This window comes from Bacillus sp. UNC41MFS5 (assembly GCF_000686805.1).
Window position 1 is genome coordinate 115,343 of sequence record NZ_JMLP01000017.1, and the last position, 48,930, is coordinate 164,272.

At 39.2% G+C, this 48,930-nt stretch carries 44 protein-coding genes, 2 tRNA genes, 2 other RNA genes, 8 pseudogenes and 1 riboswitch (1 of these 57 running past the window's edge); of the genes and pseudogenes, 46 read left to right on the forward strand and 10 right to left on the reverse strand.

The genetic code is table 11. The features are described from left to right. The 7 genes from BR30_RS0110310 to eat all read left to right on the forward strand — a co-directional run. A protein-coding gene (locus BR30_RS0110310; RefSeq protein WP_051633553.1) for an aldehyde dehydrogenase family protein crosses the window boundary here: on the forward strand, positions 1-507 show its final stretch. Its footprint begins 1,017 nt before the window's first position; only the last 507 of its 1,524 coding nucleotides appear in the window; its start codon lies beyond the left edge, outside the window; the stop codon is at positions 505-507. 15 nt (positions 508-522) lie between these two features. Beyond that, on the forward strand, positions 523-816 hold the full coding sequence (locus BR30_RS0110315; protein ID WP_026564963.1) for a BMC domain-containing protein: 294 nt from the start codon (positions 523-525) through the stop codon (positions 814-816). A 19-nt stretch (positions 817-835) separates the two neighbouring features. After that, on the forward strand, positions 836-1,690 hold the full coding sequence (locus tag BR30_RS0110320) for a phosphate propanoyltransferase (RefSeq protein WP_026564964.1): 855 nt from the start codon (positions 836-838) through the stop codon (positions 1,688-1,690). 17 nt (positions 1,691-1,707) lie between these two features. Next, positions 1,708-1,983 carry a EutN/CcmL family microcompartment protein gene (locus BR30_RS0110325; RefSeq protein ID WP_026564965.1) on the forward strand — a complete coding sequence of 92 codons (276 nt, stop codon included), beginning with the start codon at positions 1,708-1,710 and terminating at the stop codon, positions 1,981-1,983. A 3-nt stretch (positions 1,984-1,986) separates the two neighbouring features. Beyond that, complete coding sequence (locus BR30_RS33050; RefSeq protein WP_035445365.1) at positions 1,987-2,340, forward strand: BMC domain-containing protein; 354 nt, start codon at positions 1,987-1,989, stop codon at positions 2,338-2,340. 25 nt (positions 2,341-2,365) lie between these two features. Beyond that, the gene (mdh, locus tag BR30_RS0110335) at positions 2,366-3,310 is read left to right on the forward strand and encodes a malate dehydrogenase (protein WP_026564966.1); all 945 of its coding nucleotides are present in this window, start codon (positions 2,366-2,368) and stop codon (positions 3,308-3,310) included. Positions 3,311-3,448: 138 nt separating this feature from the next. Further along, a complete protein-coding gene (gene eat, locus BR30_RS0110340) occupies positions 3,449-4,852 on the forward strand; it encodes an ethanolamine permease (protein WP_026564967.1) in 1,404 nt (467 codons plus the stop codon). Positions 4,853-5,395: 543 nt separating this feature from the next. On the opposite strand, the gene BR30_RS0110345 is transcribed toward eat, so the two are convergent. Further along, the gene (locus tag BR30_RS0110345) at positions 5,396-6,352 is read right to left on the reverse strand and encodes a C40 family peptidase (protein ID WP_026564968.1); all 957 of its coding nucleotides are present in this window, start codon (positions 6,350-6,352) and stop codon (positions 5,396-5,398) included. A gap of 649 nt (positions 6,353-7,001) precedes the next feature. Between BR30_RS0110345 and BR30_RS0110355 the strand changes: the two genes are divergently transcribed. Next, positions 7,002-7,250: a GlsB/YeaQ/YmgE family stress response membrane protein gene (locus BR30_RS0110355; RefSeq protein ID WP_026564969.1), complete on the forward strand. Its 249-nt coding sequence runs from the start codon at positions 7,002-7,004 to the stop codon at positions 7,248-7,250. A 351-nt stretch (positions 7,251-7,601) separates the two neighbouring features. On the opposite strand, the gene BR30_RS0110360 is transcribed toward BR30_RS0110355, so the two are convergent. The 3 genes and pseudogenes from BR30_RS0110360 to BR30_RS35795 all read right to left on the reverse strand — a co-directional run. Then, positions 7,602-8,072 (reverse strand): SRPBCC family protein, encoded by a 471-nt coding sequence (locus BR30_RS0110360; protein WP_026564970.1) that lies wholly within the window; start codon positions 8,070-8,072, stop codon positions 7,602-7,604. Between the two features lie 41 nt (positions 8,073-8,113). Next, positions 8,114-8,386, reverse strand: a pseudogene (locus BR30_RS33055) (MerR family transcriptional regulator); the annotation flags it as partial. Positions 8,387-8,440: 54 nt separating this feature from the next. Beyond that, positions 8,441-8,599: pseudogene (locus tag BR30_RS35795) on the reverse strand (helix-turn-helix domain-containing protein); the annotation flags it as partial. Positions 8,600-8,801: 202 nt separating this feature from the next. Next, positions 8,802-8,911: riboswitch (TPP riboswitch) on the forward strand. A 146-nt stretch (positions 8,912-9,057) separates the two neighbouring features. Between BR30_RS35795 and BR30_RS0110370 the strand changes: the two are divergent. The 20 genes and pseudogenes from BR30_RS0110370 to ffs all read left to right on the forward strand — a co-directional run bounded on the left by BR30_RS0110370 (position 9,058) and on the right by ffs (position 23,389). After that, positions 9,058-10,053: an ABC transporter substrate-binding protein gene (locus tag BR30_RS0110370; RefSeq protein WP_026564971.1), complete on the forward strand. Its 996-nt coding sequence runs from the start codon at positions 9,058-9,060 to the stop codon at positions 10,051-10,053. 13 nt (positions 10,054-10,066) lie between these two features. Next, a complete protein-coding gene (locus BR30_RS0110375) occupies positions 10,067-10,357 on the forward strand; it encodes a thiamine-binding protein (RefSeq protein ID WP_026564972.1) in 291 nt (96 codons plus the stop codon). Continuing rightward, complete coding sequence (locus BR30_RS0110380; RefSeq protein ID WP_026564973.1) at positions 10,357-11,124, forward strand: ABC transporter permease; 768 nt, start codon at positions 10,357-10,359, stop codon at positions 11,122-11,124. The genes BR30_RS0110375 and BR30_RS0110380 overlap by 1 nt, the downstream gene beginning before the upstream one ends. Further along, on the forward strand, positions 11,121-11,861 hold the full coding sequence (locus tag BR30_RS0110385; RefSeq protein ID WP_026564974.1) for an ABC transporter ATP-binding protein: 741 nt from the start codon (positions 11,121-11,123) through the stop codon (positions 11,859-11,861). Before BR30_RS0110380 ends, BR30_RS0110385 begins: the two co-directional genes overlap by 4 nt. Further along, the gene (locus BR30_RS0110390) at positions 11,858-12,625 is read left to right on the forward strand and encodes a TatD family hydrolase (RefSeq protein ID WP_035445331.1); all 768 of its coding nucleotides are present in this window, start codon (positions 11,858-11,860) and stop codon (positions 12,623-12,625) included. The genes BR30_RS0110385 and BR30_RS0110390 overlap by 4 nt, the downstream gene beginning before the upstream one ends. Before the next feature lie 181 nt (positions 12,626-12,806). Then, positions 12,807-13,415, forward strand: a complete 609-nt coding sequence (locus tag BR30_RS33060) for a lysoplasmalogenase (RefSeq protein ID WP_331280781.1) — start codon at positions 12,807-12,809, stop codon at positions 13,413-13,415. A 428-nt stretch (positions 13,416-13,843) separates the two neighbouring features. Next, positions 13,844-14,178: pseudogene (locus BR30_RS33065) on the forward strand (putative zinc-binding protein). A 452-nt stretch (positions 14,179-14,630) separates the two neighbouring features. Continuing rightward, the gene (spxA, locus tag BR30_RS0110405; protein ID WP_026564976.1) at positions 14,631-15,026 is read left to right on the forward strand and encodes a transcriptional regulator SpxA; all 396 of its coding nucleotides are present in this window, start codon (positions 14,631-14,633) and stop codon (positions 15,024-15,026) included. Between the two features lie 106 nt (positions 15,027-15,132). Beyond that, positions 15,133-15,267 carry a BA3454 family stress response protein gene (locus BR30_RS0110410; RefSeq protein WP_026564977.1) on the forward strand — a complete coding sequence of 45 codons (135 nt, stop codon included), beginning with the start codon at positions 15,133-15,135 and terminating at the stop codon, positions 15,265-15,267. Between the two features lie 157 nt (positions 15,268-15,424). Beyond that, positions 15,425-15,865: an RrF2 family transcriptional regulator gene (locus tag BR30_RS33070; RefSeq protein WP_035445332.1), complete on the forward strand. Its 441-nt coding sequence runs from the start codon at positions 15,425-15,427 to the stop codon at positions 15,863-15,865. 87 nt (positions 15,866-15,952) lie between these two features. Further along, on the forward strand, positions 15,953-16,285 hold the full coding sequence (locus BR30_RS0110420; protein ID WP_026564978.1) for a hypothetical protein: 333 nt from the start codon (positions 15,953-15,955) through the stop codon (positions 16,283-16,285). Positions 16,286-16,777: 492 nt separating this feature from the next. Then, the gene (locus tag BR30_RS33075) at positions 16,778-17,590 is read left to right on the forward strand and encodes a formate/nitrite transporter family protein (RefSeq protein ID WP_035445333.1); all 813 of its coding nucleotides are present in this window, start codon (positions 16,778-16,780) and stop codon (positions 17,588-17,590) included. A gap of 159 nt (positions 17,591-17,749) precedes the next feature. Next, on the forward strand, positions 17,750-20,722 hold the full coding sequence (gene fdhF / locus BR30_RS0110430; RefSeq protein WP_026564979.1) for a formate dehydrogenase subunit alpha: 2,973 nt from the start codon (positions 17,750-17,752) through the stop codon (positions 20,720-20,722). Beyond that, on the forward strand, positions 20,722-21,201 hold the full coding sequence (locus BR30_RS0110435) for a helical membrane plugin domain-containing protein (protein WP_026564980.1): 480 nt from the start codon (positions 20,722-20,724) through the stop codon (positions 21,199-21,201). Before fdhF ends, BR30_RS0110435 begins: the two co-directional genes overlap by 1 nt. A 104-nt stretch (positions 21,202-21,305) precedes the next feature. After that, positions 21,306-21,662, forward strand: coding sequence for a Na-translocating system protein MpsC family protein (locus tag BR30_RS0110440; RefSeq protein ID WP_026564981.1), 357 nt, complete (start codon positions 21,306-21,308; stop codon positions 21,660-21,662). A gap of 15 nt (positions 21,663-21,677) precedes the next feature. Continuing rightward, entirely contained in the window at positions 21,678-22,493 is an 816-nt protein-coding gene (fdhD, locus tag BR30_RS0110445; protein ID WP_026564982.1) for a formate dehydrogenase accessory sulfurtransferase FdhD, read from the forward strand. 215 nt (positions 22,494-22,708) lie between these two features. After that, positions 22,709-22,799, forward strand: a tRNA-Ser gene (locus BR30_RS0110450). 9 nt (positions 22,800-22,808) lie between these two features. Beyond that, positions 22,809-23,171, forward strand: a transfer-messenger RNA (tmRNA) gene (gene ssrA / locus BR30_RS35800). Between the two features lie 61 nt (positions 23,172-23,232). Further along, positions 23,233-23,304 (forward strand) — tRNA-Asn (locus tag BR30_RS0110460). Then, positions 23,304-23,389, forward strand: an RNA gene (gene ffs, locus BR30_RS35805) — signal recognition particle sRNA small type. Before BR30_RS0110460 ends, ffs begins: the two co-directional genes overlap by 1 nt. A 110-nt stretch (positions 23,390-23,499) precedes the next feature. Here the strand turns inward: ffs and BR30_RS0110465 are convergent. Beyond that, positions 23,500-24,567 (reverse strand): sulfite oxidase, encoded by a 1,068-nt coding sequence (locus BR30_RS0110465; RefSeq protein WP_026564984.1) that lies wholly within the window; start codon positions 24,565-24,567, stop codon positions 23,500-23,502. Positions 24,568-25,356: 789 nt separating this feature from the next. On the opposite strand from BR30_RS0110465, the gene BR30_RS0110470 reads away from it, so the two are divergent. Beyond that, on the forward strand, positions 25,357-26,019 hold the full coding sequence (locus BR30_RS0110470; protein WP_026564985.1) for a nitroreductase family protein: 663 nt from the start codon (positions 25,357-25,359) through the stop codon (positions 26,017-26,019). Between the two features lie 197 nt (positions 26,020-26,216). On the opposite strand, the pseudogene BR30_RS33080 reads toward BR30_RS0110470, so the two are convergent. After that, positions 26,217-26,623, reverse strand: a pseudogene (locus tag BR30_RS33080) (nuclear transport factor 2 family protein). 106 nt (positions 26,624-26,729) lie between these two features. On the opposite strand from BR30_RS33080, the gene BR30_RS0110480 reads away from it, so the two are divergent. The 8 genes and pseudogenes from BR30_RS0110480 (at position 26,730) to BR30_RS0110505 (ending at position 33,058) form a co-directional block, all read left to right on the forward strand. Then, positions 26,730-28,004: an L-cysteine desulfidase family protein gene (locus BR30_RS0110480; protein WP_026564986.1), complete on the forward strand. Its 1,275-nt coding sequence runs from the start codon at positions 26,730-26,732 to the stop codon at positions 28,002-28,004. Between the two features lie 314 nt (positions 28,005-28,318). Then, positions 28,319-28,396: pseudogene (locus BR30_RS35810) on the forward strand (glutaredoxin domain-containing protein); the annotation flags it as partial. Between the two features lie 218 nt (positions 28,397-28,614). Then, positions 28,615-28,746, forward strand: a pseudogene (locus BR30_RS0110485) (winged helix-turn-helix domain-containing protein); the annotation flags it as partial. Between the two features lie 383 nt (positions 28,747-29,129). Further along, a complete protein-coding gene (locus BR30_RS0110490; protein ID WP_026564988.1) occupies positions 29,130-29,729 on the forward strand; it encodes an SET domain-containing protein in 600 nt (199 codons plus the stop codon). Positions 29,730-29,803: 74 nt separating this feature from the next. Continuing rightward, a pseudogene (locus BR30_RS36610) lies at positions 29,804-30,103 on the forward strand (ATP-binding cassette domain-containing protein); the annotation flags it as partial. After that, a pseudogene (locus tag BR30_RS36615) lies at positions 30,102-30,275 on the forward strand (carboxymuconolactone decarboxylase family protein); the annotation flags it as partial. The pseudogenes BR30_RS36610 and BR30_RS36615, both read left to right, overlap by 2 nt. Positions 30,276-30,628: 353 nt before the next feature. Beyond that, complete coding sequence (locus tag BR30_RS0110500) at positions 30,629-31,780, forward strand: class I SAM-dependent methyltransferase (RefSeq protein ID WP_026564990.1); 1,152 nt, start codon at positions 30,629-30,631, stop codon at positions 31,778-31,780. Positions 31,781-32,041: 261 nt separating this feature from the next. Next, on the forward strand, positions 32,042-33,058 hold the full coding sequence (locus BR30_RS0110505; protein ID WP_026564991.1) for an SDR family oxidoreductase: 1,017 nt from the start codon (positions 32,042-32,044) through the stop codon (positions 33,056-33,058). Between the two features lie 237 nt (positions 33,059-33,295). Here BR30_RS0110505 and BR30_RS0110515 read toward each other — a convergent pair whose 3' ends face one another. Continuing rightward, complete coding sequence (locus BR30_RS0110515) at positions 33,296-34,789, reverse strand: MFS transporter (protein ID WP_081825401.1); 1,494 nt, start codon at positions 34,787-34,789, stop codon at positions 33,296-33,298. A 772-nt stretch (positions 34,790-35,561) separates the two neighbouring features. Between BR30_RS0110515 and BR30_RS0110520 the strand changes: the two genes are divergently transcribed. After that, positions 35,562-36,854: a M20 family metallo-hydrolase gene (locus BR30_RS0110520; RefSeq protein WP_051633554.1), complete on the forward strand. Its 1,293-nt coding sequence runs from the start codon at positions 35,562-35,564 to the stop codon at positions 36,852-36,854. Positions 36,855-37,167: 313 nt separating this feature from the next. Here the strand turns inward: BR30_RS0110520 and BR30_RS0110525 are convergent, their stop codons facing one another. After that, positions 37,168-37,737: a dihydrofolate reductase family protein gene (locus BR30_RS0110525; protein WP_026564994.1), complete on the reverse strand. Its 570-nt coding sequence runs from the start codon at positions 37,735-37,737 to the stop codon at positions 37,168-37,170. Positions 37,738-38,356: 619 nt separating this feature from the next. Here BR30_RS0110525 and BR30_RS0110530 point away from each other — a divergent pair. The 4 genes from BR30_RS0110530 to BR30_RS0110550 all read left to right on the forward strand — a co-directional run bounded on the left by BR30_RS0110530 (position 38,357) and on the right by BR30_RS0110550 (position 41,615). Beyond that, entirely contained in the window at positions 38,357-39,691 is a 1,335-nt protein-coding gene (locus tag BR30_RS0110530; RefSeq protein ID WP_026564995.1) for an aromatic ring-hydroxylating oxygenase subunit alpha, read from the forward strand. Between the two features lie 234 nt (positions 39,692-39,925). Then, complete coding sequence (locus BR30_RS0110535; RefSeq protein WP_026564996.1) at positions 39,926-40,201, forward strand: hypothetical protein; 276 nt, start codon at positions 39,926-39,928, stop codon at positions 40,199-40,201. A 519-nt stretch (positions 40,202-40,720) separates the two neighbouring features. Then, a complete protein-coding gene (locus BR30_RS38825; protein ID WP_442852967.1) occupies positions 40,721-41,044 on the forward strand; it encodes a thermonuclease family protein in 324 nt (107 codons plus the stop codon). Positions 41,045-41,261: 217 nt separating this feature from the next. Continuing rightward, on the forward strand, positions 41,262-41,615 hold the full coding sequence (locus tag BR30_RS0110550; protein WP_026564998.1) for a rhodanese-like domain-containing protein: 354 nt from the start codon (positions 41,262-41,264) through the stop codon (positions 41,613-41,615). 102 nt (positions 41,616-41,717) lie between these two features. Here BR30_RS0110550 and BR30_RS0110555 read toward each other — a convergent pair whose 3' ends face one another. Beyond that, positions 41,718-42,197 (reverse strand): hypothetical protein, encoded by a 480-nt coding sequence (locus tag BR30_RS0110555; protein WP_155928542.1) that lies wholly within the window; start codon positions 42,195-42,197, stop codon positions 41,718-41,720. A gap of 330 nt (positions 42,198-42,527) precedes the next feature. Between BR30_RS0110555 and BR30_RS35175 the strand changes: the two genes are divergently transcribed. The 4 genes from BR30_RS35175 (at position 42,528) to BR30_RS37775 (ending at position 45,929) form a co-directional block, all read left to right on the forward strand. Further along, complete coding sequence (locus BR30_RS35175; protein ID WP_026565000.1) at positions 42,528-43,106, forward strand: hypothetical protein; 579 nt, start codon at positions 42,528-42,530, stop codon at positions 43,104-43,106. A 120-nt stretch (positions 43,107-43,226) separates the two neighbouring features. Beyond that, on the forward strand, positions 43,227-43,658 hold the full coding sequence (gene aac(6'), locus BR30_RS0110565) for an aminoglycoside 6'-N-acetyltransferase (protein WP_026565001.1): 432 nt from the start codon (positions 43,227-43,229) through the stop codon (positions 43,656-43,658). Between the two features lie 423 nt (positions 43,659-44,081). After that, complete coding sequence (locus tag BR30_RS33100; RefSeq protein ID WP_035445337.1) at positions 44,082-45,311, forward strand: metallophosphoesterase family protein; 1,230 nt, start codon at positions 44,082-44,084, stop codon at positions 45,309-45,311. Positions 45,312-45,779: 468 nt separating this feature from the next. Then, entirely contained in the window at positions 45,780-45,929 is a 150-nt protein-coding gene (locus tag BR30_RS37775) for a hypothetical protein (protein ID WP_155928544.1), read from the forward strand. 86 nt (positions 45,930-46,015) lie between these two features. Here BR30_RS37775 and BR30_RS33105 read toward each other — a convergent pair whose 3' ends face one another. Beyond that, positions 46,016-46,558 carry a hypothetical protein gene (locus BR30_RS33105; RefSeq protein ID WP_231507673.1) on the reverse strand — a complete coding sequence of 181 codons (543 nt, stop codon included), beginning with the start codon at positions 46,556-46,558 and terminating at the stop codon, positions 46,016-46,018. Positions 46,559-48,930: the final 2,372 nt, after the last annotated feature.

Genomic DNA, 48,930 nt, shown 5'->3' on the forward strand with positions numbered 1-48,930 from the left:
GAAAAACTTTCGCCGATCTTTCCGATTTATACAGCTGAAAGTTATGAAAATGCAAAAGAGCTGTGTGTGAAAATCTTAAATTTAGGCGGGATGGGACATAGCTTATCCCTTCACACCAATGATGACAATGTAGCCCGTGAATTTGCTCTATTCATGCCAGTATCACGATTGATGGTGAATACTCTTTCTTCCATTGGTGCGGTTGGAGCCACAACGGAATTGATGCCATCGCTGACACTTGGCTGTGGATCATTTGGCGGTAATATAACTTCAGACAATCTAACGGCCCGCCATTTAATCAATATCAAAAGAATGGCCTATGGAACAAAAGAGGTTAACCTTCCAAAACCATCCAGCAAAAGTCCTGCACTACAGTGGAGTGCCAGCAACCATGTAGACGAGATTGTGAATCAGGTTTTAAGCAATGTGAATGGATCGGGCCAGCTAGATTCGCAGGTCATTTCTGAATTGGTAAATCAAGTATTAAAAAAATATCAAATGAATTAATAGGAGGAATTTACAATGGCAAGAGAATTAACAGCATTAGGAATGGTGGAAACAAAAGGTTTGGTAGCATCCGTGGAAGCAGCAGATGCAATGGTAAAGGCAGCAAACGTACATTTAATCGGTAAAGTACATGTTGGTGGCGGGCTTGTAACGGTTCTTGTCCGCGGAGATGTAGGTGCGGTTAAAGCGGCAACGGAAGCAGGTGCGGCAGCAGCAGAACGTGTTGGTGAACTATTATCTGTTCATGTCATCCCACGTCCGCACAACGAATTGGAGAGCATTTTACCAAAATTAGAAGTGGAAGTATAAGAAGTAAGGAGCCAATTCGATGAATGAACAATCTATTCGAACAGTTGTTGAAGAAGTGATTCAGCAATTGTTAAAAAAGGACTCCAGACCCAATAAAATCCCAATGGCTGTCTCTGCACGCCATTGCCACTTAAGTCAAGCTGATTTAGAAACTCTTTTTGGCAAAGGGTATGAGTTAACGAAAAAAGCGGACTTGTCTCAGCCCGGTCAATTTGCGGCGAATGAAACGGTGGTCATTGTCGGACCAAGAGGAAGCATTGAAAAAGTGCGAATCCTCGGTCCGGCCCGTTCTTTAACACAAGTGGAAGTCAGCAGAACAGATGCAGTAAAGCTTGGGTTAAACGCACCGCTAAGGGAATCGGGCAATATTGCTGGTTCTGCACCGATTACTCTGGCGGGGCCCAATGGAAGTATTTATAAAAATGAAGGATTGATCATTGCCCAGGCTCATATTCATATGCACCCAGAGGATGCCACTTATTTTGGCGTAGAAAACGGTGAGTATGTACGAATCCGAACAGAAGGGGAACGCCCGGTTTCGTTTGAAAAAGTACTTATAAGGGTTTCACCGAGATATCAGCTTGAGATGCATATCGATACCGATGAAGCCAATGCAGGGTTCATTACGAGCGGTCAGGCTGGTTTCCTTGTTAAGGATGGTGAGCCTTTAGGAAAACCCCAGCCTGTGACCAATCAAGCATCACCTGAAGCAAACGAACCAAAAGAAGTTCATTATCAAAAAAATCTCTTAACCAAAAGAGATGTGCAGGCATCCCAGTACGAGATGATATCGGTTCGGAAAGGCACAATTGTGACCCCATTGGCACGAGATGCAGCAAGAGTGTTGAAAAAAAGCATCCAGGTTATGGATTAGTTTAAGGGGATGATTTTTTGTTAGTTGGAACGGTGATAGGAAATGTATGGGCGACAAGGAAGGAAGAGAATCTAATTGGATTAAAATATTTATTTGTCCAGCCGGAGCTTCCATCCGGGGCGCCTATCCTTTCACCTTTTATTGCGGTGGATCGGATTGGTGCCGGTGTCGGAGATAAAGTGATGGTCACAAGGGGAAGTGCGGCGGCAAATATTATCGGTGACCATAGAATGCCGATTGATGCTGTCATTATCGGAATTATCGATTCTATTGATGTAGAAGGAGGTGCGTAAATGATGTCAAAAGCCTTAGGAATGATTGAAACAAGAGGGCTGATTGCCTCGATCGTTGCCGCAGATGCAATGGTGAAAGCAGCGGATGTACGTTTAGTGAAAAAAGAAAAAGTGGACGCCGGACTCGTTTCGATTTTAGTAGAAGGAGATGTCGGGGCTGTCCAAGCAGCGGTCGATGCTGGCAAATATGCAGCACAAAGTGTCGGCGTGCTGGTGACTGCGCATGTGATCCCGCGTCCGGATGAGGGAGTAGGGCAAATGTTGGCACAGACGCCGAAAAAGCGCGAGGAGAAACCAAAACCTGCAAAAAGGGGTCAAAGAGCAAAACAAGATGAACCTCCAGCACACACAGAATAATTTTTAAAAGAATGGAGGAAGAAACATGGTTTTCAAACGTAAAAAAATTGCCGTGATTGGTGCAGGATTTACTGGTGCAACAGCGGCGCTGATGATTGCGCAAAAAGAATTAGGAGATGTCATTCTGGTTGATATCCCGTCTCAAAATGATCCGACCAAAGGGAAGGCACTGGATATGTTAGAAGCAAGCCCTGTCCAAGGCTTTAATGCAAATATAGCGGGTACCTCAGATTATGCGGATATAGAGGATGCCGATTTGGTGTTAATCACTGCAGGGCTGCCGCGGAAACCAGGGATGAGCCGGGATGATTTGGTTTCTACTAATTCAAAAATTATCGAGCAAGTCTCGGAAAATATTAAAAAATATGCGCCGAATAGCTATATTATCGTTTTAAGTAATCCTGTTGATGCGATGACCTATGTTTGCTATAAAACAACAGGGTTTCCTAAAAATAGAGTTATCGGTCAATCCGGTGTCTTAGATACAGCGCGTTTCAACACTTTTGTTGCACAGGAATTGAATGTGTCAGTGGAGGATATTTCAGGTTTTGTCCTTGGCGGGCATGGTGATGATATGGTCCCATTGGTTCGATTCTCTTATGCCGGCGGAATCCCGCTTGATAAAATTCTCCCGCCTCACCGAATTGAAGCGATTGTGGAAAGAACACGTAAAGGCGGCGGCGAGATTGTCAGTTTGCTAGGTCAAGGCAGTGCCTACTACGCACCGGCAGCATCAATGGTCCAAATGGCTGAAGCCATATTAAAGGACAAAAAACGAATCTTGCCATGTATTGCCTATTTGGAAGGGGAATATGGCTATCAGGATTTATATCTAGGGGTTCCAACGATCCTTGGCGGCGATGGGATTGAAACGGTCATTGAAATTGCGTTAACCCCTGAAGAAAAAAAAGCCCTTGATCGATCAGCACAATCTGTCCGGAAGGTTATGTCGATTTTGAAGACACAATAATATTTGGATAATATATCCTGTGAATCCTTCTACAATTCTATATTAAACTAGTAACACCTAGTTTTGGAAATAGTCATTTATGGGATATGGTTTTACTTTTATATTTCCAGGAGATTTACTTTGAAAGGGGAAGGGTTTATGGAGCAGGGAAACAACCATTTACAAAAAGCGCTTAAACCAATTCATCTCTGGGGTATTGCTGTAGGGATGGTCATATCCGGCCAATATTTTGGCTGGAACTATGGTTTTGAATCAGGAGGCACCATTGGCCTCGGAATTGCCGCACTGATTATTATTGTCTTTTATACTACCTTTATTTTTAGTTATTCAGAGCTTTCAACTTCCATCCCTCATGCCGGCGGACCGTCTGCCTATGCCCGAAAGGCACTGGGACCGTTTATGGGCTTTATAACCGGTTTAGCCTGTTTACTAGAATTCGTATTTGCCCCTCCAGCGATTGCGGTTTCTGTTGGAGCGTATATCAATTTCTTAATCCCAAGTATTAATGCCGTTTATGCAACGGTCGGCATGTTTATTTTATTTATTTTGGTCAACCTCATCGGCGTAAAAGGTGCCGCTATTATTGAGTTAGTGGCAACGGTATTGGCACTGATCGGTCTCTCGATTTATTATGTGGCCGGTTTACCTCATGTTCAATCATCCAATATATTTAATGATATGGCTTTTAGTCATGGCTGGTCCGGTGTTTTGGCAGCGATTCCATTTGCCATTTGGTTCTTCCTTGCAATTGAGGGGGGAGCGATGGCAGCAGAAGAGGTGCGTGACCCGAAGAAGGATATTCCAAAAGGCTTTATTTCCGGTATTTTAACGCTTGGTGTGGCAACGATTTTAACCTTAGTCGTAACGGCAGGACTTGGCGGCGGTTCCGGTAAACCGGCGGATTATCCACTTCCACAAGCATTGGAAAGTATTTATGGAGAAGACAGCTTTATTCCAAAATCAGTTGCCATTATCGGTTTATTTGGTTTAATTGCCAGCTTGCACGGTATTATTATTGGTTATTCCCGTCAAACGTTTGCCCTGGCTCGTGCAGGATACCTGCCTAAGTTTTTGTCTAATCTTTCGAAACGAGGGGTGCCGCATTGGGGCTTGATTGTTCCTGGAGCGATTGGAGTGATCGCAGCAGGCTCAGCAAACTTTGCAAATGCGTTGATTATCCTATCCGTTTTTGGTGCGATTACGATGTACTGCTTAAGTATGGTTTCGTTGTTTGTGCTGCGGAAAAAGGAGCCGAATTTGGAAAGACCATTTAAGGTGAGCTATCCTTTGGTACCGGCGATTGCATTAATTTTGGGTGTTTTCTCTTTCTTCTGCGTGGTAAAATACAGCGTGTTAACGACAACTCTTCCATTGTTTGGAGTGGAGCTGCCTTTGGCGGGTGTGATTCTGACGATTTTTGGTGTGGCGATTGTCTACTATTTCTTAGTAGGATCCAAGAAACTTCGGCCAATTTCGGAGGAGTTTGTTTCAATTGAGGATGTGACTTCTGGAGAAACAGGGACAGATGAGAAAATAGGATAACGTTCAATAGAAAAAGATGTTCCATTGGGGTGGGGCATCTTTTTTGTATTTGTTGAAATGATTGGATACAGGCCTTAGCCTATTTAAGGTAGGTTCCTACGTATACGGGAAAGGGAAGGAAGCTATTTTGATCAACTTAAAAGGGAAGCATTTATTGAACTATCGGTGCAGGTTAATTAAAGAAATAATTTGTTTTTGCAGGGTGAATTTTTACATTATTTTAGATAAATAAGAAGTTACTATTAAAAATGAATCTAAAAACAATAGCTAATAATATTGCACTAAAGGACTTTAACTTATTGATAAATTATTTAATATTCAAAACTAAAGAAAAATTACTAGAGTAGAATAGCAGAAATGAACTGAACGAAATTTTGTAAAGGTGTGGATATACTTACTAAAAAAAATCCCTTTTTGGATAAAGGGATTTAAGAATAGTCCAAAGAGTGATATTGATGTTCCATTCAATAACTAGTATCGGGTTAAGGTACATCTACTAGTGTAAAATCAAATATAAAGATAACTTGCAAGGCGGACTGGTATTTATTTGCTTAGCAAATTTTGAACATATCTCCTTGCACCCCAATATTCATTCAGATAGGTTCCTCTTATTTCTTCCTCGGTTATTGATAAGCCAGTGTGTGGTGAATGAATCATTATTAATTCTCCTGTTTCATCTTTAGTCCCTGAATAGATCCCTACATGATGAATTTTTCCTTGCCCATTATCTGTTGCAAAAAACAGGAGATCTCCAGGAAGGAGCTCCTCTTTAGATATAGGAATTCCTTCTTGGGCTTGTTCATTAGAATCACGTGGAATAGAAATACCAACCGATTGATAGACACGCAGGGTAAATCCTGAACAATCAAATCCATAGGAAGATGTACCCGCCCACAAATATTTTAAACCAATAAATTTCCTTGCTTCTGCTACAATTAGGGTTCCTGAATAGGTGAGTTCTGTTATCTTTATGGACTCCAATCGTGATAGATAACCTATGGACCCATTGGGAAGACGTACTTCAAAAGCTTCTGTCGTCTCCGAAAGGATTGGCAATGACACCTGGTAACTTAGCTCTCGATTCTGCTGGGTATTGGTAAGAGAACTATCACTATATAGGATTGCTTTTGGATTCATAATCACTGCCTGAGTATTATAAGTTTGATCATTCAAATACGTAGAGTTGATTGTAACCTGGCTCGCCAAAACCCAGCCTGGGTATCCATAGCTATTCAAATACGTACACTGTGATACAGCAGCAACAAATAACCAGTCGCCTTTCTGATTTAATATAGCTACCCGCTCCCCATAAAGAGCCATGGTATTGGCTCTGCCTACTAACCAGTACCGTTGATTATCACTCAATTGAGCAGACCACATAGCGGGATCATTCGCTGCAGCTATACTAAAATTTTTTTGCTGCGCCCCTGTCTTTTCCCATAAAATTGATAATGGAACATTAATTGCCCCATATCGTGGTGTAGCTGCGGAATTAATCACACAAACACCCCCAAAAATGATTAGATAATTTCTATAATATTTAGAAACAAGGGATATTGCTTGTTTGAATGTCCAAGTTTGAATTTAGTTAGGTCCTATTTGCTGATAGGAAAAACACGAAAAGGGGGATTGCTAATGGATATTTGCATTTCATGCGGAGAGGAATTATCTGTTATGGAGAGAAATCGTACTCTATGCTGGGAGTGCAGAGACAAAACAACGGAGGCATATACAGAAACGGAATGACATAGTTTGAAGACAACAAAACAGTCGTAGCACATAAAAATTATAAGGGTATTTAAATAATTAATGAGGCAAACCTCCGTGGGGGATCACAAACTGGAAAAAACAATCTCTGTTATCTACTGGGCTTGTTGAAAAACCACAAATAGAATTTTACTAAATTATTCTATTTGTGTAACTAAACTGTAAACACGCTATTATAAAGTAATCTATACCTCCTAGCACACCAAAGCCAGCTTTCCTTTTATTAAAGGTGCTGGCTTATACTTTTTCATTGAGAAGGGCGTGGGGAATGTAACTAAAGATGATCTTACAGTCTTCATTATGTATATACAGATTCTTTTTAGCTTTGAACACTGAAAAAAAGGTTTGCATATGCTGGTAAAAAGGAGATATTGGATAAGTAATGGTTGCTTTAATTCTTTCTGTAATTATTGCATTGGTAATTGGTACTGTTGCGGGTAAGTTAGCACCTTTTAAAATGCCAGGAAGCTGGGCAGGAGCTATAGTAGCTGGTTACATTGGGGCTTGGATAGGTCCACAATTAATTGGGACATGGGGTCCTATGGTAGTGGGCTTTTCGTTAGTTCCTGCTTTGATTGGTGCCATTTTTGTTGTCATTATTACAGGCATCATTGCCAAGCTTTTTGATTGAATTTTTGGTAAAAAGAAAGTAGCTTGGAATTGATTGTTATATTACTCAGTGTTGAAACATTGGTGGTAGTTGGTGGCAAGTTGGGGGTAAAGCCTATCATGCTGCCACTTATCCCCATTGTTCAAATCTCACATAGGGAAAAACCCCATTATAGCAACTATTTTAAACTGTTGTAATCAGAATTGATGGATCAGCTTGAATGAGATAAGCTCATTTGTTTAATCGGGTGCGAGCTATCCCTGCATGCTTGGTTAATTGTTACAAAGGAATGGGTAGTCGGTGATCTACCCTTACAGGTTTGTTCTCTTAGTACATTTTTAGCGATGTTAAAGATTTGTTAATTGAAGTGTTTCAAAGCATTTTCGCAAGTTGAACCTCAAGGCGATCCAAATTCTGTTCATTGCCAGGTTCGGCGTAAGTCTTGACGTTGTCGAAAACTCGTGCCGTTTCGAATGCCTGGCGGAAGGTGAGTCTGGTCTTGCTTTCAATGTCCTCGAATATGGCTGTTATCTGGAATCTGGGACCCGAAACATGCTTTAAGACGATCCGCTCAGGTTTAACGATCTCGACAAAGATTACCTTATTCGGAAAGTCGGTGCCATCGGGGCCGTGCATAGTGAATTCCCATGTTCCTCCTGGCTGCATGTCAAATTTATGGAAACTATTGGTGAAGCCTTTAGGCCCCCACCAATTGGCCAAGTAATCTGGATTTATCCACGCTTCAAAAACAAGTTCACGTGGCACTTCAAAGATGCGAGTATGCACCAACTCATACTCGCCGATTTTTGTTGTACTATTGTTTGTTGAACTGTTTTCAGTCATCCTCATACCTCCAAAATATCGAATGATGTTTTATTGAATCATAGAACAGATTTGACTTCCTCTAATTTTAATTCTAATTCCTTTAAGGCAGGAATTTGCTGTAATCGTGAAAGATCTGACTCATTATATAGCCTGAATCCTCTTTTTGAATAGTCTGATGGATAAAACAAACCAATTTGGTCATAATAACGCAAAGTCCGAATCGATAATCCTGTTAACTTAGCAAGTTCTCCAACTTTCCAGATATGCTTCTTGGAAATAATCAACCCCTCATTTCGCGCGCATCGTTTACCGGTACTTCCATAATAAACCATCACCTTACGTTATGGTCAAGCCTAATAATCGTAATTTTTTAATATTGTTTCTTTTCAAAAGAATGATTGTTCACAATTATCCTCTGACAGCTTTCGATATAATGATGCTCTAGATACATTAGTAATTTCACAAAGTTGATTTACAGTCATATTTCCTTCCTTAAATAGCTTTACAGAATAATTCATGCCTGCATGATTATTCTGGTATTTCTTTTATATTGTTAGTCATCTGCCACTTTTTGTTTAAAAAATTTGTTTTAAAAAAGAATTTTCCTTGTAACTATGAAAATATCAAGTAATCCTCATAAACTGGATGTTTCATGATAGGAAGTATTAGTTAACAAGCATAAATAGATAAAAGAAGTTTGCATTGTCTGCCTTGACTGATATAATAGTATGATATGAAGTGGAATACGATGTAATGTGGGGGAACCGGTGATGCCGGTTGAGATTTAGTCCGTGAGACGATGACCCTTGGAACCTGATCTGGTTGATACCGGCGGAGGGAACATATTCTTAAACAAGTAATTGTTTGCTGATATGCACTCAGGTTTCTTTGCCTGGGTGCTTTATTTTGTTTAAGCAAGTTTTGGCCTCTAACCAACACTGAGGTTTCAGCCTATTTCATTTGATTCACTTTAAATATTATTTTTACATATGGGGGATTCTACATGAAGAAATGGCTCGTACTAGTCCTATCAGTCCTTCTAGTGACTGGATGCAGCAGCAAAAAAGAAACAGAAAACGCAACAGGAAAAAAACAGCCGCTTAAAAAGGTCTCGATTGTACTGGATTGGACGCCAAATACCAATCATACTGGATTATATGTAGCAAAAGAAAAAGGATTCTTTAAAAAAGAAGGCTTGGATGTGGATATTATCATGCCGGGTGAGACCGGTGCTGACCAACTAGTAGCTTCTGGTAAGGCACAGTTTGGTGTTGGCTACCAAGAAGCGATTACCCAGGCACGTATACAAGGGGTGCCACTCGTATCGATTGCTGCAGTAATTCAGCACAATACATCAGGATTCGCTTCACCAGTTGGCAAACAGATTCAATCTCCGAAAGATTTTCAAGGAAAAACATACGGTGGATGGGGCTCGCCAGTCGAAAAATCTGTCATCACTTCTCTAATGAAAAAGGAAAACGCCGATGCTAATAAGGTGAAAATCGTGAATATGGGGGATACGGACTTTTTTACGGCTGTGAAACGAGACATCGATTTCGCTTGGATTTACTATGGGTGGACTGGTGTAGAAGCAGAGCTTCGTAATGAAAAAATTAATATGGTTTACTTAACAGATTACTCTGACAAACTGGACTACTATACACCTGTTATAGAAACAAACGAAAAAATGATTGAAGAGAACCCAGAAACGGTTAAGGCATTCGTAAATGCAGCTGCCAAGGGGTATGAATTTTCCATTAAAAACCCTGACCAAGCTGCAGATATCCTGATTAAAGCAGCTCCGGATTTAGATCCAAAGTTGGTAAAGAAGAGTCAAGAATGGTTGTCTCCGAAATATCAGGATGATGCAAAAGAATGGGGAATTCAAAAGCAAGAGATTTGGGAAAATTATGCCCAATGGATGTATGAGAATAAGCTTCTTGATAAGAAATTAGATGCGAAAAAAGCATTTACAAATGAATTTTTACCAAAACAATAGGGGGTAGAAAATTATGGCGAATGCATTAATCAGCATTCAAATCATCCCGAAAACAAAGGGTGGAGAAGATGTCATTCCATACGTTGATGAAGCCATTAAAGTCATTGCTGAATCTGGTGTGAAATATGAGGTACACCCGTTAGAAACAACCATGGAAGGCGAACTCCACGAATTATTTACGGTGATTTCAAAAATGAATGAACGAATGATTGAAATGGGAAGCAAAAATGTCATTTCTCAAGTGAAAATCCTTTATCAGCCAACAGGCATTGCCATGGATGACTTAACCGGAAAATATCGATGATGAGGAAGAATCTTGTAAAAGGGTGGAGACCGATTTTGGTTCTCCTCCTTTTGTTTGTCATTTGGGAGATTGTCGTTAAAATAGCAGAAGTGCCGGAATGGCTTCTTCCGCCGCCATCAAAGATTTTCACAGAGGCCATTGCCGGTTGGCGTGATTTTTATCCTGATGTGTTTTCAACGGTTAAAATTTCACTGTTTGGATTTGTAGTTGGAGCATTCATTGGACTGGCAGTCGCCATTTTATTCCATCTGGTACCTGTTTTAAGGGATTCTTTTTATCCATTGTTGATTTTATCACAAAATGTTCCCATTATCGTTCTGGCTCCACTGTTGGTGATTTGGTTTGGGTTTGGCTTATTGCCTAAAATGATTGTCATCACCCTTGTTTGTTTCTTTCCCATTACAGTGGCCGCCTTGGATGGATTTAGCCAAACCCCTTCAGAGTTGAAGCATTATATGAGGATGGCAGGTGCATCCAAAACACAGCTTTTTTGGAAATTGGAGCTGCCGTCATCAATGCCCTCGATTTTTTCAGGCTTTAAGGTTTCTGCCACGTATAGTGTAATGGGTGCCGTTATTTCTGAATGGCTTGGTGCTAAGCAGGGGATTGGTGTCTTTATGACATTCGCATCGTCATCTTTTCGAACGGACCGGGTGTTCGTAGCTATTTTTACCATCATGTTCTTAAGCCTCTTCTTTTTCTTTTTCATCGTTTTTATGGAACGAAGAGTGGTTCGCTGGCAGCCGAAAGGGGATGAGAAAAAATGAGCTATCTTTGTTTTCAAAACGTTTCGAAACGTTTCCGGCAAAATGAAGTACTGAAAGACCTTGATTTTTCCATTAATAAAGATGAATTTGTTTCTATTATTGGCCCTTCAGGAAGTGGGAAAAGCACCATTTTCAATTTAATAGGAGGAATTCTTTCACCAGATGAAGGAGAGATCCTATTAGACGGCCAGTCCATTAATGGCAAGCGTGGTTTTATTAGTTATATGCCTCAAACTTCTTCTCTTTTCCCGTGGAGGACGATACTTGAAAATGTCCTTCTTGGCCAAGAGCTTCAGGGAAAAAAAGACGTAAAGGCAGCACGCGAGATGTTGGCGATTGCAGGACTCTCTGATTATGAAAACGCCTATCCTGACATGCTGTCTGGAGGAATGAAGCAGCGCGCTGCTTTTATCCGTGCCTTATTGAGCCCGCAAGAGGTGATCTGTCTTGATGAGCCTTTTTCCGCTTTAGATGAGCTAACCCGGTTTGAAATGCAGAAATGGTTAGTGGACATGTGGGAATCACATCGAAGGACTATTCTTTTTATTACTCACAATATTGAGGAAGCACTGTATCTATCCGATCGTGTGATGATGCTGTCTGCTAAAAAGGCAAAGGTCGTTTCAACCATAGAGGTCCCATTTGAAAGGCCACGGCACGAAAGTATACTGTTAGATGAACGCTTTATTCAATGCAAAAGGGATATATATTACCAATTAGTAGGTGAAGTCAAATGATCATGATCGACGCTCATATCCATTTGGATCGCTATCAGGATGAGGAAATCAAACGGATTGTATTGGATTCTGCCCATATCGAAGCCTTAATTTCTGTATCCTTTCATTTGGATTCCAGTAAAAGAAACCTTTTGCTTTCACAAAAATATAAAAAGGTAAATCCTGCATTTGGCTACCATCCAGAACAATCATTGCCTTCTGAAAACGAGCTGAACGGGCTGCTCAATTGGATGGACGACCACCGTGATGAAATGATTGCGGTAGGAGAGGTGGGGCTGCCATACTACTTAAGGCAAGAGCAGGGGATTTCGATTGCTTCTTATCTTGAAGTATTGGAAGTGTTTATCAGGAAGGCGAAAATATGGGACAAACCGATTGTTCTTCATGCTGTTTACGATGATGCGCCTCTCGTTTGTGACCTTCTCGAAAAATATTCTGTTTCCAAAGCGCATTTTCATTGGTTTAAAGGGAATCAGAAAACAATAGACCGAATGATACGAAACGGCTACCATATTTCTATTACCCCTGATGTGGTGTATGAACAAGAAATCCAGCAGCTTGTCAGCGTCTATCCTCTCGAGCTCATGATGGTTGAAACCGATGGTCCTTGGCCATTTGAAGGTCCATTTGCAGGAAAAATGACCCATCCGAATATGATGGAGGAATCCATAAGTAAAATTGCACTGCTCAAGAAGCTTTCCGCTGAGGACGTTTCAGATATCTTACATCAAAACACAAAAGGGTTTTACCAAATAACAACTTGAAGCTGCCGATCAAACATTGGTAGCTTTCTTTATTTGGAAATAATGAACAGGAAACCAATTGGTTCATCCTGTGATACATAGAAATGTGTTTTAGTTATAAAGAAAATAGTAGATTAATAAAATCCTATAAAGGTGAAGCTGCTGGCTATAAAACAAGGAGATCTAAAACTGTTACAAAGAGGTGAATAGATTGAAAACTTATCGATTACCCATTTTCATTTTACTTATGAGCCTTATATACATATTTGCCATTCCCAGCAAACCAGAAGCAATCAAAATACTATTTAAATTAATCCCAATGTGGCTAATTCTTTTCTATGCTTATAAACAAATACCTGATAAAAAATCACGCCCTCATTGGATTATATGGTGTGGATTATTTATCTGTATGCTAGGTGATGGGCTAATTAGATGGTTCGTTATCGGCTTAGCAGCCTTCCTAATTGGTCATCTGTTTTATATAGCAGGGTTTTCCCGTTATTGGCGATTTACAAGGCTTACACTTCTTATGATTCTACCTATTGGATTATATGGATTTGTGATGGGATATCACGTAATCGCTGCATTGCTTCAGAATCAGATGGATACCTTAGTAGTTCCCGTACTTATGTATATTGTGATTATATCCCTGATGAGTTGGACTGGATTTTTGTCCCATAATAGATGGGCAATAATCGGAAGTATTTTATTTGTCCTCTCAGACTCCATTCTGTCATGGAATATGTTTGTTTCAGAGATTCCCCATTCCGATATCCTGATTATGACAACCTATTATTTAGCGCAATTTTAAATTGCACACAGCTTGCGCTTCTTTCCTAGTTTTGGTAGCTATTCTTCGGGTAAAAAATAGGCGAGATTTATTGTCTCGCCTTTTATGTTTTCTGTAGCAATTACGGCACTTGTCGCAGCTCTGGAAGACAACATCCACCCATCTGACTTAAACTATAGAATGCTTTACTTTAACTAAAGTAAGCCAATTTTCTTAATCAAGTAATGAAGCTGGTTAATGGAATAAAGAATGGGTTAAGGAAGAAGGGAAATTCTTCTCCTTTCCTATTTTTTGAATTAATAGAAAAGTGATATTATTCACGGAATTAAAGGAACAAATAAATTAAAATGAATTTTAGTTATTCAACTTAGGTTGTTTCATAAAAAAACATATTTTAGTTAGTCAAAAGACGTATAGGGGGATAGAACGGTGAAAAAAAAGACTTACCTATTGTATATTCATGCTCTGGATGTTCATCAGCTGCACAAACGATGCTATTAAGATGGATCGAGAAAAATTAGCTAAAATGTCCTGTATCGCTGGTGTTGGGGGTGATGTCCAACCACTTGTCAGAACAGCAAAATCAGGAAGAGATATCATTGCAATTGATGGTTGTCTCTTATCCTGTTGCAAAAGTTCTTTAGCTAGACATGAGGTTCAGCCCAAATATCATTTTGTACTTTCTGACTTTGATGTACCTAAGATAAATGGTAAGGATCCAGACCCTAACCTTTATATAAGTGCATACAAACGTATTTTGGAACTCATTAATACTCATTCATAATCATTGATTTTATTTCTGAACAACATGATTGGGTCAAGAGAGAACTGCATCGCTATTTAGGCATTGCCCTTATGAAATGGTTAGTTAAATAAAAAAACAAATATTCTTTAGTAGGACTTTTTATTAGCTGGCCATTTTATTACTGTGCTCCTTTTTTCTGTTTCGAAATCAATCTTGTGAAAAGATGAACTTAAACGAATGGATACTTAGTGTAAAAAAGGGTTGCTGCGGCAGTTCTTTTCTTGTACTAACCGGTGAGGTTCGTATTAGGTTAACTAGTTTTTTAAACATGGGTTTGACAAAATGTCTCTTATCTACATATGATATTTAAACCAAAATTTCACAATTGACAAAATGAACTGTAACGAGTAAATTTACAGTATGATAACTGTAAATTTTTTTATTACATTAAATTATGTTTGCCAACATATTTGTTAGGAGAGTGTATAAATATGGTGACTCTGTATACGACACCAAGCTGTGGTTCATGCCGAAAAGCTAAAGCTTGGCTTGAGGAACATCAAATTGATTTTATGGAAAGAAACATCTTAACTAACCCTCTTACAGTGGATGAGATTAAATCAATTCTTCGCTTGACAGAAGAGGGGACTAGCGAAATTATTTCAACGAATTCAAAGTCGTTCAAAGAATTAAACATAAATATTGAATCTCTTCCGCTTAATGAATTGTACAAATTAATAATGGAGCATCCCAAAATGGTGCGCCGGCCCATTATCCTGGATGAAAAAAGATTACAAGTAGGATATAACGAGGACGAAATTCGTAGTTTTCTTCCCCGTGGAATCAGAACATATTTGTACAATGAATTGCAAAAAGAGGCCAATTAAAATCAATAATAAGGGACAAAATGCTAAGTCTTTACAGTTAAAACTACACCATGGAACGGAAAAGAATGATTACCTTTAATGTTTATTTTAAAAGGAGGAATAACGGATGATTGAAGTATTTGTGACAGTAAATTATAAAGATAGAAATTACCATACCAATGTCATTGTGAAAAAAGATATGGCATGGGAAAAAATTAAACGAATAGCAGAAGAACAAGTCAAAAAACAATGGGATATATAAAAAAGCTTGCTTATCTAGCGTCCTAAAAAAGCTGTATACTTGACTAGATAATCTGTAATATTTACTATTACAGTACATGATTTATTTATAAAAAGTTGCAGACAATACATGTAATAGTAAAAATATATGAGAAGTATTATTGCTTAGGAGGCAAGTCATGAAAAGTGATTTTACCCTCGCCATTCATAGTTTATCTTTTCTTGCGCTACAGCCCGACCGCATGTCAACTAGCGAAGCCATTTCAGAAAGTGCTGGCGTCCATCCGGTACGCATTCGAAAAGTGCTAAGTTTGTTAAAAAAACATGGATTTATTAAATCCAAAGAGGGAACTGGCGGAGGATTTATTTTTGTGCTAGATCTAAGTGAAGTGAATCTTTGGGATATATATAAGATAACCTCAGAAGGTGCTCTGCAGCCCAAGTGTCCTGAATCAAATGAAAAATGTATTGTAGGGGCGAATATGCAAAGAGTCCTATGCGGCATTTTCTTCGGTGCGGAAGAACATATGGGAGAATATTTAAAGAATTATACAATCAGAGAGGTTGTAAATCTTGTTCATAAGCGGGAGCGACCGGTATATAACTGCAGATCTCTTTAGGTGAAATGTAATAAAAAAAATTACAGATTAATCTAAACTGGTATATCCTGCTGGATGAAACTAAAAAAATTAGAAGGTGAAAAAAGTATGTTCTCCAATAATAATACCATTTTAAAAACAGGTGATTGGATTAAGGCAGAATCAAGGGATGGCGAATTAATGATTGGTTATATTGATTCACTGTCTAGTCTAGGAGTAGTAAAGATAACCGTTGTTACAAGTGACAATAATCAAACAATTGGCAAAACAATTCCTATTTTAAGTACACGGGTTAAAAAGCTGCCTGTTTCTAATGTAACCAACAAGGGACAAATTGAATTTCTCCTGGACTTGGCTTTATCAACAGGGGATAAGGAATGGTTTTTGGTACTTTCTTCGGAGTTAAACGCAATGAAGCAGCTTGTTAATGGAGTACATTAAAACTTACAAACGTTACGATCATTTACATTTTAACTAGAGGTTAATTCCTCGAGAAATGGTTGGAAATTTGGATGAGAGATGATAAATATTATTTTAATAATAATTCCTTTTTCCCAATGAAAAAGCATAAAATATTCATAAGAAGTTCACAAATCAATTATTATATGGTACTATTAGAAAGGTTTATAGAGTATGGAAAGTTCATTGATGCCAGTTAATAAAAATTGACTGTACATCCTGTTCTTGACATAGTGTCTATAGCGGGATGGATTGCTAGTATAAGAAAATGCTCAGCTGTCAGCCCACTGTAAAACGGTACATGCATTCGCATGAGAACCGATTTATGGTGGGCTTTTTTGCGTTTTAATTCGTACAGGCTATCTATCTAACCTTCTACTATGCACAGTGGGCAAAGAGACGGCCAAGCCCATTGTAGGAATTACTTTAAATATAGCAAAAGGCCATTATAATCAACAAACTGGAGGAAAAAATATGGCGTTTCATAGTTCCCAGCGCATCGCGGAATTAGCAGTTGAGGCTGGTTCCAAAAAGGCATCGATGCGGCCAGAACATGTACTTTTATTAGGATTTTTAGGGGGAGCATTTATAGCACTTGGATTTCTTTTAGATATTCGAGTAATTGCAGATTTACCGAAGGAATGGGGTTCCTTTAGCTCACTTTTAGGCGGAGCTGTTTTCCCCGTAGGACTAATGTTAATCATTATTGCAGGTGGAGAATTGTTAACAGGAAATATGATGGCGCTCCCGATTGCCGTTCTAGTAAAGCGTGCTACGGTAGGGCAACTACTAAAAAATTGGCTCTTAGTTTTAGTCGGCAACTTTATTGGTGCAATCTTCGTAGCTTATTTCTTTGGTCATGTACTGGGCTTAACAGAAACAGGTCCCTTTCTAACCAAAACCGTTACAATCGCAGAAGCTAAAATTGACGAAACATTTATTCAAAGCGTAATTTCAGCTATTGGCTGTAACTGGCTGGTTTGTTTAGGCGTTTGGCTCGCTTTTGGTGCAGATGATATCCGTGGAAAAATACTTGCCATTTGGTTCCCGATTATGGGATTTGTAGCTATTGGTTTTCAGAACGTTGTTGCCAACATGTTCGTAATCCCTGCCGCTATCTTCTCGGGGCACTTCACATGGGTAGATTATCTAGCTAATTTTGTCCCAGTAGTAATTGGAAATGCAATCGGTGGCGGTATTTTTGTAGCCTTGATCTATTGGATGGTCCATAAGGATTCCCTCCAAACACAATCGAAAGCAAAGCCAAGTATCAGTAAAGCTGGATAACTACTATTAGGGTTATCCTTGTACAATGCATATTAATAGTTTGATAGAAAAAGCAAAAGGAGCACCGGTTTTAGGAAAGGAATGATACCGCGATATCCTAGTGAATTGTTTTTAGAAGATAAATAGATTTTCTCGGCTTTTAGCTAAGGAGGACTTACAGTGAATGAAAAAGTGAAAGTTCTTATTAATGGAACAGCACATGAGGTAGAAAAAGGAACTCGTATTTTAGATTATTTACTACAACAGGAAATGGAGCATCCGCACATATGCTATTCTGAAGTTTTAGGTCCGGTTCAGAGCTGTGATACGTGTATGTGTGAAGTGAATGGAAACATTATGCGCGCATGTTCCACAACGATTGAAGACGGTATGGTCATTTTGACCTCATCTGAGCTCGCAAAGGAAGCACAAGAGGAAGCAATGGACCGTATCCTAGAAAACCATTTATTATACTGCACCGTTTGTGACAATAACAATGGCAATTGTCGTGTCCATAATACAGCAGAAATGATGGGGGTCGAACACCAAACACGCCCTCATCGCTCTAAGGGCTATAAAGTAGATATGTCTCACCCGTTTTATCGGTACGATCCCGATCAATGTATCTTGTGCGGCCGCTGTGTTGAGACATGTCAAGATCTTCAAGTGAATGAAACGCTAACGATTGACTGGAAAAGCGGTCAGCCTCGTGTTTTATGGGACGGAGGAAAAAGTATTAATGAATCCTCCTGTGTATCCTGCGGTCAGTGTGTAACAGTTTGCCCTTGTAATGCCTTAATGGAAAAGTCCATGCTTGGAAATGCTGGATTTATGACAAGCATTTCAGATGACTTGCTTACACCAATGATTGATATTGTCAAAGCAGTAGAGCCTGATTATCAAACAATCATGGCAGTTTCAGAAGTAGAAGCAGCGATGAGGGAGACTCGCATTGAGAAAACAAAAACCGTTTGTACATTCTGCGGCGTAGGCTGTTCATTTGAAGTTTGGACAAAAGATCGTGAAATTCTAAAAGTTGAACCATCTGAAAACGCCCCTGTAAACAGCGTTTCCACCTGTGTAAAAGGGAAATTTGGATGGGATTATGTAAATTCCGAAGAACGGATTACGACACCTTTAATTCGTCAAGGTGATGTGTTTGTTGAAGCAAGTTGGGATGAGGCTCTTTCTCTCGTTGCGAAGAAACTCGGCGGTATGAAAGAAACGTACGGCAGCGATGCCATCGGTTTTATTTCCTCCTCCAAAATTACCAACGAGGAAAACTACCTAATCCAAAAGTTGGCTCGTCAAGTGTTAGGAACCAATAATGTGGACAACTGCTCTCGTTATTGCCAGTCACCTGCCTCATGGGGATTACAACAAACTGGGGGCATCGGCGGCGACACTGGAACAATTAAAGATATAGCGGGTGCGGGTCTTGTCATCCTAGTTGGCTGTGCCCCTGCAGAAGGACATCCAGTACTTGCGACACGTATCAAACGTGCGCAAAAACTTCACGGCCAAAAATTAATGACCGTTGACGTGCGCAGACATGAAATGGGTGACCGTGCAGACTTGTTCGTTCGACCAAAACAAGGAACAGACTATGTATGGCTTTCCGCTATTACGAAGTATATCATTGACCAAGGCTGGCATGATGTGAAATTTATCACAGAACATGTCAATCATTTTGATGAATTTTTCAAAATGATTGAACCTTATAGTCTTGAAGAGGCAGAAAAGGTTACGGGTATCTATAAAGAAACATTAATACAAATGGCGAAAATGATTCGTGAGGCGGATGGGACAGTGATTTGCTGGGGTATGGGTGTAACGCAAAATATCGCGGGTTCACATACATCAGTTGCCATTGCCAACCTGCTTCTTGCTACAGGAAACATGTTGCGTCCAAACGCAGGTGCGTACCCGTTACGTGGACATAATAACGTACAAGGTGCGGCTGACATGGGAACGATGCCAAATATCTTCCCTGGGTATCAATCGGTAACAGATGACCAAGTCCGCACAAAATTCGAGAAAGCGTATGGGGTAGATCTTCCTGCAACACCTGGAATTGACAATATTCAAATGCTCGAAGCGATTGATAAAGGCAAGATGAAGGCGATGTTCATCGCTGGTGAGGATATGGCATGGGTAGATGCTGATTCGAATCATACGCAGGCAATGCTCGCTAAGTTAGATTTCCTTGTCGTACAAGAAATCTTTTTATCAACAACAGCCCAATTCGCAGATGTTATATTGCCAGGTGCACCTTCTCTTGAAAAAGATGGAACATTTACAAATACGGAACGTCGCGTACAGCGCTTGTATCAAGCATTAGAGCCTCTAGGGAATAGCAAACCAGACTGGTGGATTCTTACACAGCTAGCGAAACATATGGGCTTTGATTGGAATTATACTCATCCTAGTGAGATTTTTGCAGAAATGGCAAGCTTAACACCTTTCTTCAGCCAATGTAATTACAATGTTCTAGAAGGGTGGAACAGCTTCCACTGGGGTTCTCCTAATGGAACGAACACACCGCTTCTTTACCAAGACGGCTTTCATTTTCCAGATAAAAAAGCGCGGTTCGGTTTGTTTGATTATGTGCCGCCAATGGAGTTCCCGCAAGAATTCGATCTATCATTAAATAACGGACGTCTGTTGGAGCACTTCCATGAAGGAAACTTAACGCAGAAATCAGAAGGACTTAACTATAAATTCCCGAAAGTTTTCGTTGAGGTATCCCCTGAACTTGCAGAAGAGCGCGGTGTAAAGGATGGTTCACTTGTACGTCTTGTATCTCCATATGGGGCGATTCGCCTGCCAGTTCTGGTGACAGACCGTATGACAGGAAAAACGGTCTATGTGCCAATGCATTCCTCCAGTCACGAGAGTGCGGTTAACCTGCTTACAGGAGGGGCTGTAGATGTGGTGACACGTACACCAGCATACAAACAAGTGAAAGTGCGGATGGAAGTCCTTGAACTTAACGGAGAAAATCCGCTTCCAAGGTACAATCCACGTAATGCGACCCGTACACCACAAATGGGCCTTGAAATTTACCGTAAGTGGGAACGCGGTGATTATGTTCCGATTGCAAGTGTGAACGAGCATATTAACCCTGGTTTCTTTGACAGGAGGAATGCGTAATGGCAAAACCAATTCATGTCATTCAAAAGACAGAGTTAACAGAAGAACAAATGAAAATGCAATCCTTGGAGAACTTGATATCCGGGGTTGCAGACAATAAAGATTCACTGCTTGAAACATTGGAATTGCTGCAGGAATTGCATAATAGCGGGATTATGGATACGTTAGGCAGTCTTCTAAAAGCGAAAGAGAGCGCAGCAAAAATCGCCGTCGGTCAACTTACGCGAAAACCTGTGACAAACATGATCAATAATGCGATGGCTGCAGGAGGAATTCTAACTGAACTAGATCCGGAAACAACAAGCAAGCTCGCAAAAAGCTTGACCACTGGATTGCAAAAGGCCGAGCAGGGATTAAAAGCCGATACTAAGCTTGGGCTCTTTGACTTAATGAAGGCCCTAAAGGATCCTGATATCAATCGTGCGCTAGGATTTGGATTTAATCTGTTAAAAGGGATTGGCGAAGGCTTAAAAGAGTAACATAAAATACAAAACCCAAAAACCAAAAACCCATTCGTTTACAGGGAAGAATGGGTTTCCTCTTTTGCAATTAAACCAACCAATAAAGACGAGGAGGGACGTCAATGACAAAGAATCTGGAACATCAATTTAGTATGCTTGTTCGTGAAATTAGAAAAGAATATGTGGGAAATGGACCAAAGGAAATCACCACCAAATTTATTGGTTCCTGGGCGATCAGTGAAATGAAGGGGAACCTTACAAATGTAGAAAAGTTCATGATTCATTCAGAACAAGGCGAACAGATGGTACATGAAACGAGATCAAGATTTGTAAAGGAAATCTATAAAAAGACTGAAGTACTTTTAAGGTTTGAAACTTTGATGGGGGCAAGGGTCTTAAGGCTATTTTCCGATATTAATATTGATGAAGACATTGCCATGACTATTTTCGTATTTGACCAGCCTATAGAGAGCAAGTAGCTAGGAGTGAGAAGTATGGATCAGCCAATGAAAATGGAAAGCAATGTATGGCGATATGAGGAAGGGACCATACACAAAATAACAGATACAATCGTAACGGAATATCCCATCACAATTGTATTAAACGAGCAGGAATTCGCCACACTTGTTTGCAGCCCTGAGCATATAGAAGAGTTAGTCATTGGCTTTTTGGCATCGGAAGGGATCATCAGCAATTATAAAGAAATTAAAGAGCTTACCATCATAGAAGCAACAGGCCGAGCGATTGTGAATACGCATAAGGTCAACAAACTGAACGAGTTGTTCCATTCCAAAAGAGTTGTAACATCGTGCTGTGGGAAAAACCGGCAAAGCTTTTATTTCTATAATGATGCGCGAACAGTTAAACCACTTGAAAACGTTGATGTAACGGTGTCCATAGACCAATGCTTTCAATTGATGCGACTTATGCAGGAGTCGTCCGTGATCTTCCAGGATACAGGCGGCGTACACAATGCAGCCCTCTGTGACAGGAACAGCATCATCGTAGACAGAACGGACATAGGACGACACAATGCACTGGATAAAATTTATGGTCATTGCTTGCAGAATTCTATATCCCTTTCAGACAAAATTATCGTGTTTAGTGGTCGTATATCCTCAGAGGTATTACTAAAAGTAGCCAAAATAGGATGTGGCATAGTTCTGTCAAAGTCTGCACCAACCGAATTGGCCCTCAGGCTGGCAGAAGAACTTCATATTACGACCGTTGGTTTTCTCCGCAATCATTCTTTAAATATCTATACAAGACCCAAACGTATTGAGATACAGGGTGTACAATCAGTTACGTAAAAATGTGCCGTTTCAGCCATTGAAGCGGCATTTTTTAATAAAATAATGATATTTTGCGTGAGGACTTGGCAAAACGTGCTAGAAGTAACCATAAAGATCTAATGATATAACCAGGACTTTTGAACTACCAAAATTTACAGCTATTATCCATTTGGCAGACATGATATATTTCTCTTGTAAGTTCTTAACGGAACTGACGCGTAAGCTTTCCTTACAGAGAAGTACTCAAGAGGCTGAAGAGGCGCCCCTGCTAAGGGTGTAGGTCGGGTAACCGGCGCGAGGGTTCAAATCCCTTCTTCTCTGCCATTATATTTTGGGAATGTCTTGGTATCGACAGGGATAGTTTGAGCTTATATGGCGAGTCGAGGGTTTCGTCCTCGTTAAAACGATAAAGCCTAATAACTGGCAAACAAAACAACAACTTCGCTTTCGCTGCCTAAAAACAGACGTTAGCGGTTCCTCCCTCCATCGTCCATGTGGTAGGGTAAGGGACTCATTATTAGTGGACTACGCCGAATTCCACCGTCTGAGGATGAAGGAAGAGACGAACCAGACTAGCTGCTTCAACGCCTATCAGTAGGCTAAAGAAGTAAGTGAAATGAATTCTACTGACTATACTCGTAGAAGTATAAGTGCCAATTTCTTTGCACACGGGTTCAACTCCCGTCATTTCCACTAAAACCAAAAACCATATCTGGCACCAAAAATTTTTTGCAAAATCAAAATAACCTACCATTTTTCCGCAGTAGCTCAGTGGTAGAGCTATCGGCTGTTAACCGATCGGTCGTAGGTTCGAGTCCTACCTGCGGAGTTATAGTCCAACAAAGACGCTAGGAAACTGGTCAGGGCGGGAACGCAGCAGCCATAACTAGTGAAATTGTGTGGGCTATTACATAGGACGAACCAAAAACGATAAAAAACACCTTAAAATTCACATCCAATTATCGGATGTGAATTTTTATACTACTAATAATTTTATTTACTTGCGTACTTGTACTTTTCCAGGTTACTCTATTTTTACTTTTATACAATCAATCGCGTTATAACCATATCCCTTCCTGTTCCACATTGGATCCAATGGTTGAATATTGCCTAGAGAATCAGTTGCCTTTGATTTTATCGTGTATTCTCCTTTTTTAAGAGCATCCCATTTATATTTCCACCGAACCCAAGAATATTTCTCGGATGATGAAGTCAATTGGCATGTATTCCATGTTTGACCTTCATCCAAACTAATTTCCACATGGGTTATTTGGCCTTTTCCTGTCCATGCGATCCCATAAATTTCATATATCCCTGTAGGCATTAGTTGCATATTTAGTGGGTATTGTATGGTTGAGTTAACATTGATAGAAGTGACCGGGGTTTTTCTATTATCGTTTTCTTTGTTCGGATAGTAAACGTAATCAATAGTTTGAAATGGACCTTTAAAATGATTATCAATCACACTAATTTTTTTTATCCATTTTATCGATGCCATGCCGTACCATCCAGGGACAATTAATCTCAGAGGGTATCCATGTTTGAAGGGGATAGGGTGATTATTATATTCATAAGCAATAATGGTATCTGGATCAAGGGCTTTTTCAATGGGTAAACTCCTTGAAAAATTGAAAAGCTGGTTAGAATCAGGTCTTTCTCCATAGTCATAACCCTCAAATACAATTTCTTTGGCAGTATCAAGCAATCCAGTATACTGCAATAAGAATCTTAAAGATACACCTTTCCAAATCCCTTGACTTATCGCACCTTTACCCCATTGCTCTCCAAACACTTTTGGTTTAAACAACTCTCGCTTATTACCTGAACATTCTAATACAAGTTTTATCGTTTTTGATGGAAATGAGTAAATTTCCTGTAAAGAAAAGACTTTTGGGGTGTACACTAATCCATCGATAGGAAGAAAATAGAAGGATGTTGCAAATTTGGGGTAAGGAAAATGGTTTCTTCTATAAAAGAGTTTTTCATTTACAATATCAAAATGATAAAAATGTATGGGTGTTTCCTGATTTTCAGGAACTAATTTCTTGGTAATCAGATTGCGGCTAACTTTGTGTAGATGAGAATTTTGCATATAACTACCTCCTTAAAAATGGAGTTGCTACTTCATGATTATGTTGTTTATAAATTGTCATTCAAAATTTTTATTTTTTCTAGTGACTTGAATAAAGCACCATTTATTCCCCAGTGAGTTGGAATTTTAAAGGTGTATATGGCGTAGCACCCTCATTCTGAAAATTTACACGTAACAAATTTCGATTTGTAAGTAAGCAATGAATATGTGAAAATAGCAAAAAACAATCATAAAATACTAGTAAATCTTCTTAAAGAAAGCACAAAAGTACTTGTTAGATTAAATAGATAATAAATCATTAGTTATTTACACTTAAATAAGAAACTCACATGATTGAATGACTCACACCCCAAGATGAAAATGGATTTTAAATGCTTTAACTTTTCGATCGAGCGATAGATATAGATTTTTTTTGCAACCGGGCGGGTTTATCACGAAAAAGCCTAATTTCTCAATTTTAATGCTGAGAATTTGGGCTATTTATTTTAGAATTTCCTTAGCGTTATATAGCCGCATTTTCCTGACGCTCCCCCCGTAAGTAGTGGATATCGGCTTTTTTCTCCCAAATGAAAGGGGAGTAGCAGTGTTAATGGGTAAAGTTACTATTGCATTATTTTTGACAAATCGGTTCAATGTGAGTAAATTAACTTAGTAAGATGCAAACCATAGTGTAGAAGTATCTTTTATCACATAATCATGATAGGGTTAAAAACTCTTACTATATAAGAATTTTTCTTAAAATGTTCGAAGTAGAGATGAAGTAAACTATCATTACTAGGAGGAATTATTATGTCAAACTCTCAAACTATGGATAGGCTCGAACAGCAAATGTTCTCAGATGTTATTCGGGAACGTCGATCTGTTCGTACATTTGATCCAACAGTGCAGATTTCACGCGAAGAAATGACCGAAATGCTGGAGCTAGCAACGTTGGCTCCTTCGTCTTCGAACCTGCAGCCATGGCGGTTTCTAGTCATCGATAAACCGGAGTTGAAGAAAAAGCTATTGCCAATCGCGTTTAACCAACAACAAGTAGTCGAAGCTTCTGCCGTTATTGCTGTGCTTGGTGATGTGGAAAGCTACAAGAAAGCCGAAAAAATTTATGGACAGGCAGTGGAAGCAGGCTTTATGCCGGCTGATACGGCTAAATCATTCATCGAACGAACAGTTGGCATGTACTCAAACTTGCCGCCTGAAGTGGCTCGCCAAATCGTATATACGGATGGAGGCCTTATCTCGATGCAACTCATGCTTGTCGCCCGATCCAAAGGGTACGACACTGTTCCGATGGGAGGGTACGATAAAGCGAAGTTCGTAGAAGCTTTCGGAATTTCCGAACAGTTTGTGCCGGTTATGCTCATTGCTATCGGGAAAGCAACAAAACCAGGACATCCTACTACACGTCTTCCTATTGAGGATGTAGCTTTCTTTAACGAATTGCCATCGGAATAATACAAAAGAAACGAAGTATTGAAAATCAAATATAAAAAACTTTATTTTAACCCCCGTTCTTTCTAAGAACGGGGTTATTATGTGTTGAGGTTTTAATATCAAAGTCTAGTACAAACTTACACATTGACTTCCATTTGTGTTGAATTTTTTAGGCCAAATAGCCGAACAATAAGGTGCATTAACATCCATTCACTAAATTAGAACATCCCGTTCTCATTAGGGAATCCTCTGGAATGCGTTGTCCTATATCCCACAATTCAACGGTTTGGTTATCTTGGAAACGAAAAATATGTACAACAGCTCCTCCAAGACCCTCTGGATTCTGCCTAACATGAGAGTGAACCACAAGCGTATTTTTCGTATTTTTCTCTTGAATCGCAAGTTTGACCTCAAGGATTTTGTTGAGATATAAAGCTGCATTCTCTTCCATTTCGAGCATGAGCGATTCTGCATTGCCACGGAAATAGAGGTTGTGGTGACGAAAGTCAGAACTTATGTATGTCTGGTATGCTTCGCGAGCTTTCCCTGATGCGACGAGCAGTAGAAAGGACACTGCATTCTCTTTGAGTGAGTGGTTTGAAGTAATCAGTTGTTCCGTGCTCATTTTAAACTGCATTAAGTGGCAGATGCTCCTTTTTTATAAATGTGACAGGACGCTATTATGGTATAATATATTATAAGTTATTTTAGAAGAACAGGTGGCGATCATAATGGGGAAGAACAAAATTTTAACGATATTAGAGAAAGAATTAGAGATTGCCCTTGGCTGCACGGAGCCGGTTGCAATTGCCTTGGCAGCAGCGACGGCTAAAAGTTATATAACGGGACAAATAGAAGAGATTAACGTAAAAGCTAGCGGAAATATTATTAAAAATGCCAAGTCTGTCGGGATTCCGGGGATGACCGCCAAAGGTCTTGATTTCGCTGCTGCACTTGGAGCAATGTCTGGAGATCCAAATCAACAGTTAGAAGTTTTAAACGGGCTTACAATCCAGGATGAGCATATGGCGATAAAACTCATTGAAGAGGGTAAAGTAACAGCCGGACAGGCAGATACAACGAAAAGACTATATATTGAAGTGATTGTACGAACAGATAAGCAGTATTCGAGAGCGATAATTTCTGATAATCATACGAATATCACCTTAATCGAAGTGGATGGAAAAGCTGTGTACCGTGGTGGTTGTGAAAATATTGGGATTCAAACAAATGAAGAGGAATTAGAAACGCTTACGATTAATGAAATCTATGAATGGGTTCTTCAAGCAGACCTTACTGACTTAGGTCTAGTAAAAAGGAGCATTGATTTAAATCGAATGATTGGAATGGAAGGCCTTTCCGGAAATTATGGACTCAATGTCGGCAAAACAATTAAGGAAAATGTGAAAAAAGGAATCTTATCCGATGATTTAGCGACTTCGGCCATGTCTCTTGCAGCCGCTGGTTCAGATGCCAGAATGGCTGGTTCAATACTCCCAGTTATGGCGAATACAGGGAGTGGCAATCAGGGCATTGCTGTAACACTTCCGGTTGTAGCAGCGGCAGAGAAGCTACAAGTATCTGAGGAAAGGATGATTCGAGCGGTTGCCCTTAGCCATCTCATAACCATTCATATTAAATCTAAATTTGGTCGCCTATCTGCTTTATGCGGTGTAACCGCTGCAGGAATGGGGGCAAGTGGTGCAATTGTTTATTTACTTGAGGGTGGTCTTCAGCAAATTAAGGCAGCGATACAAAACACTATCGGCAATGTTTCTGGTATGATTTGTGACGGGGCCAAGGCTGGATGTGCTATGAAAGTCTCAACTTGTTCGAATGTCGCTGTTCAATCAGCACTGCTTGCACTAAACAATCAAGAAATCCAATCGACAGATGGTTTTATCCATGATGATGTTGAAAAGAGTATTGAAAGCTTTTGTAAGCTAGGAAATGAAGGAACACGGCAAACAGATGAACTCATTTTAAAATTAATGCTGGAAAAATAATATATTAAACATAATTATCTTTTAAAAGTCGGCAGCATTGCCGGCTTTTAAATTTTCAGCATAGAATCGAATTTATATTATTATTCTTATTCTGATATAAAAATGGAGGACCTTATGAATTTAAAAAACGGAGAATATAGAGTAATGATTAATGGGTTTGACAAAATGTCTCTTACATACATATGATATTCAATCCAATACTTGTCAATTGACAAAATAAACTGTAACGATTAAATTTATAGTATAAGAACTGTAATATTTTTCGTTACATTTTAACGGTATTGCCAAAATTTACGCAAGAAGTGTGAAAAGGTATGGTAACATTGTATACGACACCAAGCTGTGTGTCTTGCCGAAAAGCAAGAGCTTGGCTTGAGGAATATCAAATACCTGAAACTGTATTTTTTTCTACCGTTGCCAAATTGATTGAGTAAAACGTGCATTTTTTTATTATCTACGTTCAAACCAAATATATTGTAATGGTGTACCATTTTTGGTACATCCTTTTTATTATAATTTGTAAGTATTAATCGCAAAGTGTTTGCTATGTTCTATGAAAAAAAAATGGTTTTTAAACTTACATCAGAAAAACATGAACACGCACTTAATGCTGAATTCAATTAGCGATAATGCCACTGTGACAGTATTTATTGGCGAGTTACGTGAAAAAATTGAAAATGATCCGTCCAATCCGCAATATATTGAGACCATCTGGGGAGTCGGTTATCGCCTTAATGCTTAATTTCACCGGACAAAACTGTTAAATAAATACAAAGAGAACAATGGAACCATCACTATAGAATAGCGATGGTTTTGGGCAACTAAGCGCAGGGTATATAATTCCTTTCTGAAGAAACAGCGGTCGGACAACAAAACCTAAAGTTTATTAAATGGACTTCTAGATTCCACGGCCGTTATGGTTAGGGATTTATTATTTAATAAAATATTGCAGACTACGAAACTGAATCAGAAACAGGAAGGTCATATACTACATTTCCTGTTAGTTTAGATGATGTTTTATATATTAAGGCAATGAAAGTAAAAACTTATCATTATACTTCAACAAACGTTTTCCTAAAGCATAGATTATGGATAAATCCAACTTTTTAAAGGGGAAAACTCAGCATGATTTATCCGCATACGGAGCTGCGTTATGTAAATGATCAAATAGGTTTTGGAGTTTTTGCAACTAAATTCATTCCGAAGGGGACAATTACGTGGGCATTGGATGAGCTAGATCAAGTACTGGACCCGGCAATTCTTAATAGTCTAGACGAATACAGAAGCAAGATAGTAAAAAAATACTCCTATCGTAATCAGGAAGGAAAATATATTCTTTGTTGGGATATAGGGAGATATGTGAATCATAGTTTTCATGCAAATTGTATGGGAACAGCTTATGAATTTGAAATAGCTGTTCGGGACATTTATCCAGGGGAACAATTAACGGATGATTATGGTACTTTAAATGTGGATGAACCTTTTGAGCCTATCCCAGAAGTTGGGACCGAGCGGAAGCGGGTTTACCCTGATGATCTTCTTCATTTCTACGAAGAATGGGATCAAAAGGTAACTGGTGCACTAAAATACTTAAATGATGTTGACCAACCGTTAATACATCTTATTCAACCCAAATTCATGGAAAAGATAAGAATTGCAGCAACAGAGCAAATTCTCCCGGATTCAATCAAATGCATTTATTATGATCATCTTAAATTTAGTTAATTGGAAGGATAGGGTCAGACCCCCAACGTGCTAACGCTTTAGCGCACTGAGGGTCTGACCCAGTTTTCTTTTTCCCGTGGAGGACGATACTTGAAAATGTCCTTCTTGGCTAAGAGCCTCAGGGAAAAAAAGACGTAAAGGCAGCACGCGAGATGTTGGCGAATGCAGGACACTCTGATTATGAAAACGCCTATCCTGACATGCTGTTTGGAGGAATGAAGCAGCGCGCTGCTTTTATCCGTGCCTTATTGAGCCCGCAAGAGGTGATCTGTCTTGATGAGCCTTTTTCAGCTTTAGATGAGTTAACCCGGTTTGAAATGCAGAAATGGTTAATGGACATGTGGGAATCGCATCGGCGGACGATTCTTTTTATTGACAGAGTACGTGACATTAATCCCGACAAAACGTGTGCCAAATGAGCTTTATCAACGAGTGCGTAAACACTATGACGAAAAACAGTATGTTGACCTTGTTTTAATAATTAATCAAATTAATAGTTGGAATAGAATTTCTATTGCAATGGGGAATACTGCAACTGAAAAATAATTACTATCAAAGACATTTTAGAATATAGATCTCAGATAGATTGGAATCGAGTAGGAGGGGGTGACTAACATCCGACATCTCACACCACCGTACGTACCGTTCGGTATACGGCGGTTCAACTAAGTTTGACGTAAAAATTCATATCTGTGATATAGGCTTTTCAACCCTCGGTTACTCCATAAAGAGTTATCGAGGGTTTTGTGTAGAATCGGCCTCCTTGAGCAAAACACTTTATCTAGTAAAAAACAGAAATTTTTTGAAAAAATAGCAAATTCCTATTATAATAAAACTAACCATTTTTAAGACCAAGTACTAATATGTAGTAATAATTTCAAATAAACTGGAGATAAAACATGTCAATCGAAACGAAACAAAGGAAACCAAGAATTTCTGCTTATTTTAAGACACTCGGAATCAAGGGCTGTAAAAGCAAGCGGGGCTTTTGGAAGCACGTTACTGGAGTAGATTCAGTCTTGGCAGAGGAACTTGAACCACTTATATGCCGCAAAAAGCAGGGAAATATTTATGAGGTAAAGAATGGTACTCTGCCTTTCAGCTTGGCAGTGGAATCATGGACGAAGTCATTTCATAAGTCTTTCCTGACTTGGATAAACCAGCAAAAACAGCTAAAGCCAAAGCGAATTTTGGAAATCGGATGTGATAATGGATTGTTGGCATGCTGGTACGCCACACGGTTTCCGGATGCGGAGATAATTGGAATCGATCAGTCAGGGAACGGAATCCGGTGTGCCAAAGAGTTGGCTAAGCAGCTAGGTCTTACTAATGTGAGCTTTTATCGAATCGATTTTATGGATTTAAGTGAGCATTTTTTGCTGAACTCTTTTGATCTCATTATTTCTGTGCGGGCCTTTCATGAGATTATGGGACCACTTTTCTTCCCAAAGTATTGGTCACTACCAGATTACTTGAAGGAAAATCCAACATATGGAGACAGTAAGTATTTACAAATAGTCGATGATTTGTTAACCGAGGACGGAACCTATCTCTCTTGTGAGCGATTGGAAAACCCCGCAGATGTCGGGAAGTGGGCAAATTCGCTGTCACAAGCCAATCTCCAAGTCCAGTGGGATGACTGCGACATCATAGATTATCATGAGTTAGGAGCAAATAAGCGTTCTCCTATTATTGTAGCGACAAAAAGGCAGACTGAGATCACAACCTTAGAAGGTATGGAACACCTTTATACGAAAGATCATCCAATCGTATTAGAGTTCGGGAAATCCTACAGCGGGGCGAAAGCTGAGTTTGCCTATCACCGCTTGGGGGAGAAAACATTCAAATCAGGCCACTATCTGGATGTGCCCAACCACTGGCATATGTTTCGATTTGAAATTTGGGAGACCAGCAGTTTTCTGATTGTCTATAATTACGGTAATATGGGGCATCGTCATTTGGACATACTTCCTGCCGGTGCATACTTAGAGGCACAATTGCTGATAGAGGAGGCAAAGGAAAAGTCCAGTCCTCACGGACCAATTGTATAATACAACAGAATGGAAGCACGTCCAGAACTTAATTCAAAGGCAATAAAGAAACTATTGGGTTTAAATAAAATTAATTTGCAGAATTAGAGAGTCTACATGAAATTGTAGGCTTTTAGAGAATATTTATGAATTAACTGCGGATTGAATCAGTGATTGGAAGCTTTATCGATTTGAAAAAAGGAATTTTGAAATCAATATAGAATATTTATTTGCTAACGTATTAATAGAATAGATTGCTTGAAAATTAGCGGAGGTGGAAAAATGAAGGCGTTATTTATCGGTGGGACAGGAACGATTAGTTCTGCCATTACGAAGCAATTGGTAACAATGGGATGTGAGCTTTACCTTCTTAATAGGGGGAATCGAAAGCATCGCTTGCCTGAAGGGGTAAATTTCCTTCAAGCCGATATTAATGATGAAGACCAAGTTTCCAGACTGATTGAAGATTTAGAATTTGATGTCGTGGCTGATTTCATTGCGTTTGAACCTGCACAACTGGAAAGAGATTATCGCTTATTTAAGGGGAAAACGAAACAATTTATCTTTATTAGCTCTGCTTCTGCTTACCAAACTCCTTTGTGCGACTATCGAATTACAGAAGGAACGCCATTATCAAATCCATATTGGCAATATTCGAGAAATAAGATTGCTTGTGAAGAGTATTTGCTGAAACTTTATCGAGATGAAGGCTTTCCGATTACGATTGTAAGACCAAGTCACACCTATGATGAACGTTCGATTCCACTTGGTGTACATGGAAGCAAAGGTTCCTGGCAGGTAGCGAAACGAATGCTGGAGGATAAACCCGTTATTATTCATGGTGATGGAACATCCCTGTGGACGATGACACACAATTGTGATTTTGCTAAAGGGTTTATTGGTTTAATGGGCAATATTCATGCAATCGGTGAATCTGTTCATATCACTTCAGATGAAAGTCTTACCTGGAATCAAATTTACCAGACAATCGCGGACGCACTCGGAGTTAAACTCAATGCGATCCATGTGTCATCTGAATTTTTGGACGCATGCAGTAAAGAGGATTACAGGGGTGGATTATTGGGGGATAAGGCCAATTCCGTCGTTTTCGATAATACTAAACTAAAAAGACTGGTTCCCGATTTTGTTGCTACGACCCGATTTGACCAAGGAATTAAGCAAACGGTCGAATACATATTAGCTCATCCTGAACTGCAAATATCGGATGAGGATTTTGACAATTGGTGTGACAGAGTAGTTGACGCATTAAATACCGCTTTAAAGATGATTAATGAATAGATCTTTTAAAAAGATGTTCTTTCAAAATGAAGGTAACTTTGGAATAGGGGACGGCAAAAGTGCCGTTGTTTTATTCCGTCAATTAGCAATCAAAAAGGCCAGGTATCTTTACCTGACCTTTTTTTGATATATTAGCCAACATTCCTCCAGCTATTACCCCAAAAATTAGGGTTCTAATTGTCATAGGTACAGTAAGCTGTCCTGATGTCTAGCAATAAATTTATGTTAATAACTTATTCATCTGACTTTTGCTTTGGCACGAGAAGCATCGAGTTGCTTATTGATATCTTCGACGTCTTTATCTGAAAGTGGATAAAGAGCCATAACAATCATCGAAACAATAGCAAGCGCTGCTGGAATCCATATAGCTGTTATATTGATACCGGAAAGAGCACTTGCTGTTTGTTTCGCCGCATTTCCATCGAAGCCATAGGCAGCAAGGAACCAGAGCGGAATGGCACCACCAAGAGTGAAACCAATCTTGAAGAAGAGACCCATGATAGCGTTGATGATAGCAGCATTACGTTTGCCAGACTTCATTTCACCATAAGAGACAACCTCTGGAACGAGTGCCCACATGAAACCAGTCGCTGAAGTGAGACCCCATTGTTTGATAAAGGTTGAAAAATAGGCAAGGAAGAGTGAATCGTGCATGCCATCTAACGACCATACCCAAGTAAGGATTTCACCAACAACAAACATACCAAGGAAGAAATGGAAGAATCCCTTTTTACCAAATATTTTCCTCAATTTTGGCCAGAAGACTGGGAAAGCAATACCAGGGATGGAGGCGATGAGACCTACTGCACCCATCCAGTCTGAGTGGTTGACTGTGTATTGGTTAAAGAAGCCATTCACTGTGTTCATAAAGAACATGAAGGTGAAAGCAAGCATAAAGAAGAAACCCAGAATGACGAGTGGTTTGTTGTTCTTCAATTCAAGGAACAGGTCGGTAGTTTTCACTTCTGCAGATTGTTCCGCAGTTGCGACAACGCGTTCTTTAGTGAGGCGGTAGCAGAAGTACAAAGCCACAGCGCCAAGTACCATGTAAACCATGTAAACCCCAAACCAAGCGTGACTTGCAGATACATCCGTATAAGTACCCATGTTGATCTTGAGACCAAAGAGACCTGTGTCTTTGAGTGAGCGGTCTTTTGGGGCTGCCATTTGGACAAACATTGGAAACAGTGTGTAAACCAAGAGGTTAGCAATGTTAGCCAGCATCATACGAGTGGTTGTGATTTTATCTACGGATTCAGGGTCACGTGTGAGTGAAGCATTCAGGGAACCGTAAGGAATGTTAACGACGGAATAAACCAAGTCGAGCAGGAAGTAAGTGATAAAGGCTATTGGCACTGAACCACGAATTGCTGGAATTGGAACAAAGAGCATCGCTGACAAGATAACAAGTGGAATACCTGCAATCAGAAGCCAAGGACGATATTTACCGTTCTTGAATGTACGTCTATCGACGTAGGTACCAACCATCGGATCCCAGAATACGTTGACGATGCGGACAAACAAGAAGATGAACCCAGCTGCTGCCGTACCTATGGCATTAACGGTAGTGAGATAGAGAGCCAGGAATCCTCCGACTGTACCAAATACGAGGTTTTGGGCAAAGTCTCCAAGACCGTAACCGATACGTTCAGAAAGGCTGAGCTTATGGTACTCGTTTTGTTGAATATTTTGTGTGTTCATTTGTTTAACAGTTGATTCCATTAAAGCCATGTCAAAGATCTCCTTTTCAGTTAAATTTTATATTGATTTATCCGCTTACAATAATAAACATTAGTAAAATAGTCTATTTGAAAAAATGAGCCACTCGATTTTTAAAGTCAAAAAATTAGGGTTAACCGCTTTCAGCGATGGTGAAAAATTAGAAACTCATTAAGCAAACCTCATAAAAATAGGTAAATGCTTTATAATCATCCTAAACAAAACTTAAAATCATGCGAACGGTAAATATGTTGCGTTTATTCTGATTTAAAGCTTTTTTTCACTTCTTTAACTAGTATTTCACTTTGAAACCGTCTACACACATTATCAAAAAAAACAATACTAGTTTAAACTTTGTTTGTTTATCGGATAAACTAAGTGATGTCTGTATATTAGCACATATTTTTTAATTGAACAATATACAAATTTATAAAATTTTTACGATATAATAAAAAATAATCAAAATAAAGGAATCGGTAGTTAGTTTGAAAGGATAAACAAATAAAGAGATGAGGAGAAAAAGTAAATTTTGCAGATCAAAACTATATTAAAATACATAGACAAAAGCTATTCTGAGTACCATTATGAAACACTACCAAAATTGGAGTTAAATTAATGGTTCAATACGTGCTTAAATTATTAGAGAGATAAACTTTAAACTTTGGCAGATACTAATTTTCGTCGCCAATTAAAACAAAAAGATTAGGAATCCTGCTTTTTTTCGGAAGGAAACAGCAGGATTATCTCTATACTGGACAATCAAATGAAGGGAGAATTTAATCCTATGGAAGAGAATTTCAAGGAGAGTTTAAATTTAACAATTGATGGAAACCGTCTTTGGACCCAATTAATGGCCTTTGGAAAAATAGGAGAAGAAGACAATGGCGGCGTCACTCGAACATCATTTGATCAAAATGATATCGAAGCACGAAAATTTTTTCTGAAACTACTGGAACAAGCTGATTTATTCCCTTATATGGACGCAGCAGGGAATATCTTTGGGCAAATAATCGGTAAAAACCCCGAATTACCTGCCATTCTTATTGGTTCTCACCTTGATACAGTAAATTCTGGCGGGCGTTTCGATGGCGCCATGGGTGTTCTAATGGGTGTTGAGGTACTTTGTACGTTGAAAGAAAAGGGAATTCAACCAGAAAGAACGATAAAGGTTGTATCCTTAACAGATGAGGAAGGGGCTCGTTTTGATTATGCTTTTGTAGGCAGTACCACTTTGGTTGGGACGGAAGGTTCGGAAAAATTAAAGGAAAATTTAGCTGCAGCAACAGATAAAGATGGAATCTCCTATCTAGAGGCCATGAAGCAAGCCAGTCTAGAAGGGGAATATTTTAATCAGATTAATCCAGACCTTTTAGAACAAGCTCAGTTAGGTAAAAATGACGTAAAAGCTTATATTGAAGTACATATTGAGCAAGGAAAAGTGTTAGAAAATAAAGATTTAGCTGTTGGAATCGTTTCGGGGATATCTGGTGGAGAATGGGCGGAAATAACCATCATGGGTGAAGCGGGGCATGCAGGAACAACCAGGATGAAAGAAAGAAAAGATGCTTTAACAGCTGCAGCAGAATGTATATTAGCCATTGAAAAAATAGCACAGGACAATAGCGGAAGTGTTGCGACAGTAGGAAAATTGGAAGTAAAACCTGGAAGTAGTAATGTCATTCCTGGGAGAGTGGATTTTACACTGGATGTTCGGGATATATCGAATGAACGGCGTAAACATACGGTTACTCAAATCTATCATTCCATTCGGACAATTGCTGCAAACCGTGGTTTAGGGTGTGAAATTAGGCAGGTTCAATCCCTATCTTCTGTGATGAGTTCACCAATAGTGATGAAAGCAGTAAAAGATTCTCTGCAAGAATTACAGTATCCTGTTTATGAATTACCAAGCGGGGCTGCTCATGATGCGATGGTGTTGGGAGAACTCACAGATATTGGAATGATTTTTGTAAGGAGCCGCAATGGCATAAGTCATCATCCAGATGAGTGGAGTTCTTTTGAAGATGTTGCCATTGGGTGCGAGGTACTATTCAGGACAACGTTAAAACTACTATAAATAATGAATCACTAAATTAAGAAAAAAGTGAACCTTTACTTCCTTATAAGAGGTATTGTTAATTAAATATAAGAAATTTGCAATACTCCTAGATGTGCCCCTTTTTGGGCTGAGAGAATAACACATGTTTTTGTAGCGTTAGTTATCCATTCAAATGGATAGCTATTTTTTTTAGCTCTGTTAAGTTTAATGTTGATAATTCCATAATAATTAAGGAGAAACCCATAAATAATGAGTTCTCGCTTAGTTGAAAAAGTGAAACTACTGTCGAGTATTACTGTGAAATAATTTATCTTCGGGGTGAGAGATTTTATTAGTTACCATTCCAATGATAGATTATTTGGACAACGCCAGACGAGAATGTTCTTGTATTAACCATTTTTAAATTTATCCTCTCTTTTATATCAGCAAACATCGGTTTTCCTTCTCCCAAAACAACAGGGTGAATAGATAATCTAAATTCATCAATAAGCCCTAAATTGATAAAAGTTGTAATGAGACTTGCTCCACCATATAGCCAGATGTCTTTACCAGCCTCTTTCTTCAATTTATTTACTTCTTCAAGAATATTATCATTTATAAATATTGCTTGATTATCAGGCTCTTTTTGTGAACTGGAAAACACATATTTCTTTTTACTATGAACCAATTTCCAAATTTCCTTTTCGGTATCAGAGTTTTCACTTTTTGGAAGATATTGTCCCCATAAATCGTAGCTTTTTCTACCATATAGAATAGTATCAATTTGATTCAAAAAATCAGTGAACCCCATATCAGGGTCCATAATGCACCAATCAACCTCTCCATTTTTCCCTTCAATAAAACCATCTAAAGTAACTGCTAAATCTAAAATTATTCTTCTCTGTTGAATGTTATTTGTCATAGCTCTTCATCCTTTTATCATTCAGTTTTTGATTCTTCTGCCTCGTTGAATAAGGATTACACAACGAATTTAGATATTCGCAGGCTATACCCAATGCCGAATGTTTGTTCCTATCTTGATTTTATCAATAATTCGGACAGGTATCAAATATCAACATTTACGCTTTAACCTACCCTGTCCTTTTTCACTTTATATATATATAGTGACAGCTACGACTGCCGTACCGGTAGCAAAGATCGGATAAAAAATATACATAATCCATTCTCGATAATCGTGTAATTCGTCTTTCATATAATGAGTACAGAACATATATAGATGTCTAAGGGCTCCCAACTCGTAGCCAAACTCATGCAAGAAGCAAGAAAACAAACAGGCATCATCTATCCAGCAGATTGAAAGGGAAACATAGGTTCAGTTCAAACCTGTCCCTTGTCGATTTATATAAAAAAGATATAAATAAGAAACTAAACTAATATTTAAAATATAAAAAAATTTCTGTTAATATAATTATAGAAAATTAAAATTGAATAACAATAAAATCTTTAAAGACAGAAATATATGATTAACACAAATGATTTCTGCACTTAAAGAACTGATTTTATGAACGGGAGGGTTTTAAATGATTAGTGTGGAACAGAATCAAAAATTAACTAGAGTTGGTAAAGGAACACCTATGGGAGAATTATTAAGGCGTTATTGGCATCCTATTGCAGCAGTTACAGAATTCGAAGATAAGATTACAAAGCCAGTTCGTCTTATGGGGGAAAACCTCGTGTTGTATAAAGATCTATCTGGAACGTATGGATTGATAGATCGGCAATGCCCCCATAGACGTGCTGACATGGCATATGGTTGGGTTGAAGAGTGTGGCTTAAGGTGTAGCTATCATGGATGGACCTTCAATGAGAATGGAAGTTGTATTTCCCAGCCCTATGAAGATACTATAAAAGGAGCAGAGAAAAACCAAAAGTTCCGTGATTCCGTTGAAATGACATCTTATCCTGTACAGGAAATGGCAGGAATGCTTTTTGCCTACTTGGGACCCTTGCCAGCACCTGAACTTCCTCGATGGGAAATTTTTGATTATAAAAATGGTTTTGCTCAAATTGTTATATCTGAAATCCCGTGTAACTGGTTACAGGGTGTTGAGAATAATCTTGATCCCGTTCACTTCGAATGGATACATGAGAATTGGACGGAGCGACAAAGCGGTAAGAAACACAATCCAGCTGCTACGCATTTGAGTATTGATATCGATGTGTTTGAATATGGCCTTACGTATAGACGTACCTTGCAAGAAAAGTATGAAGAAAATCCAGATGATCGTCGGCAGCGTCTCATTTCAAATGATTATTCTCGGTTGCACCTAATGCCAAACCTCTTTTGTCCGATAGGTACTCATCTTGAGTACCGTGTTCCAATAGATGATAATAACACTCTTAGCGTTTCATTTTCTTGGGAAGCAGTTCCTTTAGAGCAACAACCTTATATTCAAAACCGTATACCGCATTGGTATGCTCCGATAAAAGATTCGGAAACAGGAAAATGGATTACGACTCACGTGCTCAATCAGGACATTGTTGGATGGGTAGGGCAAGGAACTGTTACAGACAGAAACAATGAACATCTCGGGGCTTCAGACGTAGGAATCGTCGCTCTTAGAAAGGGCTTAAAGGCAAACTTAGAAGCAGTTGAGAAAGGGCTTGATCCATCAGGAGTTATTAGAGATCCAGAAAAAGCCAAACTAGTCCAATGGCCAGAAGATAGACGTTCTGTGTTGGAAAAAGGATTGCCTTTTGAGGATTGGCGTCGGAAAAAACTGCATGAATTAAGGCTAACTATTGGAACAGATTTCTCGAAAAGAGATTATTACGCGTTTAGTGCAGGGCAACCCGAGGATGTAAAGCAAGAGTATGAACAAGCTATGGGTATAAAAACAAAAGTAGAGCTATAGACAAGCGTTAATATCAACTGAACCTTACGAACACAAAATAACCTTGCCGGTTGACAAAATTGAATGCTGCGTCCTTGAATGATGACCCAGCTTATATGTCGAAGGGTACTGAACGAAATATAAAAAAACGGCACTGAACATAGAGTGAACCTTTCAAGGGCTTGGACAGAGTTCGTACGACAGTCGAGGGAAAAGGGCTGGTGTGCATATTTGATTGAATAGAGGTGTAATTTATTGGAATCCTATGAAACTAACATACAAAAAGAAAAAAGCCAACTCCTTGATCAGATAGAAAGAAAGGATTGTTCACTCATTGAAGACTGGTTATATCCTACGTGTGGAGTGAAAATGATTGAAATAAAAATGGAGAAAGGGCGCACGCGAAGAATAGGCAATGAGTTTAAGAGGGTATACAGAGATACAATCATTGGAACTATTTGTGGAGAAAAGAATCTTATATTATTCGTTAAAGAGAACTCAGAGGGAATGGTCCTTTTAGAAAAACTATGAATATAATCTGGACTCCTATTAATAGAACAGGCGTCACCTATGCTAGAGAGGTAAGAAACACATTGGGATTCACATATGAATTCTAATGTGTTTTTTCGTTGTACTAGATCATTACCAGGAACAAATTAACGAAATTTAAAAAGTCATTTTGGAAAAATTCCAACTCACTCTGTCCATTTTTCCTTTTTACTTCTATATAGAAGAGAGGCGGAAGTCTCAATAGAAGGTTGAAACTAAGGAGGAGTAGAACATGAGGAAAAAATTAGCGGGAGGGGCATTCATCGTAGCCGCATCACTTTTTGCTGTTCATCCCTCAGAAACAAACACAGGTGAAAATAGTTCAGTCAAGCATACTACCAAGGATGTGCTTACTGGAGAAGTGGTGGAGCAGGAACCTGAGCAAATTCCTATTACACTAGTGGAAACCATCGATGGGGATACAATTAAGGCAAGAGTAAGGGGAAGGTTGAAACCATTCGTTATTTATTGGTCGATACCCCTGAATCTAAAAGGCCAGGTATGTGCAATCAGCCATTTGCAGAGGAAGCTTTCCAAAGAAATAACGAGTTGGTTAGAGACGGAAGTCTATCATTGGAGGTGGAGGAGGGACCGTCAAGAGATTCCTACGGCAGATTACTTGCATATGTTTATGTGGATGGAAAGTCCGTTCAAGAAACGCTGATCAAGGAAGGTTATGCACGGGTGGCGTATATTATGGATCCACCCTATAAATATCTTAACCTATATAAAACAGATGAAAATCTAGCAAAGAAGAGCAAATTAAGGATTTGGGGCACGAAGGACTATGTGTCGTATAAGGGGTTTATTGGGTGTGTGCGATAAGGAAAAAGAGATCTAATAAATAAAAATTAGAGCTCTTTTCGTTGTAACCAAGTAGAACATTTCTTCTTTAAGGAAGTAAACCTTGAAAAAGTGATATCTTGTATCATAAACTTGTACAAGGGACGATTGTATGGAGTCATTTCTCCATTGCTGTACACTTTAATAAACTGAGAGTCTGACCCCAATTTTCAATTCAATAAATAAAGGAGTAGTTAACATGCCGCTTAAAGTAATTTCGCCGAAAGCTCTTGATGAGAAACTTCAAAATAATGAACCGATCTTCCTCCTCGATGTACGTGCTGAAGAAAAATACAATGATTATCATATTACAGATTCAAATATCAAGAATCAGAATATCCCTAAGAATATAATCTTCGATCTTGAGGAGAATGGAGTAGAAGGGCTGCAATCTTTGCCCAAAAACAGTGATATTGTTATAACATGTACAACCGGAAATTCCGCCAGGAAATGTGCAGAAATTTTATCAAAAAAAGAATACCAAGTTACATTACTTGATGGTGGGATTACCGCTTGGAAACAATACATAGACACAAAACACAAAGACATGTAGAAAGGGTAGACAAACAAGGATAGGGTCAGATCCTCAACGTGCTAACATTTAGCGCACTGAGGGTCTGGCCCCATTTTCAGTTTTCCCGTTCCACCGATTTTGTCAGTTGTTTATTATTTTCGGCAGCATTTCGGTGAAAATCTCGACATACATGGATACTAGCATTATTATTGCGGGGATGGAAAGAATCACAAAGGTGAGGTAGGCAATCTTCATCCTGCCCTTTGATTGGTCGGACCAGTCCGTAATGTATTCAATTAGGAATGCAAGAATGACAGATCCGATAAAAAATGAAACTGAAAATAAAGCTATTCCTATCGGTGCTTGTGGTCCAAACAATTCATTACCAGGATTGGACAGAAACAAAGGAGTTCCATAGATAATTAATAGAAACAAACCAAATAATAAACCTTTAACCACCCAACTTTTTCTTGAACGATGAAAAAGGAATGTGTATACAATACTATTTGCTAGGGTTACAGCAATACCGAGTATTACGATTAACAGTGTTCCTGATAAATGAAATCCACTCGCTAGTTGAGGAAAGAAATAAGCAATGATTCCCATAACTAATCTTAACAATATTCCAAAAATAACCCATGTAAAAAGAGCTGCGACATAACCAATACCTTACAATTTTGCCGTTCTTGCCCATCGATTGGAACTTGTTTTCTTGTCCACCTCACTGTTTAACTGTCCACTCATGGCAATGTCTCCTTACTTTAATAAAATGGCTAACGCAATATTTAGTATATTCAGACTGTTTCGTCCTTACGATAGGAATGATATTAATACATGCCTAAGGCACCAATCGAATGAAGAATTTTTTATGAATGAAGTTGAGCATAAAGATAAGATCCCGTGTAATGCCAGACTATTCGTGTGATTGTATTTCAAAAGGGGGGATATACGATGTCGGGACTCAATGTTCGTTATGGCGAAGTATCGGATTTAAATGGAATGATTCAATTGGACCGAAAGCTATATCCTCAAGATTGGCACGTTGAGCGTTCATTTGTAGAACGATTACTTGAACGAAACAAAAGAGTGTATAAAATTGTAGAGGACAATGGAGAGTTAAAAGGCTATAGCAGTTTAATATCTTTGAATAAAAGAACGTACGATCAATTATTATTGGGCCAAATAGATGAATCAAGAATTTGTCATCACGCGTTAGCTTATAAGAAAGGGAGAGAAGTGTATATTTATTTATCGTCCATTATAGTCGATATTCTTCATGAAGACAGGAAGAAATACAGTAGGGCATTAATAATGGCATTGCTGGATTGGATCGAAGATATTCAGGAAACTGGAGTCGTGATAAAGGAATTCGGTATGATCGCGATTACAGAAGCTGGGAATCGAATCTGTCAACGTTTGGGATTTAAAATGGCAGGGGAAGTAAAAGAGCATGGCGAAACCTATAATGTCTATAAAGGAACGGTTGAGGATGTTAGGAATGGAATAGTAGGAAAACAACTGATGGGATGAAGGGGGAATGGTCCAATGTTCAAAGTGCCTGACACCTTAGGTGATTAGGTACAGCTATAATTAATAAATTGTAGAAGAAAAAGCAAATAAGAAAAGCAGTTCGTTAGGAGGAATAGCTACATGGTAAAAGCCACGGAGAAGGAATTGGAGGTAATTGTAAAATTTGCATTGATGCTTTGGCCGGCATGTGATTCGAATGAGTTGAAGGAAGAATTTAGCGAATTATTACAGGACCAAGATGCTGCTATTTTTTTAGCAAAAGAAGGAACGGAATTTGTTGGATTTGCTCAATGTCAGCTTCGAAAGGATTATGTAGAAGGAACGGAAAGTAGTCCAGTGGGATATCTCGAAGGAATTTTTGTACAGGAGGTCTTTCGAAGAAACGGGATGGGAAAACAGCTTTTGGCAGCCTGTGAAATGTGGGCAAAGGAACGGGGCTGTAAAGAATTTGCAAGTGATCTGGAACTAGATAACCTAGATAGTTTAAGATTTCATCTCAAGAGTGGATTTCAGGAAGCCAACCGAATTATTTGTTTAACGAAAAAATTATAATAATCGAACCTATTTCCACAGAGACGCGTGCAAAGTATTTCATCGGTTGGAAGTGAACTTACAAAACTTTACCAAGCTATCCTAATTTTAGGGATAGCTATTTGTCTTAGTATCATTGGAGCTTGGGAGTGATTTCGTGGGTCTATATAAAGAGAGGAATATCAAAGCTGGTGCTACGGCAGCCTTATTTTACCCTGACTACTTGCTTGTTGAGTGGTATTTTTTGTTTTGTACTACTGCACTATAGTCCCTACCTCGATACAAAAATCCCCACTGGTTACTATTTTTTCGCTTAACTTGTCCATAAAGGTTGCTAGATAAATTTTTCTGATTTACCTACACTTTACTTGATATTCACAATCTATCAACATTCATCCTCTATTATTAACATGTACATTACTAGGTTAGGATGGAGGTACTTTTATGAAAAAGGTCAATTCACAAATAGGTTTAGACAGACGAGACTTTATTAAAAAAGGTGGTTTAGGTGCACTTGCCCTCACAGTTGCATCAGCCGGAATTCCAGTAAATTTTTTAAGCAACACAGCTCATGCAGAGAAATTGGATCACAATGTTACACTCCAATTTAAACCTGGTGGAAAGTTCAAAATTGTTCAGTTTAATGATACTCAAGACGATGAACGTATTGATCGCAGAACCATCCAACTTATGGAGAAAGTTCTTGATTCCGAGAAACCTGACTTTGTCGTGCTTAATGGTGATAACATTTCTGGGGGTTGCGATACTCCTATGGAGATGAAACAAGCTATAAACAATGTAGCCCAACCGATGGAAAAAAGAGGTATCAAGTGGGCGGTTACATTCGGGAACCACGATGAAGATTCTTCCCCAAAAAGTGGGCTTAATGAAGAAGACATGTTGAAAATTTACATGTCCTATAAATACAATATGAATCAGCCAGGGCCAAAAGGAGTTACCGGAACTGGGAATATGAACCTTATCATTAAGAACTCTAGAGGTAACAAAGCTGCATTTAATCTTTGGCTGTTAGATAGTGGAAGGTATGCACCGCCTACCATTGCTGGTCAAGATTTTAAAGGATACCCCGCATGGGATTGGCTCCGCTTTAATCAGGTAAGCTGGTATTATGAAACATCAAAGAGAATAGAGAAGCAATGGGGATATAAAGTTCCTTCGCTCGTGTTCATACATATCCCTCTATGGGAACATCGATATATGTGGTATGCAAGCGTTGATGAGAGAACTGATGCTAACCATACCCTAGCGGTTACAAAGCATAATATAGTAGGAGAAAGAAATGAAGAGGAATGCCCGGGTCCAGTTAACAGTGGTTTGTTTTCGGCCATGCTAGAGAGGGGCGACGTAAAGGGCGTCTTTTGCGGTCATGATCACGTCAATAACTATATGGGTAATTATTATGGAATTTTGCTTGGTTACTCCAGTAGCACAGGGTTTGGCGCTTACGGCCTACCAGGATCTGAAAGAAATAGACTTCGAGGAGCCAGAGTATTCAATTTAGATGAAAATACAGAAGGCACGCTTACTGAAACCCACATGGTATTCGCTAAAGATTATGGAATTGACTTAACAGCGAATGATCAAAGTGTTGACCCTGAGCCACTACAGGAGATTGGGAAAAATAAGAATATAAATATTGAGGTCAAAAACTAAAAACAATTGTTCTCGTAATTGCTATTTCTAGCAAAAAACAGGTCAAACCCTTGACCTGTTTTTCCTTGTTCTTATATTGTTACCTATTTACAAATGGCTGATTCATTTACCGCAAGAAGCCTTTTTTTTACTTTACGGGCAATGGAACGCTCTTTCATTTACCGCAAGAGCCCCTTTTTTCACTTCTCGGGCAATGGAACGACCCTTTATTACCGCAAAGAGCTCTTTTTTTTCTTCTTGAGCAATGAACCACCTTTCATTTAGAATAAATGATTCCTAATTATACAACATTACATAATAGGAATTTAATTTTTAAACTGATACTAGTTAGATACCAATGAGTTTTTGAAAAAATCCGCATGTTTGTCACTAGCCATTGTTTTGAGTTCTTTAACATTTACATCAGCATATGCAACAAAACGAACCACACGGCGGAAGTAGACGTGCTGGATTTGGCGGAAAGAACTGATGATGCAACACAGTATTGCATTCTTGTGGACTATTATCGCTACTCAAACCAAAACTACTGAAACGTATCGTCTACATCGAAAAGCTACCATTCTTAAACTATTACTTATAGGGGACTTGGCGGAAAAACTGGAACTATTCATGATCTGAATGAGCTGTTTACGATTTTAAATTTGGAACAAAGATAATGGATTAAAACAATAGCCGTCATGTGACTTTTCACATGACGGCCTTTTTTATTTATTGGTGGTAGAACTGTTGAGGCTTTCCATTTGTTCACCAGAGGAATCCTCAATTTCATCACTTGCTTCTTCGACTGTGTCCATTTTTTTGTTATTCGTCTGAAAAATATCTTTAGATACGGTGTTAAGCTTATTAACAAAGCGATTAAAACCAAGTCCTACAAAGAAAGCAATGCTAATCGGTGCATATGGAGTATCTTGATAATCTGTAAATTGAATTAAAAGTATACCGCTTTGGATAATAGTGACGGCTACAACTGCCGTACCGGTAGCAAATATCGGATAAAAAATATACATTATCCATTTTCGATAATCGTGTAATTCGTCTTCCATATAGTGAGTACAGAACATATATAGATGCCTAAGGGAACCGCCAATGGCTCCAGCGAAAAAATAGTACAAAAAGATTTTGATATCAGAAATGAATGGAAGAAAATTTTCCAGTGCACCGGTCCCCAACATGCCGACCGCAAGGAAACTGCCAAAAAACAGAAGGGAAAGGTATGTCAAAATAACTGCTTTTAACCATCTCTTCATTCGTGCACCTCCACTTGTTGCCATCCTATGTAGATGCAGTTTTAAATGTCACTACCTGACGAATTAAAAGACAAAGGTACCTTGGCCATTCTTAGCTGTTTATCGAACTTTAATCGCTCCATCCAGTTGTAATAGTGTTACATTGTTGGTTTCTACGGTTTCCCTTTGCCTTAAAAAATAGGCATATTAATTAGACCCGAGAGACTGTATTAATATTATTGAATTTGCTGAGGACCTAAAAAAGAGTGATTAAAGAAACTATCTCTTCTTTAGAAATGTAAACTTCTTTGGACATAGTAAAGGTTTTTGCTGTTTTTAACTAAATAATAATATTATGTAAACTAACGTCAATTTGGGTATTCTTCGATTCATAGAGGGCTTATTTCATTTTTGTAGAATTATTTCAAAGGAGTATATAGAGTTGTTTGTATTCATTTTAATGCTCAAACGAAAATGCAGTAGATTCCTTTAATCACCAGGTAAAAATCCAGGATTTAAAATTAACAACAAAAAAATCAGGATTAGAATGCGACATTTTTTCTTTGTTCGGTAATTCTTCATATAACATTAGTTCAGAAGTTGGAGATGTGGTTACAATCAAACAAACGGTAATAAAAAACCTCATTTCATCACCTATTGTAGACCCTAATGGCGTTGAAATTACAAATGACCAGGTTTTTAGTTTGTGAAAAGATGTACTTAAATAAAACGTGTGCTTGAGTTCAAGAAGGATTGCAGCTGCAATCCTTTTTTGTTATTCAGCTAACGGGGCAGGTGTGCGGCCGAGCCTTGGTCGTATCATATAACGGGTGGGATTCCCGTCGAGTAAGAACTAGCCATTCGCTCGTAGCGAGTCTTGGAGGGCTAAAGGTAACTTTAGTCTTTAAGCGTAGACAGTTAGGTGGAGCAGCCGTCAAGGCTGAGAATCTTATGGAGTGAAAGTCTCCTGTCATCAATTGACCGATTCGGATGACTAGCATATCCAATGCGTGGGGAGGTAACGAACTACGTTCTGCTTGGAAGTAAAAGTCACGGCGGCCTATTCTACACAGAGAGAATAAGGTCGGAACAGTCTGTGTGGCGAGCAAACACAGAGGCCAGAAGGAATTAACGAATACTGCAATCCCGAAATCTACGCCCCTCAAAGAAACTGTTCGAGGGATGTTTCGCTTAGCGTCGACCTTTGTCTAACGGGGGAAGACCGATGTCTTACGGGAAGAAACGGTCAAAAGCACCGTAAGAGCAGCCGGGGTATGGGTTCTGGCATCTGTGGAAAGATTTTCAGAGATAACGACGGGAAGGTCCTACTTCAAATTGGGAAGGTACTAACCAATAAAGACCTATCATATAAGAGGCTAATAGAAAATGTTAGGATGATTTAGGACTGGCGCATGAGGTCGTAGTAGCGATGAGGGAAGGGTAATGCCTTCTTAAGTGTAAGGTAATTGCACTTCTATCAAGGTAACTCCTATGATGGAGCGAAGGACCTCTGGGCACTTGGACAGTTAGAACTTCAAAGACACTGAGCTTTGTCTATTTGTTCATAGACTAGCATACAAGTAAACCATTAGTTGATGGGGGAATATGTGTACCAGCATTTAATCCTGCGGTTATTTGGGAAGGCGAGTGTGTGATGAAGTCCAAGGTCAGAACCGGACTCGGGAAATCCGACCGTCCGGGATCGTAGGGGGGCTACAAGAAACGTGGCTCAATAATCATTGATTGCGCGCGCTTGTTTTCTACCCGACGGCGGGCCGAAAGCCGATTGGTTGAAGGGATTGAGCTCCATAATGTTAGTAAAACGAGAGGGCTGATGCTTTACCTGCAGCAGAAAGCTACATTTTATCCTTCGTTTAAGGCAAGATGGATAAAACCTCTCTGGAGTCAGAGACCTTGGCACGTTACACATTGATATGATACGGCAACTCGGGAGACCCTACCTGTCTTTTCTTATAAGAAGAGTATGGTGTACAAGCGATAAAAAAGTAAGGAAGCCAAACGCAAGGTAGGGAGTCGGATAGCAGCGTAGTGCGTGCGTGGCAGCACGTTCATCAGGTGGGTTAAAGTCCCACTGAATCTCGGACTAGGAGATTCATATCCAAATTTGGGAGTAATGTCTCAAGAGCTGATGATTTATCATCAGAGGGCAGGGCGTCCACCGTGAGGTGGAGTCTGAAGGGCTTGAGGAGAAATACCAGGCCGTAGTGAAACGGGGCTACCCGAAATGCGAACCGGTCGGCCAAAGATGGGGCAAGGTCGAGCCTGCACTATGGAGGCGAAGGCATTACTAGTCCACCCATCGTACCAAGGTGTGTGCGGGCGGCATGGTATGGAAGATGAACGTAGCGACCCATGGAGATCTCGTAGTGTCT

Bases quoted from the DNA above. Each gene is read 5' to 3' on its own strand.
- BR30_RS0110320 (WP_026564964.1), top strand. From the start codon at position 836: ATGAATGAACAATCTATTCGAACAGTTGTTGAAGAAGTGATTCAGCAA.
- BR30_RS0110525 (WP_026564994.1), bottom strand. From the start codon at position 37,737: ATGACAAATAACATTCAACAGAGAAGAATAATTTTAGATTTAGCAGTT.
- BR30_RS0110470 (WP_026564985.1), top strand. From the start codon at position 25,357: ATGTCAAACTCTCAAACTATGGATAGGCTCGAACAGCAAATGTTCTCA.
- BR30_RS33105 (WP_231507673.1), bottom strand. From the start codon at position 46,558: ATGAAGAGATGGTTAAAAGCAGTTATTTTGACATACCTTTCCCTTCTG.
- BR30_RS0110385 (WP_026564974.1), top strand. From the start codon at position 11,121: ATGAGCTATCTTTGTTTTCAAAACGTTTCGAAACGTTTCCGGCAAAAT.
- spxA (WP_026564976.1), top strand. From the start codon at position 14,631: ATGGTGACTCTGTATACGACACCAAGCTGTGGTTCATGCCGAAAAGCT.
- BR30_RS0110490 (WP_026564988.1), top strand. From the start codon at position 29,130: ATGATTTATCCGCATACGGAGCTGCGTTATGTAAATGATCAAATAGGT.
- BR30_RS0110500 (WP_026564990.1), top strand. From the start codon at position 30,629: ATGTCAATCGAAACGAAACAAAGGAAACCAAGAATTTCTGCTTATTTT.
- BR30_RS0110440 (WP_026564981.1), top strand. From the start codon at position 21,306: ATGACAAAGAATCTGGAACATCAATTTAGTATGCTTGTTCGTGAAATT.
- BR30_RS0110370 (WP_026564971.1), top strand. From the start codon at position 9,058: ATGAAGAAATGGCTCGTACTAGTCCTATCAGTCCTTCTAGTGACTGGA.
- BR30_RS0110550 (WP_026564998.1), top strand. From the start codon at position 41,262: ATGCCGCTTAAAGTAATTTCGCCGAAAGCTCTTGATGAGAAACTTCAA.
- BR30_RS33070 (WP_035445332.1), top strand. From the start codon at position 15,425: ATGAAAAGTGATTTTACCCTCGCCATTCATAGTTTATCTTTTCTTGCG.
- eat (WP_026564967.1), top strand. From the start codon at position 3,449: ATGGAGCAGGGAAACAACCATTTACAAAAAGCGCTTAAACCAATTCAT.
- BR30_RS0110530 (WP_026564995.1), top strand. From the start codon at position 38,357: ATGATTAGTGTGGAACAGAATCAAAAATTAACTAGAGTTGGTAAAGGA.
- BR30_RS0110375 (WP_026564972.1), top strand. From the start codon at position 10,067: ATGGCGAATGCATTAATCAGCATTCAAATCATCCCGAAAACAAAGGGT.
- BR30_RS0110480 (WP_026564986.1), top strand. From the start codon at position 26,730: ATGGGGAAGAACAAAATTTTAACGATATTAGAGAAAGAATTAGAGATT.
- BR30_RS0110410 (WP_026564977.1), top strand. From the start codon at position 15,133: ATGATTGAAGTATTTGTGACAGTAAATTATAAAGATAGAAATTACCAT.
- BR30_RS33075 (WP_035445333.1), top strand. From the start codon at position 16,778: ATGGCGTTTCATAGTTCCCAGCGCATCGCGGAATTAGCAGTTGAGGCT.
- BR30_RS0110360 (WP_026564970.1), bottom strand. From the start codon at position 8,072: ATGACTGAAAACAGTTCAACAAACAATAGTACAACAAAAATCGGCGAG.
- BR30_RS38825 (WP_442852967.1), top strand. From the start codon at position 40,721: ATGTGCAATCAGCCATTTGCAGAGGAAGCTTTCCAAAGAAATAACGAG.
- BR30_RS0110355 (WP_026564969.1), top strand. From the start codon at position 7,002: ATGGTTGCTTTAATTCTTTCTGTAATTATTGCATTGGTAATTGGTACT.
- BR30_RS0110390 (WP_035445331.1), top strand. From the start codon at position 11,858: ATGATCATGATCGACGCTCATATCCATTTGGATCGCTATCAGGATGAG.
- BR30_RS35175 (WP_026565000.1), top strand. From the start codon at position 42,528: ATGTCGGGACTCAATGTTCGTTATGGCGAAGTATCGGATTTAAATGGA.
- mdh (WP_026564966.1), top strand. From the start codon at position 2,366: ATGGTTTTCAAACGTAAAAAAATTGCCGTGATTGGTGCAGGATTTACT.
- BR30_RS0110380 (WP_026564973.1), top strand. From the start codon at position 10,357: ATGAGGAAGAATCTTGTAAAAGGGTGGAGACCGATTTTGGTTCTCCTC.
- BR30_RS37775 (WP_155928544.1), top strand. From the start codon at position 45,780: ATGATGCAACACAGTATTGCATTCTTGTGGACTATTATCGCTACTCAA.
- BR30_RS0110435 (WP_026564980.1), top strand. From the start codon at position 20,722: ATGGCAAAACCAATTCATGTCATTCAAAAGACAGAGTTAACAGAAGAA.
- BR30_RS0110420 (WP_026564978.1), top strand. From the start codon at position 15,953: ATGTTCTCCAATAATAATACCATTTTAAAAACAGGTGATTGGATTAAG.
- BR30_RS0110505 (WP_026564991.1), top strand. From the start codon at position 32,042: ATGAAGGCGTTATTTATCGGTGGGACAGGAACGATTAGTTCTGCCATT.
- BR30_RS0110520 (WP_051633554.1), top strand. From the start codon at position 35,562: ATGGAAGAGAATTTCAAGGAGAGTTTAAATTTAACAATTGATGGAAAC.
- BR30_RS0110465 (WP_026564984.1), bottom strand. From the start codon at position 24,567: ATGCAAAATTCTCATCTACACAAAGTTAGCCGCAATCTGATTACCAAG.
- BR30_RS0110315 (WP_026564963.1), top strand. From the start codon at position 523: ATGGCAAGAGAATTAACAGCATTAGGAATGGTGGAAACAAAAGGTTTG.
- BR30_RS0110515 (WP_081825401.1), bottom strand. From the start codon at position 34,789: ATGGCTTTAATGGAATCAACTGTTAAACAAATGAACACACAAAATATT.
- BR30_RS33100 (WP_035445337.1), top strand. From the start codon at position 44,082: ATGAAAAAGGTCAATTCACAAATAGGTTTAGACAGACGAGACTTTATT.
- fdhD (WP_026564982.1), top strand. From the start codon at position 21,678: ATGGATCAGCCAATGAAAATGGAAAGCAATGTATGGCGATATGAGGAA.
- BR30_RS33050 (WP_035445365.1), top strand. From the start codon at position 1,987: ATGTCAAAAGCCTTAGGAATGATTGAAACAAGAGGGCTGATTGCCTCG.